At 51.2% G+C, this 57,671-nt stretch carries 40 protein-coding genes and 1 rRNA gene (1 of these 41 running past the window's edge); 29 read left to right on the top strand and 12 right to left on the bottom strand.

Annotated features, from left to right (window positions below):
* Positions 1 to 263, top strand: partial view of a phycocyanin subunit beta gene (locus NDI52_RS14850; RefSeq protein WP_190775470.1) — the 3' portion only. Its footprint begins 259 nt before the window's first position; 263 of the gene's 522 nt are visible here — the last part of the coding sequence; its start codon lies beyond the left edge, outside the window; the stop codon is at positions 261 to 263.
* Positions 264 to 319: 56 nt separating this feature from the next.
* Positions 320 to 811 (top strand): phycocyanin subunit alpha, encoded by a 492-nt coding sequence (cpcA, locus tag NDI52_RS14845; protein ID WP_190775469.1) that lies wholly within the window; start codon positions 320 to 322, stop codon positions 809 to 811.
* 244 nt (positions 812 to 1,055) lie between these two features.
* On the opposite strand, the gene NDI52_RS14840 is transcribed toward cpcA, so the two are convergent.
* Positions 1,056 to 1,826 carry a sulfite exporter TauE/SafE family protein gene (locus tag NDI52_RS14840; protein WP_190775468.1) on the bottom strand — a complete coding sequence of 257 codons (771 nt, stop codon included), beginning with the start codon at positions 1,824 to 1,826 and terminating at the stop codon, positions 1,056 to 1,058.
* A 319-nt stretch (positions 1,827 to 2,145) separates the two neighbouring features.
* Between NDI52_RS14840 and NDI52_RS14835 the strand changes: the two genes are divergently transcribed.
* On the top strand, positions 2,146 to 2,628 hold the full coding sequence (locus tag NDI52_RS14835) for a DUF6803 family protein (protein WP_190775467.1): 483 nt from the start codon (positions 2,146 to 2,148) through the stop codon (positions 2,626 to 2,628).
* A gap of 360 nt (positions 2,629 to 2,988) precedes the next feature.
* Here the strand turns inward: NDI52_RS14835 and NDI52_RS14830 are convergent, their stop codons facing one another.
* Positions 2,989 to 3,432 (bottom strand): DUF202 domain-containing protein, encoded by a 444-nt coding sequence (locus NDI52_RS14830; protein ID WP_190775466.1) that lies wholly within the window; start codon positions 3,430 to 3,432, stop codon positions 2,989 to 2,991.
* Between the two features lie 54 nt (positions 3,433 to 3,486).
* Positions 3,487 to 5,775: an FAD/NAD(P)-binding protein gene (locus NDI52_RS14825; RefSeq protein WP_190775465.1), complete on the bottom strand. Its 2,289-nt coding sequence runs from the start codon at positions 5,773 to 5,775 to the stop codon at positions 3,487 to 3,489.
* A 254-nt stretch (positions 5,776 to 6,029) separates the two neighbouring features.
* On the opposite strand from NDI52_RS14825, the gene NDI52_RS14820 reads away from it, so the two are divergent.
* From NDI52_RS14820 to NDI52_RS14750, 15 genes are all read left to right on the top strand, one after another.
* Complete coding sequence (locus NDI52_RS14820; RefSeq protein WP_190775464.1) at positions 6,030 to 6,194, top strand: hypothetical protein; 165 nt, start codon at positions 6,030 to 6,032, stop codon at positions 6,192 to 6,194.
* A gap of 479 nt (positions 6,195 to 6,673) precedes the next feature.
* Positions 6,674 to 7,735: an aliphatic sulfonate ABC transporter substrate-binding protein gene (locus tag NDI52_RS14815; protein ID WP_190775463.1), complete on the top strand. Its 1,062-nt coding sequence runs from the start codon at positions 6,674 to 6,676 to the stop codon at positions 7,733 to 7,735.
* A gap of 467 nt (positions 7,736 to 8,202) precedes the next feature.
* Complete coding sequence (locus tag NDI52_RS14810) at positions 8,203 to 9,207, top strand: sulfonate ABC transporter substrate-binding protein (protein WP_190775462.1); 1,005 nt, start codon at positions 8,203 to 8,205, stop codon at positions 9,205 to 9,207.
* A 148-nt stretch (positions 9,208 to 9,355) separates the two neighbouring features.
* The gene (gene ssuD, locus NDI52_RS14805; protein ID WP_190775461.1) at positions 9,356 to 10,492 is read left to right on the top strand and encodes an FMNH2-dependent alkanesulfonate monooxygenase; all 1,137 of its coding nucleotides are present in this window, start codon (positions 9,356 to 9,358) and stop codon (positions 10,490 to 10,492) included.
* Positions 10,493 to 10,514: 22 nt separating this feature from the next.
* Entirely contained in the window at positions 10,515 to 11,549 is a 1,035-nt protein-coding gene (locus tag NDI52_RS14800) for an aliphatic sulfonate ABC transporter substrate-binding protein (RefSeq protein WP_190775460.1), read from the top strand.
* 21 nt (positions 11,550 to 11,570) lie between these two features.
* Positions 11,571 to 12,431 carry an ABC transporter permease gene (locus tag NDI52_RS14795; RefSeq protein WP_190775459.1) on the top strand — a complete coding sequence of 287 codons (861 nt, stop codon included), beginning with the start codon at positions 11,571 to 11,573 and terminating at the stop codon, positions 12,429 to 12,431.
* Between the two features lie 45 nt (positions 12,432 to 12,476).
* Complete coding sequence (locus NDI52_RS14790) at positions 12,477 to 13,223, top strand: ABC transporter ATP-binding protein (protein ID WP_190775458.1); 747 nt, start codon at positions 12,477 to 12,479, stop codon at positions 13,221 to 13,223.
* A 320-nt stretch (positions 13,224 to 13,543) separates the two neighbouring features.
* On the top strand, positions 13,544 to 14,104 hold the full coding sequence (gene ssuE, locus NDI52_RS14785; RefSeq protein ID WP_190775457.1) for an NADPH-dependent FMN reductase: 561 nt from the start codon (positions 13,544 to 13,546) through the stop codon (positions 14,102 to 14,104).
* A 159-nt stretch (positions 14,105 to 14,263) separates the two neighbouring features.
* A complete protein-coding gene (locus NDI52_RS14780; RefSeq protein ID WP_190775456.1) occupies positions 14,264 to 15,457 on the top strand; it encodes an acyl-CoA dehydrogenase family protein in 1,194 nt (397 codons plus the stop codon).
* Positions 15,423 to 16,808 carry an LLM class flavin-dependent oxidoreductase gene (locus NDI52_RS14775; protein ID WP_199307640.1) on the top strand — a complete coding sequence of 462 codons (1,386 nt, stop codon included), beginning with the start codon at positions 15,423 to 15,425 and terminating at the stop codon, positions 16,806 to 16,808. Before NDI52_RS14780 ends, NDI52_RS14775 begins: the two co-directional genes overlap by 35 nt.
* Positions 16,805 to 17,866 carry an aliphatic sulfonate ABC transporter substrate-binding protein gene (locus tag NDI52_RS14770; RefSeq protein ID WP_190775455.1) on the top strand — a complete coding sequence of 354 codons (1,062 nt, stop codon included), beginning with the start codon at positions 16,805 to 16,807 and terminating at the stop codon, positions 17,864 to 17,866. The genes NDI52_RS14775 and NDI52_RS14770 overlap by 4 nt, the downstream gene beginning before the upstream one ends.
* Positions 17,867 to 17,895: 29 nt before the next feature.
* The gene (gene ssuC / locus NDI52_RS14765; protein WP_190775454.1) at positions 17,896 to 18,708 is read left to right on the top strand and encodes an aliphatic sulfonate ABC transporter permease SsuC; all 813 of its coding nucleotides are present in this window, start codon (positions 17,896 to 17,898) and stop codon (positions 18,706 to 18,708) included.
* A 38-nt stretch (positions 18,709 to 18,746) separates the two neighbouring features.
* Entirely contained in the window at positions 18,747 to 19,523 is a 777-nt protein-coding gene (locus NDI52_RS14760; protein ID WP_190775453.1) for an ATP-binding cassette domain-containing protein, read from the top strand.
* A gap of 22 nt (positions 19,524 to 19,545) precedes the next feature.
* Positions 19,546 to 19,761, top strand: coding sequence for a hypothetical protein (locus NDI52_RS14755; RefSeq protein WP_190775452.1), 216 nt, complete (start codon positions 19,546 to 19,548; stop codon positions 19,759 to 19,761).
* A 115-nt stretch (positions 19,762 to 19,876) separates the two neighbouring features.
* A complete protein-coding gene (locus tag NDI52_RS14750) occupies positions 19,877 to 21,073 on the top strand; it encodes a YeeE/YedE family protein (protein ID WP_190775451.1) in 1,197 nt (398 codons plus the stop codon).
* Between the two features lie 364 nt (positions 21,074 to 21,437).
* On the opposite strand, the gene NDI52_RS14745 is transcribed toward NDI52_RS14750, so the two are convergent.
* From NDI52_RS14745 to NDI52_RS14730, 4 genes are all read right to left on the bottom strand, one after another.
* Positions 21,438 to 22,346 carry a cation diffusion facilitator family transporter gene (locus NDI52_RS14745; RefSeq protein ID WP_190775450.1) on the bottom strand — a complete coding sequence of 303 codons (909 nt, stop codon included), beginning with the start codon at positions 22,344 to 22,346 and terminating at the stop codon, positions 21,438 to 21,440.
* 90 nt (positions 22,347 to 22,436) lie between these two features.
* Positions 22,437 to 23,054 carry a TMEM165/GDT1 family protein gene (locus NDI52_RS14740; protein ID WP_190775449.1) on the bottom strand — a complete coding sequence of 206 codons (618 nt, stop codon included), beginning with the start codon at positions 23,052 to 23,054 and terminating at the stop codon, positions 22,437 to 22,439.
* Between the two features lie 480 nt (positions 23,055 to 23,534).
* Positions 23,535 to 26,726 (bottom strand): UvrD-helicase domain-containing protein, encoded by a 3,192-nt coding sequence (locus tag NDI52_RS14735; protein WP_190775448.1) that lies wholly within the window; start codon positions 26,724 to 26,726, stop codon positions 23,535 to 23,537.
* Positions 26,723 to 29,329, bottom strand: a complete 2,607-nt coding sequence (locus NDI52_RS14730; RefSeq protein ID WP_206758211.1) for a PD-(D/E)XK nuclease family protein — start codon at positions 29,327 to 29,329, stop codon at positions 26,723 to 26,725. Before NDI52_RS14730 ends, NDI52_RS14735 begins: the two co-directional genes overlap by 4 nt.
* 17 nt (positions 29,330 to 29,346) lie before the next feature.
* On the opposite strand from NDI52_RS14730, the gene NDI52_RS14725 reads away from it, so the two are divergent.
* The 3 genes from NDI52_RS14725 to NDI52_RS14715 all read left to right on the top strand — a co-directional run bounded on the left by NDI52_RS14725 (position 29,347) and on the right by NDI52_RS14715 (position 35,995).
* Positions 29,347 to 29,613, top strand: a complete 267-nt coding sequence (locus NDI52_RS14725; protein ID WP_348256459.1) for a hypothetical protein — start codon at positions 29,347 to 29,349, stop codon at positions 29,611 to 29,613.
* 563 nt (positions 29,614 to 30,176) lie between these two features.
* Positions 30,177 to 31,409 carry a PQQ-dependent sugar dehydrogenase gene (locus tag NDI52_RS14720; RefSeq protein ID WP_190771802.1) on the top strand — a complete coding sequence of 411 codons (1,233 nt, stop codon included), beginning with the start codon at positions 30,177 to 30,179 and terminating at the stop codon, positions 31,407 to 31,409.
* A gap of 674 nt (positions 31,410 to 32,083) precedes the next feature.
* Positions 32,084 to 35,995 carry a PAS domain-containing protein gene (locus NDI52_RS14715; protein WP_190771803.1) on the top strand — a complete coding sequence of 1,304 codons (3,912 nt, stop codon included), beginning with the start codon at positions 32,084 to 32,086 and terminating at the stop codon, positions 35,993 to 35,995.
* Here the strand turns inward: NDI52_RS14715 and NDI52_RS14710 are convergent.
* Positions 35,981 to 37,447 (bottom strand): MFS transporter, encoded by a 1,467-nt coding sequence (locus NDI52_RS14710; protein ID WP_190771804.1) that lies wholly within the window; start codon positions 37,445 to 37,447, stop codon positions 35,981 to 35,983. The two genes, NDI52_RS14715 and NDI52_RS14710, sit on opposite strands and share 15 nt — an antisense overlap.
* Before the next feature lie 557 nt (positions 37,448 to 38,004).
* Here NDI52_RS14710 and NDI52_RS14705 point away from each other — a divergent pair.
* The 3 genes from NDI52_RS14705 (at position 38,005) to NDI52_RS14695 (ending at position 47,501) form a co-directional block, all read left to right on the top strand.
* The gene (locus tag NDI52_RS14705) at positions 38,005 to 41,340 is read left to right on the top strand and encodes a non-ribosomal peptide synthetase (RefSeq protein WP_190771805.1); all 3,336 of its coding nucleotides are present in this window, start codon (positions 38,005 to 38,007) and stop codon (positions 41,338 to 41,340) included.
* The gene (locus NDI52_RS14700; protein ID WP_348256458.1) at positions 41,337 to 46,991 is read left to right on the top strand and encodes an amino acid adenylation domain-containing protein; all 5,655 of its coding nucleotides are present in this window, start codon (positions 41,337 to 41,339) and stop codon (positions 46,989 to 46,991) included. Before NDI52_RS14705 ends, NDI52_RS14700 begins: the two co-directional genes overlap by 4 nt.
* A gap of 93 nt (positions 46,992 to 47,084) precedes the next feature.
* The gene (locus NDI52_RS14695) at positions 47,085 to 47,501 is read left to right on the top strand and encodes a response regulator (RefSeq protein ID WP_190771807.1); all 417 of its coding nucleotides are present in this window, start codon (positions 47,085 to 47,087) and stop codon (positions 47,499 to 47,501) included.
* A 216-nt stretch (positions 47,502 to 47,717) separates the two neighbouring features.
* Here the strand turns inward: NDI52_RS14695 and NDI52_RS14690 are convergent, their stop codons facing one another.
* From NDI52_RS14690 to NDI52_RS14680, 3 genes are all read right to left on the bottom strand, one after another.
* On the bottom strand, positions 47,718 to 48,377 hold the full coding sequence (locus tag NDI52_RS14690; protein ID WP_190771808.1) for a response regulator transcription factor: 660 nt from the start codon (positions 48,375 to 48,377) through the stop codon (positions 47,718 to 47,720).
* Between the two features lie 35 nt (positions 48,378 to 48,412).
* Positions 48,413 to 49,069: a hypothetical protein gene (locus tag NDI52_RS14685; RefSeq protein ID WP_190771809.1), complete on the bottom strand. Its 657-nt coding sequence runs from the start codon at positions 49,067 to 49,069 to the stop codon at positions 48,413 to 48,415.
* A gap of 457 nt (positions 49,070 to 49,526) precedes the next feature.
* On the bottom strand, positions 49,527 to 50,576 hold the full coding sequence (locus NDI52_RS14680) for an agmatinase family protein (protein ID WP_190771810.1): 1,050 nt from the start codon (positions 50,574 to 50,576) through the stop codon (positions 49,527 to 49,529).
* 247 nt (positions 50,577 to 50,823) lie between these two features.
* On the opposite strand from NDI52_RS14680, the gene NDI52_RS14675 reads away from it, so the two are divergent.
* The 4 genes from NDI52_RS14675 to NDI52_RS14660 all read left to right on the top strand — a co-directional run bounded on the left by NDI52_RS14675 (position 50,824) and on the right by NDI52_RS14660 (position 55,020).
* A complete protein-coding gene (locus NDI52_RS14675) occupies positions 50,824 to 52,020 on the top strand; it encodes a saccharopine dehydrogenase family protein (RefSeq protein ID WP_190771811.1) in 1,197 nt (398 codons plus the stop codon).
* A 122-nt stretch (positions 52,021 to 52,142) separates the two neighbouring features.
* Positions 52,143 to 53,282, top strand: a complete 1,140-nt coding sequence (gene nspC / locus NDI52_RS14670; protein WP_190771812.1) for a carboxynorspermidine decarboxylase — start codon at positions 52,143 to 52,145, stop codon at positions 53,280 to 53,282.
* A 351-nt stretch (positions 53,283 to 53,633) separates the two neighbouring features.
* Positions 53,634 to 54,371: a 2OG-Fe(II) oxygenase gene (locus NDI52_RS14665; protein WP_190771813.1), complete on the top strand. Its 738-nt coding sequence runs from the start codon at positions 53,634 to 53,636 to the stop codon at positions 54,369 to 54,371.
* Positions 54,358 to 55,020 (top strand): DNA-3-methyladenine glycosylase 2 family protein, encoded by a 663-nt coding sequence (locus NDI52_RS14660; protein WP_190771814.1) that lies wholly within the window; start codon positions 54,358 to 54,360, stop codon positions 55,018 to 55,020. The genes NDI52_RS14665 and NDI52_RS14660 overlap by 14 nt, the downstream gene beginning before the upstream one ends.
* A gap of 495 nt (positions 55,021 to 55,515) precedes the next feature.
* Here the strand turns inward: NDI52_RS14660 and NDI52_RS14655 are convergent, their stop codons facing one another.
* Positions 55,516 to 56,076: a hypothetical protein gene (locus NDI52_RS14655; RefSeq protein WP_190771815.1), complete on the bottom strand. Its 561-nt coding sequence runs from the start codon at positions 56,074 to 56,076 to the stop codon at positions 55,516 to 55,518.
* A gap of 686 nt (positions 56,077 to 56,762) precedes the next feature.
* On the opposite strand from NDI52_RS14655, the gene NDI52_RS14650 reads away from it, so the two are divergent.
* A 16S ribosomal RNA gene (locus NDI52_RS14650) occupies positions 56,763 to 57,671 on the top strand; the annotation flags it as partial.

The raw sequence follows: 57,671 nt of genomic DNA, 5'->3' as shown, positions 1-57,671 counted from the left end.
TGGAAATTATCCTGCGCTACGTTACGTATGCTCTGTTCACAGGTGATGCCAGCGTTCTGGACGATCGCGCCCTCAATGGCTTACGGGAAACCTACCTGGCCCTTGGTGTTCCGGGTGGTTCCGTTGCAGCGGGTATCCAAAAGCTGAAGGAAGCCTCCATTGCCATTGTGAATGATACCAATAACATCACGCGCGGCGATTGCAGCTCTATTGTTTCTGAGTTAGCAACCTATTTTGATCGCGCATCTTCATCCGTTGGCTAATTCCTTTTAATTCCTCATTTACACACCATTAACTCGTTTTAGGAGATCGTTGACCAATGGCTAAGACCCCTTTGACCGAAGCTGTAACCTCTGCAGATTCCCAGGGTCGCTTCCTGAGCAGCACGGAGTTTCAAGTTGCATTTGGTCGGTTTCGGCAGGCGGCCGTTTCGCTGGAAGCGGCAAAGGCGCTTTCCGGTAAGGCCCAAAGCCTAGCGGAGGCAGCTGCCAACGCGGTATACCAGAAGTTCCCTTACACCACCCAGTTGCAGGGACCAAACTACGCTTCGGATGAGCGGGGCCGCGCGAAGTGCGTGCGGGACATCGGTTACTACCTGCGGATCATCACCTACGCTCTGGTGGCAGGCGGTACCGGCCCCATCGATGATTACCTAGTAGCGGGTCTGTCAGAAATCAACAGCGCTTTTGAACTGTCTCCTAGCTGGTATGTCGAAGCGCTCAAGTACATCAAAGGCAATCACGGTTTGTCTGGAGATGCAGCGGTTGAGCTGAACTCTTACATTGATTATGTGATCAATGCATTGAGCTAATCGCATCTCGGATTTCAAGTGGCGAACGCGTCCAACTCTTTGCGTAGAATGTTGAGTTGTTAAAGTTTTAGGTTACTCGTGGGTGATCTAATTTAATAAATTAGCGGACTACGCAAGGGTTGTTTCTTCTTTCACTTAATTATTAGACACCCGGTGTTTCTAAAAATGCCGGGTGTCTTTGTCTTAGGAGATTTCCAGATAAGAACTTCCCCAATAATGGGGATATTGTTTCTCAGAAATCTCCTTAGCTTGCAGCTTGTCTCTGGTAATTGCGCAGAGTGACGCATATTAGGATGGCAATAACGGTTAGATAGATCCGTTGAATCCAGGCGTTACTCAGTTTGAGAGTGAGATTGGCTCCAATGAGGCCACCAACAAACATGGATGCTCCCAGAATAACGCCTAACGGGTAGTCAACCATGCCTTGATGCATGAAGATAAGGGTCGCGATCAGAGAGGAGAAAACGTTGATGAGTTTGGTGGTAGCGATCGCCTCTACAAATCTCATTCGAAATAACATGACGTAGGCGGCTGTCAATAACGTGACATAGCCTCCACTGAAGAAGCCGCCATAAATCCCCAGAAGAAATGTGACGACATAGCCCGCAATGGCGGCAATACAAGGTGTTTGCCCTTCAACGGTTACGAGTCCGGCTTTCTGATTGATGACCGATAAAATTGACACCGCAATCATCGATATCGATACAACGAGGGGAATCGATGTTGAAGGGATAATCAGTACCAATAATGCCCCCAGAATGGAACTGATGAGGGTTAAGCCGATTAATAAAGGAAGGCGTTTTGTATTGATGACTCCTTTGCCTATAAAGGGGAGTGTGCCGCCGATGCTCATGAAGGTGAGGGCGAACATATTGGTGGCGATCGCCGTCGAAGGCTCAACTCCAAAAACAAACATTATGGGAACGGTCACCAGAGATGTGCTTCCGGCAATGACACTGATGATGCTAGCGGCCAGAAAAATGGATGCGAGGAGAAGAATTTCTAGCGGAGTCATAAGGTAAGCAAGGGAATTTGAAGCACTCTGTGAGAACTACACTGAGATCCTGAGCTTACTCCGATTTGGTGACATTTATATCTTCTCCATCTGAAGCGGTGCCTAATGCTCTGTGCTATGCCTAAGCATGGTACAAAGCCTCAGGGGCACCGCTTCAGATGGAATTGGTATCAGAATAATCCTCACAAGTTCCTCAAGATCCTTGGTTAAGGTCAAGATAGCGCTGTTCAGAGGTAGAGCGGTTCCCCGAATCTATTACGAGAGGCTAGTAAACTGCGCTTCCCTCAACGGTGCCATTGTTGATGAAGGAACCAATCTCATGGATATGACCCATTACATGGAGCTGATCGCTTCTAATCAGCCCTGGAACCTCATTGTTTTCATGGCGATTCCCGTTATTCTGGCAGAGACAGTCGCTATCTCCGAACTCTACATTCTGTTTACGCGAAATTATAAAAGCCCTGTCCGCACTGTGAATAAACTGGCGGGAATCTTTGTTGGTTTCTACTTCCTGGTCATTTTCCTGCACCTGTTCTCCAAAGCGGTCATTCCTATTACGATGGCGGGTGAATGGCGAACTATTATTGATGTGATCGCAGTTAGCTTTTACTTGCTAGGGGTTGTTCCATTACTGGGAATCGCATTGTTAGAAATCGGGGCGATCTGGCGGAAGAAGAGCGAGGAATGGAAACTGGGAGCTCATGCAATATTTGTAGGGCTTTTCCTGCTGGTGGCTCACATCGCCATGATTTTTGGAATGTTAAATCCATCGTTGTTGATGGGTAATATGCCTGGGATGTAAATAACGTCAGTTCGGAATAAGCCGAACCGTCCATTATTGCGTGCGCGTCGCTCACGCAATAATGGGCTTTTTCGAGTGCCGCACGAAGCGCGGCACTCGAAAAAGCCCTTCACCCGAACTGAGGTTAAATAAATCCAGATCTTGCACAAAAAATAGAAACCTAATTTTTGCTAAGGGATTCACAAGGGAATAAAGGGGGTACATCCCACTTTTGCAGGTGAGGCGGCCATCGCCCACCTCACCTGCAAAAGTGGGATGTACCCAGAATAAAGTACCTGTTTTTGAAAGGGAAGGCGGACGAAGTCCGCCTTCCCTTTCAAAAACAGGTACTTTATTCTCAAGCAAAGCGATAAGTTGAGGTCAATCAATGAGGAGAGTTTCTAAAGAGGCGAGAGGAACGGTGAAGACGTAATAAATGACCCCAATGGCAAGCAGTAGAATGGCTAACCCAGATAAAATGACTTCTCGATCAGGTGGGGTGTAGGTATCGGATTCAATGCTGTTGCGTACGCTGAAGTAGTGCTGGATGGAGAATAGAATACCAAGCAGCCCAACGACGCTAAACGCGAGGCCCAGTTTCCAGCCAGTACCCGGAGGTTGGGGAGCTATCGGCGGACGTAGAATGCGGAGGCGTACAATGACGACGCCGAGGCCGGTGAGGGCGATCGCACTTCGCATCCAGGCTAAATAGGTGCGTTCATTGGCGAGGTGATCACGCGTTCGGTTTGGATTCACCGGCTGGGGGCGATCGGGCTGTTCCGGGGGTTTCTCAGGGTCGTTTTTCTCCCGTTTAATACTCTGCATAATGCGTTCTCAAGGATAAGTGCAGCGAATGGGATGAATCAATCGGAGAAGGCTCTAAATATACATAGCGAAATAACTATTGTAGATCTCTGCATTGGCTGAAAGCATCGATTCTGACTCTTGTTGCGTTTCATCTGGCGGCAGATTTGTGCCATTTTGCGGAATGTAGTCTCCGCAATACTCATTCGCTGGAACTGCTTCTTTCATCTTTTGAGGATAACTGAGGCCTAAGTGGGCCATGAGTATGATGAACTGGTTGCGGCTCCGATGGGCAAATCGGGGGTTCAGTTGTTTTTCTTCACCAATAGTTGAGACAGTATGGCCTTTGTAGTCATGGCCGGGATAAACCAATGTATCATCTGGCAGTGCAAACAACCGCTGAGTAACCATATCGTAGAGGGTGCCGGCGTCGCCTCCTTGAAAATCTGTTCGACCACAACCACGAATAAGCAGAGCATCTCCCGTAAGTAGATGCGTTCCATTGATGAGGTAGGCGAGGTGATGGGACGTGTGCCCTGGGGTAGCGATCGCCTCCACCAACACCGACCCTACGGCCAGAGTTTCTCCGTCCGCCAGGGAATGATCGGCGGCCTTTACCGTGGCATCCTTGGGCACCATGACCCGACAACCTGTTTGCTGCCTTAGCTTACCTGCCCCCGTGATGTGGTCGGCATGGAGATGGGTTTCCAGGCAGTATCGCAGCGTTAATCCCAAGTCTTCCAAAATGCTCAAATCTCGTTCTACCTGTTCTAATACCGGATCAACAAGAACGGCGTCACGGGTCAGTTTATCAGCAACCAAATAGGTGTAGCTGCTAGATTCTGGATCGAAGAGTTGGCGGAACAGTAGGGTGGGGTGCAAGACCTGGCGATCTATGGAGCGTTCCCCTAATTTCTTCGAGGCCAGAGGAATGGTAGGGACAGGCCGTACCCGTACGGGAAGCGATTGCAGCACCGTTTCGGCCAGGGATTGGGCTTGTCGGCGCAATTCGGGTACCGCTACAGTTTCCCACAGATCCCCTTTCCGTGGGGTCCCCAGGGTGTAGAGCAGTGATGACGCATGGCCCTGCGCATCCACAACGGCACCATTGGGGGCTGTATCCATGCCCAGGCCAATGCGGTTGGGGCGAATGAGACCCTGCGATCGCAAACTCACAATCAGAGGTTGGGGCGATCGCCCATAATCCGTCTCGATTCCGGTGCAATTAATGACACGGCTGACGTATAAAACTTTGTCGGCTTTGGACTTGCGTAGGCGCACCGTTACCGTTACGCCATCAGGGAGTACCTGATAATTCTGAATGCGCCCGGCGGCGATGATGAGTTGGTCGGAGGCCAGCATTTTGTCGATGCGATCGCCAATGCTGGGGGCGATGCGATGGCGATGCACTTCCCAATAGGGCCTAGCATGGCGTAGAAAACGCTGCTGCTCTGGAATCGGTAATCCCTGCCAGAGTTGTTGGGTGATCGGACGGAGGCTATCGGTTACGGCCCGCCAATCTAAATGTTGGGCACTGGCAGCCTGAATCTCGGCCCGAATGCAACGCAGAAGCCCCAACGCTGTTTTAGGGGCGGTGTCTGGAGTTAGAAATGCTGCATAAGGCTTCGTGGCTTGATGGGGCAGGGGAAATAACCCGCGACGCGAGATGGCATAAATTTGCCCCCGGTGATGACGTTCGTAGAGAGACACGACCATATCTACCATGGTCAATCCGGTGCCAATGAGAAGCACAGGAGCATCCGGATCTAAATCTGTAAGCGCATCAACAGACCAGGCATTACGAATGGGGCCGCTTGCTTCTGGCTGTTCAGAAAGGGGTGTTGTGGGGGCGTTACCCAGGGCCAACACCACCTTATCCACGGCAATTGAGGAGCTTCGTAGAGTTATGAGGGCACCTCGCTCTGTGGGCTCGATGGCGATCGCCTCATCGTGAACATAGTCCAACCGCACATTGCCCGGAGCGCTTGCCTCTGCTTCTTCCAAGATGGATTGGATGTACAACCCGTAAACTTTGCGGGGGATAAACGTGCTGGCGTTAATGTCATCGGGCAACAGGCTGGTTAGTTCACTGTGGTTGTAGCTGAGCCAGCGCAGTAGATGCCCCGGATCATCGGGAAAGGCACTCATGTTGCCAGCCGATACATTCAGCAAATGGCTGGGGGTGTTGGTGCTGTAAGCTACCCCTTTACCAAAGTCATGGCTACTCTCTATTAACTTGATTGTGAGTGACCGTGTGGCGGTTTTCAGTAAATGGGCCGCCACCAACGAACCACTGAAGCCGCTGCCAACAATGGCGATTGTCGTGGTGGTGGAAGTCGCAGAAGAGTCGGGTGCGATAACCATGGTCAGTAAGGTATAGAAGCAGTCACGGCGAAATTCGCTTCCGTTTGAGTATGGATGGTTGCGGCCGAGGCTCACATGCCTGGTTGGCAGCAATCCCGTGGGAAGAAATGGAGGAGTTGGTAGCGTTCAGGGTCTTTTAATCAAGGGTCTAACAGATGAAGTAGTTGTACTGTAACTCAAAGGAACTTTTTTTCAAATTCATTTCTAATTTTAAAGGGATTCAATTTTATTGATGTTAATGGTGAGCCAAACTTGTGAGTTTGTGGTATTTCTCCCGGCTCATTGATCTATGGGCTTCTAACATCCAAGCGCTGCCTTTGAACTGTGGCCCTATGAAGCTGGACGAATTACGCGATCGCATTCAAAACGGCAGCATCGAATTTATCCGCTTTGAACAGGCTGATACCTCCCTCGCTTAGAGCCGCTCTGGGCACCTTAGAGCAGAATACGGTGATGCAAACGAATGGGAGCACCACGAAGAGTTCCGCTTCCTCTAACCACTTAGGATCGTGTATTGAATATGAATAACCTGTAATTCTTTTTGTGAGAGGGGCGGCAAAGCCGCCCCTCTCACAAAAAGAATTACAGGTTGTTTTATCTGTGATCCTTAACCGGTGGCAAAGCTCGACATGGGCAAATAACGATTCGTTCTGTCGTCAGAAAGGCGTGACCCAGCATGGCTAGAAAGGCCCTGAACAGCAGAGCGAAGGCCTTTTTGATACCCCCAGAGGAGTGAATTCTACGTCTAAATGTTTTTGAAAGCACTTGAAATTCACATAAGCACGTGTCATACTGCCGCTACGAATACAATTGTAATCCGGTCGGGTTACCGTAGATTTTCCAGTTATCGATTCTTTTTCTCTAGAGTCGATGTTCGGGAGCTTTTGGGAGGTTCTCTGTGCAGCGCAAACATCATCATCTATCGACATTTTCAGTGCCTCGCCTGTCACGGCGGCGATCGCTTCAAACTTTTGCTTACCTGTTTGTAACGGGTTTAGGGCTCAGTACAGCCACCGCAGGCTGTAGCCCAACCTCAGAGTCTTCTGCGCCTACTGCCAGCCCAGCGGCAACCTCGTCTCAGGACTCCGCCGCATCGGCTAAGACTCTACGAATTGGTTATCAAAAGTCGTCAACAGCGTTGAATTTGCTTAAGACGAAGCAAAGTTTGGAGCCAAAGCTGGGTAAGGATGGCATTTCGGTCACGTGGAATGAATTCGCTGCTGGCCCACAAATGTTAGAGGCTCTGAACGTTGGCAGTATTGATTTTGCCTACACCGGGGAGACCCCTCCTGTATTTGCCCAGGCTGCCGGAGCCCCGTTAGTGTATGTAGCCTATGAGCCAGTAGGCCCAGCGGCTGAAGCGATTCTCGTTCAAAGTGACTCACCGATTCAGTCGGTTGCCGAGCTAAAAGGTAAGCGTGTCGCCCTGAACAAAGGGTCGAACGTGCACTACCTGCTGGTGCGTGCGCTGGAGGAAGCCGGATTGAAGTATACCGACATTGAAGTTGCCTATTTGCCACCAGGAGATGCCCGTCCTGCGTTTGAGCAAAAGTCGGTCGATGCCTGGGTCATTTGGGATCCCTTCCAGGCTGCTGCAGAGACTGCTGTGAATGCGCGCATTCTTCAAGATGGGCAAGGTTTGGTGGAAAACCGAGGGTTTTTCCTATCGACGAAGTCATTCACAGAAAATAATCCGGCGATTGTGCGATCGCTCCTTGATGAGCTCAATACCATCAGTGATTGGGCCAAGGCTAACCCCTCTGAAGTCAGTGCCTTCCTGAACAAAGAATTAGGGATTGATAAAGCCGCTCTTGATAAGGCCGAGAGTCGTCGCGGCTATGGCGTGAAACCCATGGATGCCACCGTTATTGAAGGCCAACAAAAAATCGCGGATACGTTTCTCGAGTTGAATCTGATTCCACAAAAAATTGATATAGCCAGTGTGATCTGGAATGGATAAGGGTTATGAGTTGGCGTATTCTCATCATTTTTCTGGTGAAAATACGCCATTTCTAACCTATTCCAATCATGGCTAAAGTGGTGCACGGCACAGGGGAAGAGGGTAGCTGATGGGATGGGATGTTTATCTCATGGGTTCTACGTTTCGGTCTCCTATCCTGTGCCTTTTCTAATGTTCCTGTGTGGTGTGGGGATGCTCTAATTCTCTGGCGGAATTGCTCTGGTGGGTTACGCCTGTAGGGCTGGATACTGCTCCCCATACCTTTCCTAATCATTGGGTATTCATCTCGAATTGCTGGTGAAATTGTTCAAAATCTGGCTTTGATATTCTTTGAAGGTTTACATGAAATGACGAGCCGAACTCTAGAGTCTGTTTTAAAGGGTGTTTTTTCGTCCATACGCACGAAAAAGCAACCCTTCCAGGCAGGCCTAAAACACGTCCTAGTTGATTGGCGCAAGCCAGGGATCATGCAGCGGTGGTTTCGCCCTCGATATGGGCGAGCGATCGCGCTATTTCTTGCTGGCCTTGCATTAAGTTTTGGGATGGCTGCCTGTGCGCCAACTCCTTCGACATCAACGGCTTCACCAGAGGCATCTGCACCGCCATCTGATCGGGTTGTGCGGATTGGTCATCAGAAGTTTGATCCCTTCACGCTGGTCAAAGCGCGGGGAGGTCTAGAGGAACGCCTCAAGCCATTAGGCGTAACTGTGGAGTGGACTGAGTTTCAATCGGGGCCGCCGATGATGGAGGCCTTGAATGTTGGCAGCATCGATATCGGCCGGACCGGGGATACTCCTCCGGTCTTTGCCCAGGCCGCTGATGCGCCTCTCGTTTATATTGGCAGCGGTTCCCCCAAAGCTTCCTCCTCTGCCATCGTGGTGCCCAAAGATTCACCCCTCAAAACAGTAGCCGACTTGAAAGGGAAGAAGGTGGGCTTCCAGAAGGGCTCTAGCGCCCACTATCTAACTGTGCAGGCTCTCAAGTCAGCCGGTCTGAAATGGGAAGACATTGAGCCCGTCAACCTGACGCCTGCGGATGCCCGCTCAGCATTTTCCCAGGGCGCAATTGATGCCTGGGGAATTTGGGACCCGTTCTATGCCGCGGCCGAAGCGCAACTGAATGCGAAAACCCTGATATTAAGCGAAGGATTGGCCGCCAATCGAGATTTTTATCTCGCGTCTAAAACCTTTGCTAACCAAAACGCTGATGTTATTGAGGCGATCGCTCAGGAAACCCGAGAAGTTTCTGAATGGGCCAGTGCGAATCCTGCTGAGGTGGTGAAGATTCTCTCGCCCATCTTGGGCATTGATCCGCCCATTCTGGATAAGGTGACTCGTCGGCGGGATTACACCTTTCAGGCCGTTAAGCCTGAGGTGATTGAAGAGCAGCAGGCGATCGCTGACACCTTCTTTGAACTGGGCTTGCTTCCTAAAGCATTGAAAGTGTCTGACATTGTTTGGCAGCCTTCTTAGCGATTCACAGTTTGTTCTGAATTCTGGCTGTTTATCCTTCTCTCCTGACTGCGAGTGTCTTGTTCAATTCATTCATGATTCTGTGTGAATCAGAATCCTCGAAGTTGCACCCTTCTGTTCTATTTTTGATTTCAAGGAGCGCACAAGCATGGATATCCTCTGGTTTATTCCAACCCATGGGGATGGTCGTTACCTGGGTACCGCGACGGGTGGTCGGGCCATCACTCCCGAATACCTGCGTCAGTTGGCGGGGGCTGTAGACTCCCTCGGTTACGCCGGGGCTCTGCTGCCCACGGGAAAATCCTGTGAGGATGCCTGGATCACGGCTGCATCGCTCATTCCCGTAACTCAGCGGATGAAGTTTTTGGTGGCGATTCGTCCCGGTATTTCCTCCCCGACCATGGCGGCTCGGATGGCCGCTACCTTCGATCGCATTTCCCAGGGGCGCTTGCTTGTGAACGTAGTGACTGGGGGTGACCCGACCGAGTTAGCGGGAGATGGCTTACATCTGGATAAAACGGGTCGCTATGAAATCACTGATGAATTTCTCGCGATCTGGCGTGAGGTGATGCAGGGAGAAAGCGTTGATTTTGAGGGTAAACACCTCAAGGTCAAGGGTGGAAAGTTGCTGTTTCCGCCTGTGCAAGATCCTTACCCGCCGTTGTATTTTGGTGGCTCATCGGCGATCGCTAAAGATGTCGCGGCTCGTCATGTAGACCTTTACCTCACGTGGGGTGAACCTCCCGCTCAGGTTGCAGAAAAAATTGCTGAAGTTCGTCAGCTTGCTGCTAAGTATGGTCGTACTTTGCGATTTGGGATTCGTCTTCATGTGATCGTGCGGGAAACCACAGCCAAAGCCTGGGATGCCGCCAACGACCTGATCCGTTATCTCGATGATGAAACCATTGCTGCGGCTCAGGCTGCCCTCTCCCGCGCGGATTCTGAAGGGCAACAGCGTATGGTGGCTCTGCATGGGGGTAGCCGCGACCAGCTAGAAATTAGCCCTAACCTCTGGGCGGGTGTGGGCTTGGTGCGTGGTGGCGCAGGTACAGCGCTCGTAGGCGACCCCGATACGGTTGCTGAACGCATTCGCGAATATGCCGATCTGGGCATCGACACCTTTATTTTCTCGGGCTACCCCCATTTGGAGGAAGCCTATCGCTTTGCTGAACTGGTGTTCCCCAAACTGCCACTGACGGGGCTTCCGAAGGCAGCTCCCAGCCGCTATGTCAGCCCGATTGGCGAAATTATGGCTAATGACCGAGTTCCAACCAGTGCCAGCTAAAACTCTCCCTTGTATAACTGCAATGCGACGTATCCCTTACCTGCGACGATTTAACCCCTTCCGTCTACCCAAGTGGCTCCTGGCCATCACAGCCGTCTTTCTGTTTTCCATTGTGGGCGGTTGCTCACAGGATGCTGGCAATAGTGCCAGCAATGCTGCGAATCATCCCGATACCATTCGCGTTGACTTTGCCTACTACAACCCCGTTAGTCTGCTTCTGAAAGATAAAGGCTGGTTAGAGGAAGAACTGGGCAAAGACAATATCAAAGTTGAATGGACGCAGAGCCTTGGCAGTAACAAAGCCTTGGAACTGCTGAACAGCCGTAGTATTGATTTTGGCTCTACCGCTGGTGCCGCAGCTCTACTCGGTAAAGCGAATGGCAACCCTATCCAATCGGTTTATGTCTACTCGAAGCCCGAGTGGACAGCTCTGGTGACACGTCCTGACACCGGTATCACCAAAATTGAGGATTTGAAAGGTAAGCGAGTTGCGGCGACGAAAGGAACCGATCCCTATATCTTTTTGTTGCGATCGCTCGATAGTGTAGGTCTTTCCGAAAAAGATATTGAACTGGTTCCCCTTCAGCATCCTGATGGTCGGGCAGCATTAGAACGGGGTGATGTGGATGCCTGGGCTGGCCTTGATCCCCACATGGCAAAAACCGAATTAGAAAACGGCTCCAAGCTGTTCTTCCGCAATGCGGATTGGAATACCTACGGCATCCTCAACGTCCGTGAGGAATTTGCTAAAGAGTATCCCGCTGATGTGGAAAAGGTATTAGCGACTTACGAGAGAGCCCGTCAGTTCGCTGTCGATAATCCCGACGAATTAAAGGCGATTTTAGTCCGAGAAGCAAAGCTGAGTGATACAGTGGCGGCTCGGCAGTTAGAACGGACTGACCTCTCTAATTCCGTCATTGGTGACACCCAAAAGCAAACCATTTTGGCTGCTGGCGATATTCTCAAACGAGGCGGTGTGATTCCCAGCAATATTGACGTACAGCAGACTGTAGATGCTCTGATTGCACCGCAATTTGCAGAAAAGGTCGCCAAGTAACATCTTCCAAACCCAGCCTCCATGTCTTCCCTGCCGACTCCAGATTTGGATACTCGCATCCCTCGTATTAAGGGAACACGGCGATCGCAATTGAAGGGCGATCGCCGCCCTTCCGCTCACCGCTGGCCCCTTGGCCTCGTGCTCCCGGTTGTTCTCACCCTCCTATGGGAACTGCTAGCTCGGGTCGGCATTCTCGCCCCCAACCTGATGCCTGCCCCAACCGTCGTTCTGGCCACCATCGTTGATCTCGCTGTTCGGGGTGAACTGTGGCAGCACATCGGCATTACGCTTTATCGGGTGTTGTTGGGCTTTCTAATCGGTGGTTCTGCTGCTACCGTTCTGGGTGCGCTCACGGGCTATTTCCCCAAGGTCCGTCGCATCCTCGACCCCACTCTCCAGGCTTTGCGGAATATCCCCTCGATCGCCTGGGTGCCTCTATTCATCCTCTGGCTCGGCATTTACGAACCCTCAAAGATTGCCCTCATTGCCGTTGGCGTCTTCTTTCCCATCTACCTCAACTTAATGACGGGCATCCAACAGGTAGACCGGAAATTGGTGGAGGTGGGGCGCGTCTATCGCCTTAGCCAATGGCAACTGATCTGGCGTGTCTTCCTGCCAGCCACCTTGCCCTCCTACCTGGTGGGCTTACGGGGTGGCCTTGGCCTGGGCTGGATGTTCGTGGTTGCTGCCGAACTTATGGGAGCCAGCCGTGGTCTTGGTTTTCTTCTCGTCGATGGTCAAACGACGGGACGCCCCGCCATCATTATTGCCAGCATCATTCTGTTCGCCATTCTCGGCAAACTCACTGACTCTGCCCTCGCTGTCCTGACCCATCACCTTCTGAGCTGGCAAGACACCCACGGTTCTGAAAAATCTTCCTAACTCCCCCGCGTTCTCCATTTTGCCTCCTTTGCACCTCTGTCACCCATGCTCCACATCCAAAACACCACGAAACAATTCCCTAACGGTTTCACCGCTCTAGAATCCGTTAATCTGACGGTTTACCCTGGCGAGATCGTGAGTCTGGTGGGTACCAGCGGATGTGGCAAAAGTACGTTGCTGCGGATTATTGCAGGGCTGGAGCAACCTACCCTAGGCCAGGTAATGTTGGATGGCGAAGCGATCAACGGTCCCCATCCAAAAGTGGGACTAATTTTTCAAGAACCCCGGCTAATGCCCTGGTTGACGGTGCGCGACAACATTCAGTTTGGCTTGGAGAAACGGAAACTACCTCTCTACAAGGAACGGGTAGAAGCGCTTCTGGAGCAAGTCGGATTAACCCGGTTTAGCGAAGCGTTACCCCGGCAACTTTCGGGAGGAATGGCTCAACGGGTGGCGATCGCCCGCGCCCTCGTCACCAACCCAGAAATCCTCCTACTCGACGAGCCTTTCAGTGCTCTGGATGCCTTTACGCGCACCCGCTTACAAGATCATGTGCTGGATATCTGGCATTACGATCGCCCCACTCTTATCCTCGTCACCCATGACATTGAGGAAGCGTTAGTAATGAGCGATCGCATTATCGTCATGCGATCCAATCCAGGTCACATTCACGACACGTTTGAGATTGACTTACCCCGTCCTCGCCGCCGTACCGACGCTGAGTTGCAGCGTTGGAAAGAGCGTTTGCTAGAAACCTTAGACCTGTCGCATTTGCAAACCCTGGCTGTTTAGGAGCTCCTCAAATGAGCAAAGGCAAACCCACACCCCCTAGCCCCCTCTCCCAAGAGAGGGGGAACCAGAGCAGAGGAGCTTATTGGTTGTTAAAAAAGGCTTTTATGCTCGATCTCCCCTCTCTTGGGAGAGGGGCCGGGGGTGTGGGTTCGAAGGCGATCGCTCGTATCAGTAACTTATGTATGCACGATCGCCCCTCCCAAACGTAGAGCAAGAGGACTTATGGAAATTAAACCCTTAATTCTATAAGTCTCTTTCAAAGCTTGTCTCAAAGACAAATTCACAAGTGCATTATTCGTTCATTTTGGAGATTCGTAGCCATGGCTAAAATCATCGCCATTTCAGGTAGCCCCTCTCATCCTTCCCGTTCCTATGCATTGATCGAGGAAGCTCAGAAATTGATCCAGGCATCTGATATCAGCTTAGAAATTCTATCCATTCGCGATCTACCTCCTGATGCTCTAATCTATGCAAAGTTCGATAATCCAGACATCGTCCAGGCAGCCGCAAAGGTTGAAGAAGCGGATGCTGTAATTATCTCCGCACCTGTTTACAAAGCAGCCTATCCTGGTATTCTCAAAACTTTCCTCGATTTGTTGCCCCAAAAAGGATTAGTTGGGAAGCCTGTTCTGCCTATTGTGACAGGCGGTACCCTGGCTCACCTGTTGGCGATCGACTACGCCTTTAAACCCCTGTTCTCCGCTCTAGGAGCTCGTTATATTCACACAGGTGTTTATCTTGTTGACTCTCAATACCAACGTCGTGACACCAATGGCGTTGAGTTTTTGGATAAAGAGTTAGAAACCCGCTTCCAAACGGCTCTCAACGAGTTTGTCCAACTTGTACAGGAAGAATCTAAACCCTCACTCACTGCTGTTTAAGAGGGATGGGGGCTTGGGGGACGATGTGCTCCCAAGCTAAACCTCCAACCATAACAACCCTGCCATCCCCAAAACAACCGTTCATAAGATTTATGTTTTGAGGGAGACAAAAGAGAGCTAGAGTGCTCTCCTATTTCTATCGTTTTTCAAATCCTCTCCATGCCTACCTTAACCACACCAGACCTTAACCAGACAACTCAAGACTACTATCGCGTAGCCGATGAGTTGATTCAGGAATTTGCTGCGACTGCGATAGAGCGCGATCGCCAGGGAGGCACGGCCCAACATGAGCGCGATCGCCTCCGCCAAAGCAAACTCCTGAATCTCGTCATCCCTCAAGAATATGGCGGATTGGGAGCCTCCTGGGAAACGGCCCTAAACATTACCCGGCGCTTTGCCCAGGTGGATAGTTCGATCGCCCATCTCTTCTCCTATCAACACCTGGGCGTTGTCGCACCCCACGTGTTCGGGAATGAAGAACAAGCGGTTCGCTATTACACTCAAAGTGCAAAAAATAACTGGTTCTGGTGCAACGGTTTCAATCCTTTAGATCGGCGCGTCATCCTGACCCCTGACGGTAATGGATATCGGATTAATGGCACTAAGAGTTTCTGCTCGGGCTCTGTAGACTCCGATATCATCCCCCTCAGCACGGTGCAGGAAGGTGTGGAAGGTTTCCGTATTGCGATCGTGCCGACAACGCGGGAAGGTGTGGAAGTTCTGGGTGACTGGAACAATATGGGGCAGCGACAGACGGATAGTGGCAGCATTCGCTTCACCAACGTTTGGGTTGATGCCGATGAAATCCTGTCGCCACCACCGGAGAGCACTGTATTTCGGACGTTCCGTTCTTGTCTGACGCAGATTACCTTTGCCAATATTTACCTGGGAATTGCTCAGGGCGCATTTCAGGCTGCAAAAGGATATACCAAAACCCAAACGCGGGCCTGGCCAGGATCTGAGGTGGAATCTGCGACAGAAGACCCCTACATCCTCCAGCATTATGGAGAGATGGCGATCGCCCTGGAAGCTGCTACTCTCCTCACCGATCGCGCTACCTCCCTGGTGCAAGCAGCCTGGGAAAAACAGTATGCGTTGACGGCCCAGGAACGGGGTGAATGTGCGGTGGCGATCGCCACTGCGAAAGCATTTGTGACAAAAATTGGGATTGATATAACCAGCAAAATCTTCGATGTCATGGGTACCCGGGCCACATCGTCGAACTATGGATTCGATCGCTATTGGCGAAACCTTCGCACATTTACCTTGCACGACCCAGTGGATTACAAGATCCGTGTGGTAGGAAACTGGGCGCTGAATGACGAACTTCCCACTCCCGACTTTTATACATGAGGTGTTGCATCCGATGCGTCAAATCCACCTCGCTGCATTTATGATTGCTGGGCCTGTGGCCCATAGTCATGCTCTTTGGCGGCATCCCGACACAGAGTTGGGATTTTTGCAGCCAGAGTACTACCATCAGATCGCGCAAATTCTGGAGCAGGGCAAATTTGACCTGTTGTTTTTTGCCGATCGCCTGGCCGTTTCAGAAAGCTATGGCCACAGTTTTGAGGTAGGCATTCGCTATGGTGATCAAGATGCAGTGCGGTTAGATCCGGTGCTGTTATTGGGGGCGATCGCCCCCGTAACCCGCCATCTAGGCCTGGGGGCAACCAGTTCGACCACCTACGCCCATCCCTATTCCACCGCGCGTTCCTTCGCCACCCTCGATCACCTCACCCACGGTCGCGTGGCCTGGAACGTGGTGACATCTGTAAACGATGGGGAGGCCAAAAACTTCGGTGTGGCCGATCACCTGGAGCACGACCAGCGCTATGACCGGGCTGATGAATTTTTAGATGTGGTCAGCCAGTTATGGGATAGCTGGCAATCAGATGCCCTGATTCTGGATCAGGAGCGGGGTATTCTGGCTGACCCCAGCAAAGTTCACTACATCAACCATAAGGGGGAATGGTTTCAGTCTCGGGGGCCGCTGAATGTTCCCAGTAGCCCCCAGGGCCGTCCTGTGATTATTCAGGCCGGAGCCTCGGGACGGGGGCGAGAGTTCGCCGCACGCTGGGCAGAGGTGGTGTTCGCGATTCAGCCCACCTTGGCTCTGGCCCAACAACATTATCGCGATTTAAAGTCGCGGGTAGCGGCTCAGGGGCGATCGCCCGACCGCTGCAAAATCCTCCTGGGTGTGATGCCCTTTGTGGGGGAGACGGAGGCGATCGCCCACGAAAAACAACAGCAGCATAATGAGCTGGTCAATCCTCTGGTGGGCCTTTCAACCCTCTCCAATCATTTGAATTATGACTTCTCCCAACATCCCTTGGATAAACCTCTGGAATCATTTGAGGTTCAGGGAATGCGCGGCATTTGGGAGCTGGTGCAAAAGCTTAGTGAAGATGGTGCAACGCTGGCGGAGATTGGTCAGCGATATGGTTCCAGCGTTCTGTTGCCACAACTGGTGGGGACTCCTAGCCAGATTGCGGATCAGCTTGAAGTGTTTTTCCAGAACGGAGCCTGTGATGGCTTCATGATTTCTCCCGCTTACCTGCCCGGAGCCTTTACAGACTTCGTGCAGGGAGTTGTGCCCGAACTTCAGCGTCGCGGCTTGTTTAGGCAGGACTATAACGGCACAACTCTGCGAGATCATCTACAACTCAATTTCTCACCTGTATTAGAAGAGGTTCAGGTATGACCCGGAACTTTAAGCTTTCTCGTTGTTCGTTTTTTGGAACCATCGTTGGATGTCTGATGGTAGGGTTGGCATTTACGGGATGCACTACGCCGACGACTGAAGCTTCTCAATCTCAAACATCTGCTGAGAACACTACTGCAAATGCTCCAGCGAATACTGAAGCACAAACCATTCGCATTGGTTATGTACGTTGGGGATTACTACCCATCATTCGTCAACGGGGTGTTTTAGAACAGGAACTTGCCAAACAAAATATCAAAGTAGAATGGGTTGGGCCATTTCCTGCCTTCGCTCCTGTTATCGAAGCGTTGAATGCAAACTCCGCCGATATCAGTGCAGGGGGTGACATTCCCGGCATTTCAGGATTGGTAGGTGGAGCACCGATTTGCATACTGGCCTACCAAGCGCCTCTGCCTGAGGCCGAGGCCATTCTAGTGACGGCAGATTCTCCAATTCAATCGCCGCAGGATCTCGTTGGTAAAAAAGTTGCCGTAAACCGGGGTGGATGGGGTGAGCATCTGTTGCTGCGATCGCTAGCGGAGGCCAATATTCCCAAAGAAAAAGTGGAGCGTGTCTATCTCAGCCCAACCGATGCATTACCTGCCGTAACTCAGGGCCATGTAGATGCCTGGTCTGTGTGGGAGCCGAATGTATCCATTGCCGAAGTTCAGCACCAGCTCCGCCCCATCGTATCCGGAGAAGCGGCCTCTCACTACGGGATTTACGTCGTTCATAAGGATGCTCTGGCACAAAAAACAGCGGCTGTTCAGGCTGTGCTGGATCAAATTGTGAAAGAAGCGGAATGGGCTTCCAGTCATCCTAAGGAAGCGGCAGAAGCCTTTGGTAAATCTGTGGAACTAGCGGAACCTGTTGTTGCCCAACTGGGTACCCGTAAACAGGTAGAAACTGTTCATGCCCTTAACCGCGATGTGTTGAAAGGTCTACAAGAACGTGCCGACTGGATGTATGCCCAACAAGCTATTCCCCGGCAACTCGATGTTAGCCAAACTGTCTGCCCTGAAACTCCCGGTCTAGAGTCCTATACCCGTCTCCAATAACGCGTTCTCAACGGAAAGGTGAACTGTTTATGCAAGCCGTAGCCTCGAAACGTCCTGCTTCAACCCCGAATTCATTCCTACCACTGATTTATCAGCTTCTACCCTGGTTAGTACCTGTGGGGCTGGTTGTACTTTGGCAACTGCTAGCCCAAATGGGAGTCATTGCCACACGCATTCTTCCGGCTCCTACAGATATTTTTCAGGCTGGGGTAAAACTTTTTCTCAGCGGTGAACTGCTCAAACACTTGGGTATTAGCCTCTGGCGAGCGAGTGTTGGATTCCTGATTGGAGGCAGTATTGGGCTATTTCTGGGCGTTCTCAATGGGGCATCTTCTCTGGCAGAACGGTTGCTAGACAGTTCTCTACAGATGATCCGCAATATTCCTCACCTTGCCCTGATCCCACTGGTTATTTTGTGGTTTGGCATTGGTGATCAAGCTCGGATATTTCTCGTTATTCTGGGTGTCTTTTTCCCGGTTTATATTAATACCTTTCATGGAATTCGTTCCGTTGATCCAAAATTGTTGGAAATGGGGAGAGTCTATGGGCTAAACCGTATCAAGTTGTTTTGGCAAATTATTCTTCCAGGTGCGCTTCCTAGTGTTTTAGTTGGTGTCCGTTACGCACTTGGTGTGATGTGGTTAACGTTGATTGTGGCGGAAACCATCGCTGCGAATTCTGGTATCGGTTACATGGCGATGAATGCTCGCGAGTTTATGCAAACCGATGTCGTCGTATTGAGTATTTTGCTGTATGCCCTGTTGGGCAAATTGGCCGATAGCATTGTGCGATCGCTCGAACATTGGTGGCTTCCCTGGCACCCCAGCCAACTCAAACGCTAGCCCTTCTATTTACCCGTTTACCTACCAGAGATATTCCTATGACACTGCTTCAGAAAACCCCCCCGCATCGCTTTGAAAATCCTGGCCAGAATGGTGCCCATATTCATATCTCAAACGTGAGTAAATCCTTTGGGCAAGTCTCGGTACTGAAGGATTTGAACCTGACAATCGCCCCCGGGGAATTTGTGGCAATCGTCGGTCGCAGTGGTTGCGGCAAAAGTACGCTGCTCCGTCTTTTAGCGGGACTGGAATCTCCTACTCAGGGCGAGATTCTGATTGAGAATACGCCCTTACAGGGGCTCAATCCTATTGCCCGTGTCATGTTCCAGGATGCCCGCCTCCTCCCCTGGCGCACGGTATACCAGAATGTATCTCTAGGGCTGGCTGAAAAGGTGCGTCCTCAAGCTCATTGGGCCTTACATCAAGTGGGGTTAGGAGCCCGAGCCCACGATTGGACGACAATTCTTTCCGGTGGTCAGCAACAACGGGTTGCCCTAGCTCGTGCCCTCGTCAGTCTGCCGCGCCTGCTGCTTCTAGATGAACCTTTGGGGGCTCTCGATGCCCTAACCCGTCTGGATATGCAACGACTGATTGAACAGATTTGGCAGGAACAGCAGTTTACGGCGTTACTGGTAACTCATGATGTGGAGGAGGCGATCGCCCTGGCCGATCGCGTCGTTGTCATTCACGAAGGTCGCGTCGATTTGGATGTTTCCGTTCAGTTGCCCCGTCCTCGTTCTATTGGTAATCCCGAGATGGCGAAGCTCAAGAGCTCCATTTTGGAGCGCATCTTAAGTCCTTATGGCAATAGATAGCTGGTAATTCTGTAGAACTATTATGCGATTTGTCCTTTTTTTACTCGGCGGAGCGATCGCTACAACCTCAGTTGGCGTCGCTGTATTCTCCTACATTGCCCAGAACACAGCGACGGGCTTGAATTTAATCATTGGCTGCACTCCCACTGAACCTGAGGAAGACCGTACACCAACGTCTGGTTCTTCCCCTGCGCCGTCACCCGTTCCTTCTCCTTCTCCTTCTCCCCGTCGCTCCTAAGGAACACAAATTAAACAACCTGTCATTCTTTTGTGAGAAAGGCCGCAAAGCCTCTCCCACAAAAAGAATGACAGGTTATTCAATACACGAATCCTAAGTTTTCTTGGTCGCAGTTATGAGCAACGCACCTGATCTCTCCCTGACCCACTATCCAAAAACCTCACCTCGTCCACAAACCCTGATTATTGCTGTATTGCTGGGGTTATTCGTGTTGGGAGCGATCGTTGTCAGCCCCTACGGTGGATGGAAGCAAAGCGTCTTATTCTTAATCGGTGGGCTTTTCGGCTTGAGCCTTTATCACGCCAGCTTCGGCTTTGCTTCCGCTTACCGAAAGTTGTTTGTTTACCGGGAAGTGAAGGGGGTTTTGGCGCAAATTCTGATGCTGGCGGTCGCCACCCTCATTTTTGCCCCGTTCCTGCTAACCGAAAGTGCATTTGGGCAGGATGTGCGAGGAGCGGTTGCACCTGTAGCGTTGCAGGGGGCGATAGGAGCATTTCTATTCGGTGTGGGAATGCAACTTGGCAGTGGTTGTGCCTGCGGGACGCTCTATACCATTGGCGGAGGCAGCAGCATGATGTTACTGACGCTGCTCACGTTTGGTGTTGGTTCTTTCTGGGCCAGTCTAACGGGTTCGCTCTGGGAAGGTTTGCCGAAGCTAGAGGCAATTTCCCTCGTGCAAACCTGGGGGTGGTTAGGAGTGGTCTTGCAACTCGCTGTGCTGGGGGCGATCGCCCTCCTGCTACAGCGATGGAATCAACCCTCTGCATCATCTCATTTTGTGTCTAACCTCTCCCTGTGGAAACGATTCCTGTATGGCCCTTGGTCACTTGTATTTGGGGCGATCGCCCTCGCGATTTTGAATGGCTTAACGTTGCTGCTGGCGGGCCGTCCCTGGGGTGTGACCTGGGGGTTTACCCTATGGGCCGCTAAAGTTGCCCAGAGATTGGGCTGGAATCCGGCAACCAGTGAGTTTTGGAACCAGGGAGTAGGCGCGAAGACTCTCAGCGAAAGTGTCTTTGCTGATATTACATCTGTGATGAACTTTGGCATTGTCTTGGGCGCAGCTCTTGCGGCTGCCCTTGCAGGTCAATTAGCCGTTAAACAGCCACCCACTAAAACTGCGATCGCGGCTGCTTTAGTGGGTGGTTTGATGATGGGCTACGGGGCAAGATTGGCGTTTGGCTGCAATGTCGGAGCTTACTTCAGTGGTATTGCCTCTACCAGTTTGCATGGTTGGTTATGGATTACCTTTGCGCTGTTGGGGACAGGCTTAGGGATTCGGTTGCGATCGCTTTTTCGACTGGCTCTATAAAACCTGAGTTCAGGCTAAGGGAACCTCAGTTTGGGTTAAGGGCTTTTTCAAGTGCCGCGCTTCGCGCGGCACTTGAAAAAGCCCATTATTGCGTGCGCAACGCGCACGCAATAATGGGCGGTTCGGCTTATCCCGAACTGACGTTAAGGGATTTTTGCGGGGCAGAGCGCACACCAGAATGGGCACTTGGTTATCCCGAGTTGAGTTTATACAGCGCTTTTCGCTTGGATCAGCCACAGTTGTTTTGGTGAGAGCCACGCGAAGCGTGGCTCTCACCAAAACAACTGGATTTTAAGCGTTTAAAGAGCGCTGTAACTTCCCCAAAAGCGAGATGGAAGCCTTGGTCCCATCTCGCTTTTGGGCTTTATGGGTATTCTCGCTCTAAGTGCTGATCCTGCCAGGAGAGCGGGTCTTCTAGAGGCTCAAGGTGAGTAAAAACATAGGTGCCGGGAAGCGCCTGCTCAATCGCCAGTTCAATCTCCTCACAGAGATCATGACCTTGTTTGACCGTCCAGGCTCCCGGTACTAAAACATGTAAGGAGACAAACCGCCGTGCCCCTGCAACCCGACTGCGGAGAGCATGGAACTGAATGATTTGAGAATCGTATGTGGCCAAAATATCGGTCACGATTCGCTTATCTGATTCAGGCATGGCTGTATCTAATAACCCTAACCCTGTTTCACGTAATAACTTGATACCTGTCCAGACAATATTGACCGCTACAATAAACGCGATAATTGGGTCAAGAATGAGCCAGTGGGTAATAGGCACCAAAATTAATCCCAGCACAACTCCTATTGATGTCCAGACATCAGTCATAAGATGATGCGCATCGGCCCGTAATGTAATGGAGCGCAGCCGTTTACTTGCACGCAACATGGCCAGGGCTAGTGCTCCATTAATAACAGTTGCAACCAGGGATAGCCCTAATCCAAGTCCCAATTGCTCGATTGGTTGAGGATGAAATAAACGTCCCCAAGCGGCGATCGCAATACTGACGGCAGCCACTAAAATCAAGGCTCCTTCCACTCCACTGGAAAAATATTCTGCTTTATAGTGGCCGAAGGCATGCTGCTCATCCGGTGGCTTTGCAGCATAGGTGACTGCCCAGGTTGCAATAATGGCCGCTACTAAATTGACAATCGATTCAGCGGCATCTGAAAGTAACCCGACTGAACCGGTGAGAAAATAGGATCCGGCTTTGAGGGCAATTGTTAGTAATGCCGCTCCAATGGAGAGAAAGGTGTAGAAGCGAGCAGATTTACGTTCCATGAAATAACTGATATTTCGTATGGGTGTAGTAGCGTAGAAAGGCTTAAGTTTTGATTGGTCTTATCTACAAAAAACTAACTTTAAAGCTATTTAAACCCCTTCCAACATTGCTACCATGGCAAATACCAAGAACAGGAAGCCACCGATTGAAGTAACGGCACGTTCTGAAATTCTTCCGGCGATTAAACTGCCACCTAATACGGCAATGACTGCACAAATAGCGTGCCCCAGGATAGCACCTAAGGTAATGCCTACTACGTTATTAGCAGCGGAGAGAGTCACCGTTGCAATTTGTGTGCGATCGCCCCATTCTGCTAAAAATGTCAGGATGAAGCTTTCAAATAAAACGGCCCAACTATTTCTGTGTCCTTTGAGGTTCTTCTCACTCACCTCAATTGCATCCTTGGCTTCTTCGACGACCTCATCAGTTGCAAAGGCACTCATGCGGCTGGCTTCATAGAGCAACTTGACACCAAAAAATAGAAATAATCCTACTGCCGCGTAGTGAGTGTAAATCTTGGGGAGAAATGCAATAACCTGCCCGATCGCTACAGATAGAAGTGTCATTGCAGCTAATGCTCCAATCACACCAGCCAACACTAAAGGGCGTGGATACCGCATGGACAAAATGACAGCGATAAAGAATGTTTTATCGCCCAGTTCTGAAATTGTAATCAGTAACAAACCTGCGGTAAAAGCGGTTAGCATGGTAGTGAACTCCTCAGAATCGACAGCAGAACATCTGAGTGAGCTGGGTCAGCGTACAAGCACTTCACCAAGCTCACATGCAGATGTGAACTCAGTGAAGGTCTCGCTTTCAAGCTTGGATGCTTAACTCAATCTACAGAGCTTAAGCAAAGAACAATCTTGCTACCCAAACCAGGCTATTGCCAGTATGTTGACTTGGGCGACTGGCTATTGAGCCAGCAGCTACTCCCCTTCAAGACATAGTCATCTTATAGCAAAGCCTATTAGTTAGCAAGCTTTAAACCTGTTGAAATATATGGGCTTTAATAAGCAGTTTTTCATTTTTAATTCACTTTTGATTCATTTTCTTTTCATATTTAAAGCTGTGGATTACTTCATTGTTATTTCGAAAGTTGCCTTATGCAAAATCTATTTTAGATAGTGCTTTTTGGAGTTAAGTACTGTTCGTTTCTGTGTGAGAGCTGCTTAAACGATCATGTTTCACTTCATATTTGTCGGTAAGATAGCATCTTCACAGATTTCTGAATAGGCACAGTATGCACAGGATTTCGGTGACGGGTTAGGACCGTAATGGCCTTGAGCGATCGCCCCCATCAACTCCTCCGCCTCTTGATCAATACTCTGCAAATCGGATGCATTGAAAGTGTGCAGGGTATCGTGACGCAGATAGGCAATATGGGCCGTTGTTTTTTGAGTTGCAGCCGCGTAAGCCCAGAGTTGAAAGCGGTGTTCCTGTGGATGCATCTCCTGGTCGGTTTTGATGTCGAGGACAAAGGTGTCTCCGAGCAGATCCGCTGAGCCGTTAAGGATCAAAGAATCTTGTTTTAATTGCAGAGTGCATTCCCAGGTGCCCTGGCGAACTGATGCGAATGTGGGCGATCGCCAAAACTGCTCAGCTAGCTTCAGCGCATCCTGTACGCATTCTGACGGCAATGTGGGATTGAAAGGTTTCAGCTCCTCCAGAGCCGTAATTTTGCGTTCCAGGGCGATGTGAGTCAGGAGACCAATTTCTGCACCATGGTTTGACGTGCCTGTTTGAAAACCGGGATGACCATCGATGAATTTTAAGCGGAATTGTTTAGGGCAACGGGCGTAGATGGTGAGTGCTGTCACCGGAAGTTCCATGCCGTTGGAACGAATGGGGCTTAGCAGTGAGCGGGTAGGACGTGTAGGAAGCTGCGGGAGGATGGGCGGAAGAGGAGCTACGCGCGTGGGGTCGAAGGGGATAGGTTGGATGGGATAATGTCCTTCTAAACCCGGCCGTAATAGGCTTAAGCCATTGCCACTCGGTTCTGCGGCGGTGAGAATAAGGCGATCGCGCGCACGGGTGAGGGCCACATAGAGCAGCCGTTTGGCCTCGGCCTGTTCGCGTTGTTTTTGCTGCTGCTCTAACAGGATGTAGAGGGCTGATTTGTGTTTGTCGCCTGCCTCATCCTCTAATTTTAGAGACACCCCCAAATCTGGATCGAAGCGAACTTTGGGTGAATCGATCGCCCGCTGGCGTGTCAGATCTGGCACGATGACTACTGACCATTCCAGCCCTTTGGCAGCATGAATGGTCATCAAGGAAACGGCATTCCCTGCGGCCAGCGCTGGGCGAGGAACGGAAACCTCGTGGCGTACCAGGCGCTTGAGGCGACGTACGACAACGAGTACATCGGCCATACCCTGTTCGAGCTGTCGAACGACCTCCAGGAAACCGCGCCAGTCGGCCATCCGGCGATCGCCCCCCGACAAGTTGGCAATCACAGCGGTATAGCCCGTCAGGCGATCGGCCAATTGCAACAACCGGGTTGGTGGTTCTGCGTCTCGTTCGCGCAAGATTTGGGTGAGAACCTCAAAAATTTGAACGATGGCCGGTTCATCACTTTGCTTCAGTCGTTGCCACCAGGACTTGGCATCCGGTAACTGGCTGAGGGTACCGAGGGTGCGATCGCTCACGGCGAAGAAGGGACTGCGCAGCACCGCTACCAGGGATAAATCGTCTCTGGGGTCAGCGAGAAATTGCAGTAGAGCAAAGGCATCTTTTGCCTCGCGGGTCTCCAGTAAGTTCCCACCTCCGGCCTGCACAATGGGAATACCTCGATGTTCGATGGTTTGCCCATACAGCCCTAAAGGTTCCCAGGTGCGCGCCAAGACAGCAATATCTCCTGGTTGGATGGGGCGGTGCGATCGCGTCGGCTTGTCCCAAATCTCGACCTTGTCATTGAGCAATTTCTCAATCACATCTGCAATGTGCTGAGCTTCTATCACACGAGTCTGATCAATAGCGGGTTTGGGATCACCGTCAGGGGTGACCGCGTACACTTGCAGGTGAGGCGCGGAGTGGGGAGGAATGCGTTCGGAATGCAGGTCTTGATGTAATGCACCGAGTACAGGTGAGAAGACGGTATTAATATTTTGAATTAACTGGGTATGGGTACGAAAACTCTGGGTCAACGCAACAATCTGGCCGCCGGAACGGTGAAGGCGATCGCGCCAATCTTGAAACACCTGTACATCAGCACGGCGGAACCCATAGATGGATTGCTTCTCATCGCCTACCAGCGTGAGAACAGCATCTTGAGTTAGCAATTCCAGAAATTTACCCTGAATCGGATTGGTGTCCTGAAATTCATCAATTAGGAATGCACGCCAACGCTTAGCGTAATAGTTGCGTACGCTTTTATGGCTAAGTGCTTCCAACGCATGCACTTCCAAATCATTAAAGTCGAGGATGCGCCGTTGCCGTTTGGCTTCACGAAGATGCGATCGCACTTGTTCAAAAGCTGATCGCAGGGTAGGCAGCATTGCCTCAACCTGCGTGTCTAGCTCTGTAACCTGAAGTGTAATCAGTCCTGCTTTAAGAACCTCCCTAACGAGATCTCGTAAAGCTTTCGCAGAGGCTTTTACCTCTTCCCAAAGCTCTCTACTACTCCAATTTCTTGCGCTACCTCCTACAAAATTGAGTCCTGCGATCGATAACAGTGCAGCCTGTAAATCGTCACCTTGTTCAGCTTGGGCGATCGCCTCAACAGCGGTCTGCCGCATGTTTTCCGTTCTATCTCCAGGTTGGCCTGCACAAGAGCCAAGCAGATACCGGGCTTCTTGCCACACCGGGTGGTTCAGCAGATCATGAGCGGCTTTCTGTCGCAGTTGTTCTAAAACGGGTAACCAATCTTTTTGCTCGCGCTGCAATGCCGCTTCGGCATTGAGGGGATCATTGAGAAAAGTGCCCATTACTGCTTGCATCAGCGAGTAGGGAACCTGCTCATAAAACTCAGTGGGAAGTTGGTCAATGGCGATCGCCAACTGTTCTGCTTGCCAAAGAGTGCCTTCCAGGGTGTCGAGGAGCCCAAAGTCAGAGGGAACGTTGGCGGCTTCGGGATGCTCGCGGCAGATGCGGGCTGCCAGAGAATGGAAGGTGCTGATTTGAGCGGCTTCCAGCTCGGCCAACCAGTCAAATTGGTCTGGAACCTGAGTGGCGACGGTTTGACGGATGCGCGATCGCAACTCAGCCGCTGCTTTCTCCGTAAAGGTGACGGCCACAATTTCCAGGGGAGAGAAGCCGGATTTCAGATGGTGCAGATACCGCTCTGCCAGCATATGGGTTTTTCCGGTTCCGGCTCCGGCAGTGACACTGACGCTACTGGGAGCATAGGCGGCTTGTTGCTGTTCGGTTGTGAGGCTCATTGATCTTCTCCCTTGCGATTGAGGCGTTCTCCCTGGCGGCACACACTGTCATAGGCGCAGTAGGCACAGGCTTTGCGATCGACATCGGGTTCAACTGGATAGTGACCTGTAGTCAGATGGGTTTTGAGGCGATCGGCAACCTCTTGCAACTGGTCATTTGTCGATGTTTTCGGTGAAATATCTTTCCCAGCGGTTAAGGAATAGTAGGACGTCCGATGTACCGCTGTATCCGGGTAGAAGAACGGAGCTGCAACAGCCTCATAAAGTGGAAGTTGCAAATCAATTTTGGCTTTTCCGGTTGCATCTTTCACCCCTGCTGGAGGGCTGGAACGGGTTTTGTAATCCATCAAGACCAGCCCTTGGTCGGTGCGATCGATGCGATCAACATAGCCGCGAATTTTGAAACCGTGCCATTCACCCTCAAAGCGGTCTTCCAGTTGGAGCACTTCTGCTTCGGGCAGCCGAAAATCAGGCTGTTGCATGGCTCGACGCAGCACACGAATGTGCTCTTTGCGGCGGCTTTCCCAGGCGGGTAGCACTGGGAAGTTGAGTTGGCTTTCTGCGTCTACAAACCAATCGTGTAACCGTTGTTCATCAGTAATATCCAGAGTTGAATCGGCCTGGTACGCCTTTAGCGCTAATTCAAGAACTTTATGGTACAAATTTCCCCGAGAAACAGGGGTAACGTCTTCATCAACTTCCTCTAGTTCTGCCAGTTTCAGCACACGGCTGAGAAACCACTTGAAGGGACATTGGCCTAACTGGGTTAATTGAGATGCACTAAACCAATACTCGCTATAGTCAAAAGGTATTCCCACAATGCCATCGTACTCATTCTGAGGGGCTGCACTTTCCCGATGTTGTTCGATCTGGAAAGAGGCGATCGCCCCTTCCAACACAGCATCTTTTTCGCATAACTCTGATTGACGTAAATAGATTCGACGGGCTTCTTCAGGGCTGGCGATCGCCTGTTCTTCAACAGGTTTAGCTTTCAATCCTAACTGCTTGAGATAGGCTGAAGGTTCTCCATTCAAGACGGAGTACGATAGTGTGAACTGCTCTGTGACTGTATGCAGTAGTGCATAAAATTCAAACGCCTCACGCCGAGCGGTTTCAGCCGCACTTGGAAGTTTGATGCCTTGCATCTGTAATTGCTTGCGTTCGTAAAAATCCAGTACGCGATCGTCCTGAACGAGCGCGGGAAGTCTACCTTCTACGGCATCAATGACAAACAGGTAGCGATACTGTGTACCGATGATGGAAACTGGAGTGTGCAGCTCGACACCGCCCCGCCCCGGTTGAGCTGGCGTGCCCAGGATGGCAAGGCTGGCCCGTAGTTCATTTGCAAAGTCCTGCCAGCTTAAAATCTCTTGCTCAGGTTGAGAAAGTTCTACTAATCCCGTCTCCAGGCTGCTAAAAGCCAGGCTTTCCCGTGCCCATCGAGCAGCCCGACGCCGAAGCTTGAAGGTTTTGAAGATAGTTGTCAGCTTATCAACCCAGGTATCTCGCCGAGCACTGGTGGGCATTTTCAGGGGAGACAAATCCAGACCGATGAGCTCTTGCACCGCTGCTTGCCATCCCTCAAATCGAGTGGGACGCTGCTGTCGCACGGTTGCCCAAAAATCGGCTCCTGCGCTGATGCTGAGGGGATGGCTCAGGAGTCGAGCTGTTAATTCGAAGGGAAATTTTTGTTCAATAACGTCCAACAGCAGGGTTAACCAGGCTCCGACACGGCTGGCGGAGAGGGGGATAGAGTACAGGGCTCGGAGGGGAATGCCATATTCCCAGGCAATATCCAGAAGTAGAGGGCCATAGGCAGCTTCGTCACGGGCAATGACTGCAATTTCGCGGGCTGGCACTCCGGTGTTGAGCAAATGTTTGACTTGGGCAAGAACTCCTCGGGCTTCAGCGTCCTGGTTGGGGTAAGCGTGGGCTGTAATCGAGAGATGCTCAGGGGGAGGTTCTGATGTAGGGCTTAAAAACTGCTGGGCTAACCAGGACCCAGGGGTGGCGATCGCCCTTGCCGGTTCTCCATCCATTTGCCACCCCCAGCCCTGCAACTGGGTGAGAGTGGCTTGCTGAGCACTGAACAGATTATGGTCAGTAACGGGTAGGCAGAAAATGCTATTTTCCCCTGCGATCGCCTCAATCAACGCCAGTTCATCAGCACGGGGTTGGAAGTAGCCGTAGATGAGGAACGATCGCCGCTCAGGTTGTTGCTCGATAGCTCGCCACAATACTTCACAGGCATCAACGAGCTGCTCTTGGTGCAGAATAGCCTGATAGGCTTGCGTTACCTGAAGTAATTGTGTAGCGCGCTCTGAAAATCCGGCTAACCCTGTGGGTAATGAGGATGATGCGCGCAACAGAGCTTGAACCGCCGACATCCATGTGCGTACAGTTCCATCCAGATCGCGAACTGGAACGACCTGACGAATGGCCTCTCGCAGTGCTTTTTGAGCTTTTAGCGGAGATACAATCTGTATCCTTTTTTCTTTAAGAAGTTCTCTGGCCAGCTCCTGTAGTGATTTTGGGCTGACTTCTAACGCCCGTGCTGTAGCTCTCGTGGGAGTAATCACGTCAAGCTGCCGCTGACCAGCCAAGGATTTCGTGAAGAAATATGGCTGAGTATCTAAATGAAGGAGACGTCTCATTAGTTACTCAAGGTGATGTGCTTTCTCCTCAAGCATTCCCATTATTCTCCAGTTCTAACTTTCATTATCAAATCAGAGCCTGCAAAGGTAATGTTCTGATACTTCGTGCACAGAAAATTACCTTTTTAGGAGATTTCTGGGAAACAATATCCCCATTATTTGGAAAAAAGGCGCGGCGAAGCCGCGCCTTTTTTCCAAATAATGGGGAAGTTCTTATCTGGAAATCTCCTTAGCTGGATTCAGAACTTTACATTAGACCTCCTGCATGAATTGGTTTTTGAGGGCGTGAATTGTTGTGGGAATTTGCCGCGCAAAAATTCACGTAGGAGGTTTATTCAATATCTCCTCAAATTGAAAGAAGCGGAGGAGTTACAGTGATAAGCGATCGCAAAAATTTAAAACCTAATATTGGATATATCTTTGTTATGCGCACTGTGCTTTGCAGACTGCACAAGAATTTGTAAGTTCTGGTATTAATAAACGACTTGATTTTCGTATTGAACTACCAAATAACAATACTCTGGACAGTTTTTCTGAAACCCTTGATTTTGCGTGCGCTTCGCGCACGCAAAATCAAGGGTTTCAGAAAAACTGTCCGAACTAATGAAATAAGTGAAAAAGTATCTGTTACTGGTTTTCTTTTTGCGAAATGCCCGCTTAGCGGGTATCCCAGTAAAGAACATGGAGTTCGTATGATTCTCATTTCAGAGCGAACCCGGCGTGATGGATATAGCGATAGAATAGGGCGTAGTGGCTACGAGTTCGTTTAGCGATCGCACCCCTATTTAGAACCGATATGATTCGACTTTCTGCCATAGCTTCTACAGGGCGATTTCTTGCGCTGCTGCTCCTTGCTGGTTGCGCAACATCGACTTCGCTACCGCTCGATACGGCATCCCCTGAGAAAGCTTCTCCGGCGGCAGTGCCCAGTGCTTCGGTTGCTCCTGAAGCAGCGGTTGCCCAGGCTCCTGCGCGCGCTCGTCAAGTCACTCTGTTTGAGAATTTGGAGCATCCCTGGGGCATTGATTGGCTTCCCGATGGCACGATGTTGGTGACAGAGCGACCTGGCCGATTGCGAGTGATTCGCAATGGAGTTTTAGAGCCGACGCCTGTTCCAGGGGTTCCTGAGGTGTTGGCCGTAAAACAGGGGGGGCTGCTCGATGTGGCCGTTCATCCCCAGTTTGCGGAGAATCAGTGGGTTTATTTTACCTACGCCCATGGGAGCCGCAATGCGAACCATACCCGGGTTGCCCGTGCGCGGTTCGATGGTCAAGCCTTAAGCGACTGGACGGTTATTTTTGAGGTCGATCGCGCCAAAGAGGATGGTCAGCATTTTGGGTCGCGCATGGCCTGGTTGCCGGATGGAACGCTGTTGGTATCCATTGGGGATGGTGGTAACCCTCCCGTCAGTTTGGACGGGGAATTGATTCGCCATCAAGCTCAGAATTTAGACGTGCGTTTGGGAAAAATTGTGCGGCTCAACGATGACGGTTCGGCACCGGCCGATAATCCCTTTGTCAATACAGCCAATGCAGACCTGGTGGTGTGGAGTTATGGGCATCGTAATATTCAAGGACTGGCTTTAGATCCAGAAACCAACCAGGTTTGGGCCACAGAGCATGGTGCCCGAGGTGGAGATGAGCTGAATCTGATTGAGGGTGGCAAGAACTATGGTTGGCCCGTGGTAACCTTTAGTCGAGAATATTCGGGTGGGACGATTTCGTCAGAACAGTCTCGTCCAGGAATGGTAGACCCCAAATTGGTATGGACGCCATCGAAAGCGCCATCGGGGTTGATGGTATATCGGGGCGATCGCTTTCCTCAATGGCGTGGCCACCTGTTCTCAGGGGGCCTGGTAACACAGGATATTCGTCGCATTGAGGTGGATGATACAGGAACTGTCATTAACCAGGAATCCATTTCCATTGGGCAACGGGTGCGCGAGATACAACAAGGGCCGGATGGGTTGATCTATGTCCTCACGGATGCGCCTAATGGGCGAATTATTCGTTTAGAACCAGAGGCATAAATTGAGGGCTGATACATGTCCTTGAAGGTGGGAAGTGCAAAGCACCTGCCACCTTTAAACATAAGTTCCTTTTGCCGTTTGAGTTTTGGTTTTAGAAAAGTCAGGCCTTACGATTGATGTTGTGTAGGGTACGGAGCATATCACACACGACATCAATGCTCTAAATATGGCGAGCTTGCGTTAGCCTTGATGCAAGATATGCGTATACAAATGCCATTAAGTGTTGCGAGTTTTGTTTAAATCGGTATAAATTTGACGACTCTTCTAATATCTATCTAAAGATAGAGCGGGCCCTTTCCCAACCAACCGACAATAATTATTGATGAACTCAGTTTCATTTTAGAACTGTTCAACGTCTATGTATTCAAGCACGGGTCTTTATAGGGTTTTGCAATGCGATCGCACTACCCCAATTGATCCAAACGTAAGATGCTCTTAGCCCATCAACTTCACCCATTTTTGCAAGTCTGTTGTGTTGGCCTAAAAGTGACATTGGACAACACAACAGGTTCGTGAAACCACTTTGCATTTGAGTCGTGGTGAGTGCTAGGTAATAGAAAGGGGATTCGAGCATGGGCATGGCTCCGAAGTGGATGAATGGGAGTGCTATGGGCGTGTGGTTATGCTCGCATCCCTGGTCACGCACTTCTTTGGGGCCGCTGGAGACCTGGCCCATGAGTCTCACAACAGCACTGACCATCGTGCTGAATACTTGTAATCCCGCCGTACTGATATGGGGATGCGATCGCATCCTGTTCTACAACGACGCTTACAAGGCTCTCTGGGGTGATGAGGCCTTGCCACTCGGTCAGCCTTTTCAAGGGGGCGGGATCTGGGGTAATCTGTCTCTAAATCTTGAGTCAGTGTTTAAATCAGGGCAACCTCTAACATGGAACCTTGAGCAGGTTGCCCACGATCCTGAGGTGCCAAAGGCAGACTGGCAATGCTATAGCGGGTCATGTAGTGCTATTTGGGATGAGTATGGTCAGGTGGGTGGGGTAGTGGTGATGACCTGTTATCAACCCATTCAACAGACGTCCACTGCAATTTCAATAGATGCACCTCTTCAGCGTCATGAGGAGCAGCTACAACTCATCACCGACGCGATTCCGGCTCTTGTTGCCTACGTTGATACAGAGCATTACTACCGTTTTAGCAATCAAACCTATGAAGCCTGGTTTGGGCAACCTACCCGCCACATTGTGGGGAAACATGTTCGCGAGGTGTTGGGAGAAGCCGCCTACCAGGCCGTTTTGCCCTATATGAAGCGGGCACTTTCAGGAGAACGCGTGCGCTATGAGGGGCAGGTTCCCTATCAGGACGGTGGCACGCGTTATATCTTTGCGGATTATGTTCCTCACATCAATCGTCAGGGGGTTGTGGAGGGATACTTTGCCCTGGTGAGCGATATTAGCGATCGCAAACACATAGAAGAAACCTTACGACATAGCGAAGAGCAGGCTCAACTTGCCCTTAAAGTTGGGCGCTTGGGCACCTGGCACTATGACCCTGTTACTCAACAGGTGAACCTGGATACTCGGATGTGTGAAATCTGGGGGGAAGCCAGTGAAACGGCAATTCTGCCACTTGAGGCTGTACTCGAACGAATTCATCCCGATGACCGGGAGCCTGTGGTTATGGCTCTTGGTAATGCCCTCGACCCTCAATCGACGGGCACCTACGACATTAACTATCGCATCATCTGGCCAGATGGTACGGTACACTGGCTCTCTACGAAAGGGCAGGCCTTGTTTGCTGGAGAGGGTGCTGAACGGCATGCTGTCAGCTTTTCTGGGGCCGCGTTCGACATTACCCAGCGCAAACAGGCTGAAGCCTCCCTGCGTGAGAGTGAGGAACGCCTCAGACTGGCTATGCAGGGGGCCCAAATGGGTACCTGGGATGTTGATTTACTCACCGGTCGAGCCATTTGGTCTGAGCAGTATTTCGCCATGTTGGGTTACGAACCTCATCCCTGTGGGGAAGCTTCGGAGGAGCTATGGTACAACCGCATTCACCCCGATGATCGGGCCTGGGTAATGGAGGAGTGGCATCGATCGCGCCAGGAACATCGGTTCTATTGCGCCGAATATCGCGCCATGCACCCGGATGGCCAGGTCTTCTGGCTGTCAGCGCTGGGTAGCTTCACTTATAACGCGCAGGATGAGGCTATCCGTTCCATTGGCGTTGTCTTCGATATGACCGATCGCAAACGGGCTGAGGAAGATTTGCGCCTTAGTGAGGAGCGACTACGCCTGGCTGTATCGGCTGCTCGAATGGCGGCCTGGACCTGGAATGCTACTACAGATCAGATGGTTCGTTCAGAAACGGCCTGTGAAATTTTAGGATTATCGCCAGAGCAACTGTGCTGCAGGGGCCAGGATGGCTGGGCTTTGGTCCATCCAGATGATCGGTCGGTGCATCAGGCCAGAGTGGAGGCAGCGATCGCCCGGCGCGGTAGCTATGTGTCAGAATTTCGGATGATTCGGCCTGATAACGGACGAGTGATTTGGGTAGAAGATCGGGGCAAAGTGAGCTGTGATCCGCAGGGCAAACTGCTCAGTATTGAAGGAGCATTGTTTGACATCACCGCTCGCAAGCGTACGGAAGAGGCGTTGCGGGAAAGCGAACAGTGGCTGCAATTGGCTCAACAGTCTGCCAAGGTAGGCACTTGGGAATGGAACCTGTTAAACGATGAGTGTACCTGGTCGGAGGGCGTCTGGAATCTACTGGGGTTGGAGCCGGAAAGCATTACCCCCACACGAGACACCTTCATCAAATTTATCTACCCCGAAGATCTAGAACCCACGTTGCAGAAGGTCAGCGCTGTGCTGGTGCAGGGGGAGGATTACTATGACGAGTTTCGAGTTTTTCATCGAGATGGTACCCTGCGTTGGTTGGCTTCGCAGGGGCGAGTTCTGCGGAATGCCGAAGGCCGTGCTGAACGGTTGATTGGGGTCAACATTGATATTACCAATCGCAAGCAGGTGGAAGAGGCCCTACGGAATAGCGCCGAACAACTGAGCCTGGCCCTGGCCGCCGCGAAACTGGGAGATTGGAGCTGGGACGCAGCAACGGACATGGTTACTTTCTCAGAACGAGCTGCCGGGATCTTTGGCATTCCCCCTGGCCCCCACATGACCTGGGCGCAAATCCTCCAACTTCTGCATGAAGACGATCGCGAACGGGCTGCTCAGCAGGTGGCGCAAGCGGTCACCGACCACAGCGACTATGACATTGAATATCAGGTTATCCGCCCAGATGGAGTGACCTGTTGGGTTGCAGCGAAGGGCCGAGCCACGTATGACAATACCGGACAGGTACTGGGGATGTTTGGGGTTGTGCAAGACATCACCCATCGTCGCCAAGCAGAAACTGAACGGGAGCAACTGTTGCAACGGGAAAAAACTGCCCGAGAACAGGCCGAAACTGCAAATCGTATCAAGGATGAGTTTTTAGCGGTGCTTTCCCATGAGCTGCGATCGCCTCTCAACCCCATCCTGGGTTGGGCCAGGTTGCTGCAATCTGGCAGCCTGAGCGCTCAGAAAACGCAGCACGCGCTGGAAACCATTGAACGCAATGCCAAACTGCAAACGCAACTGATTGAAGATCTGCTGGATGTCTCACGCATCTTGCGGGGCAAGTTAGTGCTGAGCCAGGCTCCTGTTAACCTGGGGATGGCCGTTGATTCTGCCCTTGAAACGGTGCGCCTCGCCGCGGAAGCCAAAAACATTCAGGTGCAGTGGACGGTGCTGGAGCACCATGGGCCAGAACAGGACCTCTCTTCAGTTGTTCAACTCCCAAAATTTCAAGTGTTGGGAGATGCGGCACGGCTTCAACAGATTATATGGAACTTGCTCTCCAACGCGGTTAAGTTTACATCTCCGGGGGGCCATGTCCATATTCAACTGGAGCAGCGAGATGGCTACGCGTACATCCAGGTCAGCGATACGGGAAAAGGAATTCGTCCCGAGTTTTTGCCCTATGTGTTTGAATATTTCCGTCAGGAGGATGGCACTACGACCCGTAAGTTTGGTGGCCTAGGACTGGGATTGGCTATTGTTCGCCATTTAACCGAGCTACACGGCGGCCGTGTTTGGGCAGAAAGCCTCGGGGAGGGGAAAGGGGCTACCTTCACTGTGCGTCTGCCCCTCATTTCTCACACGGTTTTAGGCCGAGAGAACCGTACAACGGGTGGTAGCCCTGTAAATCTGAGCCCCTTGAGCATTCTCGTGGTGGATGATGAGGCGGATATTCGCGATATTGTCGCCTTTATTTTGGAGCAAGCTGGAGCGGATGTCACTGTTGCCACCTCCGCGCTGGAGGCGATTAAACAGCTCCAGGTCAGGCTTCCCGATGTGCTGGTGTGTGATATCGGGATGCCCGATATTGATGGCTATATGTTGATGCGTCAAATTCGCTCTCTGAAAGCCGAGCAAGGGGGCAAAGTTGTGGCGATCGCCCTCACCGCTTACGCCAGCGAACATGACCATAAGCAAGCTCTAGAGGCCGGTTTTCAGATGCACATTGCCAAGCCCGTTGAACCTGAAGTGCTGGTACAGGCGATCGCCAACCTAATGCGCCTCTGAGGTTGCCCCGGCAACAATGCCCTGTAGGGTTTTGCGGAGCGATCGGCTCTGTGGTTCTTGAACCCAGAGGAGCGGCAGCAGGGCAATTAGCCGTAACCCGCTCGACAAGGCAAACAGCGCAGGAATGCTGCCGATGCTGGTAAATTCAGCGAACCAGCCGCCAACCGTGACCCCAGCAGCACCACTGACGCCACCGAGGGCGGCAGTAATCGCGAAATATTTGGTGTGGTGATGAACGGGAGCGATCGCCAACTGCAAATTGTTCATACAAAGGTCGAGTGCGGCTCCGGCCCCACCACCTAGCATGTGCAACAGGGGAAACCAGAGCCAGAGGGTGAGCGATCGTGTATCGGTGCCCAGCCAAAGCAGCGGAATAATCGCCACCAAAATCCCATCCAAAATCAGGATGGGTCGGTTGCCGATCCGATCCGCTAACTTGCCCCAGAGAATGAACATCAGCAGGTTAGCCCCAGCGGACAGGCCGTTGTAAACGGTGACCCAATTCAAGTTCAGCGCCAGGTTGTCCAACAGATAAACATTAAAGAAGGGATTACACAGGTTAATACTGAAGGCCCAGGCACAGAAATAGAGCAGAAAGACGAGAAAGCGTGAATCTTTCAACAGGCTTTGATGGGCCGATTCTGGTTCGTCCTCATCATCGTCTTCTAAGACAGAGATGGGATGACCAGGCCCTTCGGGGATAGGCGGTGATGTGGCATGAAAGGGAGCCTGGGGGTTTACATCCGCCATTTGGTGTTGGTAAGCCAGGCTGATCATCCCAGCGATCACCCCTACTACAACCAGTACCCCAAATCCCTGAAGACTTCCCCCAAACCATCCAGAAATGATCGCCCCCAGAATTGGCGTGGCAATCAAGTTGGTCAGGCTGAAGGTGCTATTGCGAAAGCCGAAGTACCGCCCCCGCAACTGCCGGGGCACTAACGCAGCCAGCCACGACAGCCAGGAGGCACTGCCCATCGCTCCCATCACATGGGTTATGAGCAACACGGCCAGGGTTAACCAAATCATCCGTTGGGGATGGGTCGGGTGATAGCTGAAGAGGATGATAGCAACGGCCAGCGGCAACCACAGGATACGGGAAACGCCGTATACCCAGGTTCCATAATTGCGTCGGCTGGTGGTGCGATCGGCCCAGTGAGCCCCTAGCGGTTGCAACAGATTCGCCACCATTGGGATAGAAGCCAGCATCCCAATCTCCGTTGGAGTAGCATTCAGCTCCACCAGAAAGTTACTGAGTAGCACGCCACCCGTAATGTTTGAAAAGATGGTGGCATAAACACCATCCAGAGTTGAGGCGTGGAGACTGGCACGAATCTCTTCTTTTGATGGCTTTGCCACCCGTTTAGAAGTATCTTGAGCCAGCGTCAGAGGTTCCGCTGAAGCGATCTGATCGGAAGAACTGATTGCCTCTTCAGATAAATAGTGGGTCACCCGAGCCAATCCTTAAAAAGCAATAATGTATCTGTCTTGAAGGCATCCAGAATCCTTACAGCCGTCGGTTCAGGGCAACCTGTGCCAAATATTCTGCGGGAAACCGGGGCATTTAGATATCTGCTTCCAGAACGATATGCTTCTTAGCATTCCCTCAGCCCAGGATGGATCATCCAGGCTTATTACATAGGTTTATCCAATGATTGTTCTGGCTTTTCTGTCTTTTATAGAGGGTTAATGGATTTATAGAATCTCAGGAAAGAGATGGATGAATATGGGCACATTTCCTCCCTAAGGCTCTATAAATCCGTCAGCGCTTAAGGGTGTGGGTATGGATGGTTTTCTCACTGACCCGCAAATTTGCTAATTTACTGTGGTTTATGAGAGACATCGTATACATCTTTAAAGTCTGATTGCAGAAGCTTTCGTATTCCAAAAGTGGATGTTGCTGCAGTCACAAAAAATTATACAAAAGTACGTGCAAATCTATCTGAAAGTATAATATTTAGTTTTTGTTTTGCCTTACAACAGAGTGAGTTAGCTGAGTAGCTCTCCCCATGACGCCTGGTGCATCCCATCATGCCCTTACTGAAGACGTTTTTGTATTTCCGGCTTCCTTTGCCCAGCAACGCTTGTGGTTCGTTGAGCAATTAATTCCCAACCGCTCGCTCTACACCATCCCCCTGGTGTTCTGGCTCACGGGCTCGCTGCACCGGGCCGCGCTGGAGAGGAGTATTGCGGCGATCGCCCAACGTCATGAAACCCTACGCACGACCTTTCGTATGGTGGATGGGCAATTGGCCCAAATCATTGCCCCTCATGCCGATTTATCCCTGGGCTGGACTGACTTACAAACGCTAGCGGAGAATACCCGCAAAGACGCGGCTCTGGAGCAAATTCGCCAGGTGGCCGAGCAACCCTTTGACCTCACTACCGGGCCCCTTTGCCGGGCTCAGGCTTGGCAGTTGGGTGACACAGAGCATGTGCTGTTAATTGCCTTTCACCACATCATTTTTGATGAATGGTCGGGAGGGGTTCTGATTCGAGAATTGGCGGCCCTCTACACCGCATTTCTGCACGACCAGCCCCATCCTTTACCTGAGTTGCCCATTCAATATGCTGACTTTGCCCATTGGCAACGGCAATGGTTGCAGGGAGACGCTTTAAACGCTCAGCTCAACTACTGGCGGCAGCAGTTACACGACCTGCCCACATTAGAGCTACCAACCGCTGCGCCACGCCCAGAGGTGCCTCAGCATCGGGGAGCCAGTCAGTTACTAGAGGTGCCACAAACCTTACTGGAGCCGTTAGAAGCCCTGAGCCAGAATGTTGGGGCGACGTTATTTATGACGTTGTTGGCGGCGTTTCAAACCCTGCTGCATCGGTACACAGGGCAGACGGATATGGCGATCGGCTCCCCCATTGCCAATCGTCACCGTAGCGAATTAGAAGGGCTTATTGGCTTCCTGGTCAACAGTCTGGTACTGCGGACAAATTTGGCAGGAGACCCTTCCTTTCGCGAGTTGCTGGAACGGGTACGAGAAGTAACCCTGGCTGCTTATGCCCATCAAGATTTGCCGTTTGACAAACTTGTAGAGGAATTGCAACCCGTTCGTAGCCTTAGCCAAAATCCACTGTTTCAAGTGGTGTTTGCCCTGCAAAATGCACCGATGGCGCAACTGGAGCTACCTGGGCTCACGCTTAACCCTCTGGAGTTTGCCGCCCAAACCACCCGCTTTGACCTGGAGGTGTACCTGTGGAAAGCGGGCGATGATTTTCGTAACTCGTGGGGGAAGGGATGGCAACAGGCGAATGGCCTGCGGGGGATTGTGGTTTACAACACTGACCTGTTTGATGGAGATGCGATCGCCCGTCTGCGCCACCACTTCCACACCCTCCTTACAGGCATTGTTGCTAACCCCGATGCCCCCATCTCGACCCTCCCCCTCCTCACGCCTGCTGAACAGCAGCAGCAATTGATGACCTGGACCAAAACGCGTACTCAGTACCCGAGCCATGACTGCATCCATCACCTGTTTGAACAACAGGTACGGCAGCGGCCCGTGGCAATCGCTGTACGCTATGGCGATCGCCACTTCACCTATGAGGAACTGAACCAGGGCAGTAATCAGCTGGGCCGTTACTTGCAGAAGTTGGGTGTCCGTCCTGAACAGCCTGTAGGCATTTGCCTGGAGCGATCATCGGAGGCGATCGCGGCCATGCTGGCTGTTCTCAAAGCGGGTGGAGCCTATGTACCTCTCGACCCGAGTCATCCGTCTGAGCGGCTAAATTTCATTGTGAAGGATGCCAATATTTCAGTCGTCTTGACCCAACGACCCTGGGCGGAAGCGTTTGCTGAAGCCGATGTGCAGGTGGTGTGTTTGGACGAGAGTTGGGGGGCGATCGTGGAGCAACCTGACCATAACCTCAGCACGCCTGGCAAGGCTGATCAGTTGGCCTACCTCATGTATACATCAGGCTCTACCGGCGCACCTAAGGGCGTAATGGTGCCCCATCGGGCGATCGCACGGCTCGTCTGCCAGACCAACTATGTCCACTTGGGGAAAAGCGATCGCATTGCTCAGGTCGCCAATTTAGCCTTTGATGCGGCCACCTTTGAAATCTGGGGTGCCCTGCTGAATGGTGCTCAACTGGTCGGCATTGAGCGCGAAATCACCCTATCCCCAATGGAGTTTGCGGCCACTCTGCAACAGCTACGCATCAGCGTATTGTTCTTGACGACGGCTCTGTTTAATCAAACGGTGAGCCAGGTACCCCGCGCCTTCCAAACCTTGAAGTACCTGCTATTTGGTGGCGAGCTTGCCAACCTCGATCGAGTGCGAACCGTAGTGCAGCAGGGTAAACCACAGCATCTTCTGCATGTCTACGGCCCCACGGAAAACACAACTTTCTCAACCTGGTATGAGGTTAAACAGGTGCCCGAGAAGGCGACGACGATTCCCATTGGGCGGGCGATCGCCAATACCCAGGTCTATGTCGTGGATAGCCACCTCAAACCGGTTCCCCCCGGTGCCTGTGGGGAAATTTATCTGGGCGGAGATGGCCTGGCGCGGGGGTATCTCAATCAGCCAGAACTGACCGCTGAACGTTTTATTCAGGCTGAGGAGTTAGGGCTGGATGCCGAGGAGCCAGGAATCAGCTTTCAGCTCAAGCCCTCCATTCCCAGCCCTCCATCCTCCATTCTTTACAAGACGGGCGATCGCGCCTTCTACCGTCCCGATGGCAACCTGGAATTTTTAGGCCGCACAGATCATCAAGTCAAGATTCGTGGATTTCGGGTGGAATTGGGGGAAATTGAGCGGGTTTTGGCTCAGCATCCTGGTGTGCAGGATGTTGCGGTGATAGTGCGAGATGTTGAGGGCGATCGCCAACTCATTGCTTATATCGTGTCTAAATCCGAGATAGATACCGAGCGCGAATTGCGTCGCTATCTAAAAACGAAGCTACCAATTTACATGGTGCCTGCGGCCTTTGTCGCGTTAACGGCGTTACCTCTCACCCCCAACGGCAAAGTGGATAGCCGGGCACTTCCGCTTCCGATGATGACGGCCAAACCTGTGCTATCTCAGGCTCCCACTAGCTCCATCGAGCAAGATTTGGAGGAGATCTGGAGCCAATTATTGGGTCGTGGTGCCATCAGTACAGACGACAATTTTTTTGAACTGGGTGGGCACTCCCTACTGGCAACCCAGCTTGTGTCCCGAATTCGCGATCGCTTTCAGGTTGAACTCTCGCTGCGTAGCCTCTTTGAAACCCCCACGATTGCTGCCTTAGCTCAAAAAATTGAAGCGCTGAAGTGGGCCCAGGCAACCTCTATGTCTTCTCAACGCACCACTCCTACCGCCCATCGACGCGAGGAAATTGAGCTATGACGAACACCATTACAGCGTTTCTCGCACATCTAAAAAGCCTGGATGTGCAACTCTCTGTGGAGGGCGATCGCTCAGATTCTCCCGATACGCTGCGTCTGCGCTGTACGGCTCCTGAAGGCATTCTGACTGAAGAATTACGGCAGCAACTGAGCGATCGCAAAGCAGAGCTATTAACCTTCTTTCAGGATGGGCAATCACTCTCTCCATTTTCGACAGCGCCCATTCAACCCACCGTTCACAAAAGTATCTTTCCACTATCATTTGCTCAGCAACGCCTGTGGTTTCTATCCCAACTGGAGCCCGACAATCCTTTTTACAATATCCCGGCGGCTATTCGGTTAAATGGGCGCATTGATCGAGATGCTTTAGAGCAAGCATTTAATATCATCGTGAGCCGTCATGATGCGCTGCGCACAACCTTTAGCCGGGTAGATGGGCAGCCTGTGCAGGCGATCGCCCCGGAGGTGAAAATTCCTTTAGCGACCGTCGATCTGCAATCAATTCCTGAGGCAGAATGCGATCGCGTCATTCAACAGCTGACCACTGCCGAGGCGCAACGTCCCTTTAATTTGCAGACCGATCCGTTACTGCGGGTGACGCTGTTACAAGTTCGTCCGACAGAGTCCATTCTGTTGCTAACGCTGCATCACATTGTGGCAGACGGCTGGTCATTGGGGGTTTTGAATCGAGAATTGGCGGCTATCTACACGGCTCTCGTGCAGGGCCGAGCCCCGGCGTTGCCTGCGTTACCCATCCAATACCCTGACTTTGCTTGCTGGCAGCGCGATACGTTGCAGGGGGATGTGTTAGAGGCGCAACTCAGCTACTGGCGATCGCAATTGCAGGGATTATCCCCTTTAGAGTTGATGGGCGATCGCCCTCGTCCTGCGGCTCAGACTTACCGAGGAGCCACCTACCCAATCTCCTATTCCCCAGTCCTGACAGGGGCTTTGGAGGCTCTCAGCCAACGGGAAGGAACTTCGCTATTTATGACCCTGCTAGCGGCCTTTCAAACCCTACTTTATCGCTACACCGGGGAGGATGATATTGCTATTGGCTCACCCATCGCAAATCGTCACCGTAGCGAGCTGGAGGGATTAATTGGCTTTTTTGTAAATAGTCTGGTGTTGCGAACAGACCTCTCAGGCAATCCAACATTTCGAGAGTTGTTGGGCCGCGTTCGTAGTGTGGCTCTAGAAGCCTATGCCCATCAGGACTTACCCTTTGAAAAATTAGTGGAGGAACTGGAGCCTGAGCGCGATCTGAGCCGCAATCCCCTCTTTCAAATTGGGTTTGCCCTGCAAAACGCCCCGATGCAACCCCTGGAGCTGCCGGGAGCGACTCTGGAACCTGTCCATCTGGAGCCCGGCACCACTCGCTTTGACCTGGAAGTTCATCTCTGGGAACCCTCCCACGGGTTACGCAGCCTCTGGCAATCTCAAGATGGTTTGAGCGGATTTGTCTCCTACAGTGAGGATTTGTTCGATCGCTCTACCATCGGTCGCCTGGTCGGGCACCTCCAGACTTTGCTGGAGGGCATCGTCGCAGATCCTGATGCACATCTCTCCGAGCTGCCCCTGCTAACTGCCACTGAGCGGCAGCAACTTCTTCTGGATTGGAATCCATCTCCACTTGCACCCGCGCCCCTTGGCTTCCATCAAATCTTTGAAGCCCAGGCCCATCAACGGCCGGATGCGATCGCCCTGATTTTCAATCACGAAGCCCTCACCTACGCTGACCTCAATCAACGAGCCGATCGCCTGGCGCAAACCCTACGGCAGCGAGGTGTGCAGCAGAATACCCTGGTGGGATTGTGTGTGGAGCGATCGCCTGACCTGCTGATTGGCATTCTCGGCATCCTGAAAGCGGGAGGAGCCTATGTGCCACTCGATCCGAAGTATCCGAGCGATCGCCTCCAGTTCATGCTGACGGATACTCGGCTCTGGCTGTTGCTGACCCAATCCTGGTTGGTTGATGCTTTGCCAAAATCTCAGGCCCAAATCCTGTGCCTCGATCAACCGTTACCGGAAAGTCTACAGTCTGCACCACTTCCCAGCACAGTTACCACCGATCAACTTGCCTACGTCATTTATACGTCCGGTTCTACAGGCACCCCCAAAGGAGTTTTGCTGACGCATCAAGGGCTGTGCAATGTAGTAGCCGCACAACGGCAGACGTTCCAACTTTCACCGGACAGCCGGGTGCTCCAGTTTAGCTCCCTCAGTTTTGATGCCTCGATTTTTGAAATTGCTTTGGCCTTTGGCTCGGGCAGCACGCTCTACATTCCACCCCCTGCGGCTCAATTGCCGGGTGTAGCTCTGATTCAATTTTTGCAGGAGCAGGCTATTACCCATGCGCTCATCACGCCAGCAGTATTGTCGGTATTGCCCTCGGCAGAACTACCCGCCCTGCAAATGCTCATCACAGGCGGCGAAGCTTGCCCAGCCAATGTCGTGGATCGCTGGGCTGCCAACCACCGTTTCTTTAATGCCTATGGTCCAACGGAAACGACTATCTGGGCCACCATTGCTGAACTTCGCCCCGGAGATAATCCCCTGAATCTGGGCCGTCCTATTCTCAATACCCAACTCTATCTTCTAGATGCAGCTTTCAATCCCGTTCCTATCGGTGTTGCAGGGGAGTTGTACATCGGAGGCGCGGGGCTGGCGCAGGGGTATTTACATCGTCCAGAACTAACTGCTGAGCGGTTTGTTCGAGCGCAGGATTTGAAGCTGGTGGAGGGTAAAGTTTATAGGACAGGCGATCGCGCCCGCTACCGCTCCGATGGCACCCTTGAATTTCTCGGCCGAATTGACCATCAGATTAAAATTCGAGGGTTTCGCGTGGAACTGGGGGAAATTGAGGCAACCCTCCACAAACACCCGGCCTTGCAAGATGCAGCGGTCGTTACGGCTCATCCTGCTCCCCAAGAAACGCGGTTAATTGCTTATTTCAGCCTGGATCAGGACTGGTTAGAGCAAAATCAGAATACGCTTCAAACTCAACACATTAACCATTGGCAAACTCTTTATAACCAAACGTACCAACCTGATGCCGTAGAGCAGAATGATTTTAATATCATTGGTTGGAATAGTAGTTATACGGGAGAACCTATTCCTCTGGAACAGATGCAGGAATGGGTTGATGATCGGGTTCACCAAGTTCTCAATCTCAGGCCAGAACGTGTTTTAGAAATTGGCTGTGGAACGGGCTTGCTACTGTTTCAAATTGCACCTCATTGTCATGAGTACTGGGGAACTGACTTTTCAGCCGTTTCGTTAGATTTTATTCGCCGCCAATGGGGCGATCGCACCCCATCTATCAAACTGCTCCAGCGAACAGCTACCGATTTTCACGGCATTCCGGCTGCAACTTTTGATGTCGTCATTTTGAATTCTGTGGTTCAGTATTTCCCTAGCACTGACTATCTGTTGCAGGTGTTAGAAGGAGCGGTGAAGGCGATCGCTCCTGGAGGTGTGTTATTTCTGGGGGATGTGCGTAGCTTGCCGTTGTTGACGGCGTTTCATGCCGCTGTACAGTTCTCCCAGGCTGAGACCGGAATAGATCGCGTACAATTGCGGCATCGAGTTGAACGCGCTTGTTTTGAAGATCCGGAGTTGGTTATTGACCCGGTTTTCTTTACAGCCTTAAGCGATCGCATTCCCCAAATTCGACAGGTTCAAATTCGTCTGGCTCGCGGGCATTCTGTTAATGAGATGACACAGTTTCGCTATAACGTGTTACTCCATGTTGGAGAAGAGGAAGGAGCGAGACAATCTCCAAAATGCCAAACGCAACCTGCGCTCCAATGGTTGAACTGGCAACAACATCCTGCTACGGTTGCAGAAATTGTCGAGCACTTGCAAAAAGTAGAACCTGAAGTTTTTGGCATCACTGGTATTACCAATAGCCGCATTAGTACAGCAGTTAAAATTACCAAGTGGCTCCTGAAAGACGAATCGCCTAAAACGGTTGGACGGATGCAGGAACTTTTGCAGAACTCGGTGGAGAGGGCGATCGCACCCCAATGTTGGTGGGATTTAGAATCCGCCTTGCCCTATCGGGTCGAGATCTGTTGGTCTGTGATACCTCAACTCGGTTATTATGATGTGCTTTTTTTTCGTCATGATGTTGATTTTGAAGTAGATTTTCCATTAACTCAAAAGCAACATTACTTGTCTTTGTACCGTCTCGCTAATTATCCGCTTCAATCATCACTCACGCGTCAGCTCATTCCTGAATTGCGTCATTTTTTAGCTCAGACTCTTCCTGATTACATGGTGCCTGGTGCCTTTGTGCCGTTGAAGAGTTTGCCGCTGACGCCCAACGGCAAAGTTGATCGCAATCATATTACAGAGCACTACTGCACCATGCAGTCCTTACTCAGTACGTCAGGCACAGACGTAAGGGAGGGGGTTCCGCGATCGTCCACCGAATCAACTCTAGCCAATATCTGGCAAGACCTGTTGCGGCTCAAACAAGTCAGCATTTATGACAACTTCTTTGAACTCGGCGGGCACTCCTTATTAGCGACCCAGATGGCTTCTCGCATCCGCGACGCCTTTAGCGTTGACATTCCCCTGCGTCGTATTTTCGAAGCCCCCACCATCGCCCAATTAGCCCACATTTTAGAAACATTACAAACAACCACTTCTCTATCTCAAACTCCACCCCTCATCCGCCTCGATCGCACGGCCCATCGTCGCTCCCTTGCCTCACTCACTCCTCCCCCCCCCCCTACCCCTTCACCTCCCCCCCCTACTCCCCTGCCCCTTGCCCCTACTGCTTCCCACTCCTGGACACCCCTCGTCCCCCTCGCTCTTGGCGGCACGCAACCTCCCCTCTTCTGCATTCATCCCATCTTCGGTATGGTGCTGCCCTATATGGAGTTGGCTCATCATCTGGGCGGCGATCGCAACCTCTACGGTCTGCAACCTTTAGGGCTGGACGGTAAGCATCCCCCTATCAATCAAATCGAAGCCATGGCTCGCTATTACATCCAGGCAATTCAAACGATTCAACCCCATGGCCCCTACTATTTAGGAGGATGGTCATTTGGCGGACTGGTAGCCTTCGAGATGGCACAGCAACTGACTCAGGCGGGGGAATCCGTTGCTCTGCTAGCCATCTTTGATACTGCTGCGCCTATTGCTGCCAACCGCCCCACCCCTAGAGAGAGTCTTACCTTTCTACTCAAAACAGCCCTCTGGTCTACCCTGCCATTTCTGCTGGATTATGGGGCGATCGCCATTTCCCGCCTATCCCAAGTACTACAACGTTCTCGTGCCATATCTACCCAGACCACCTCACAGAGTGATTGGTTATCGCGCTGGCAGTGGTGGGCGATCGCCCGTTTGATGCCTGAAGAGTCTCGTTTGCGATTACTGGATGAGTCAGCGATCGGCCCCATGCTGCGCATCTTTGCAGCCAACAGCCAGGCTGCATACCACTATGCACCACAGCCTTATCCACAACCGATTACGCTCTTTCAAGCTATGGGAGCATCCCAACATTCACAATCTGACACGACGTTAGGATGGAATCAACTGACACCCTATGTACAAGTTCATACGGTTCCAGGAAATCATTTATCCATGCTAAAACCACCCCATGTGCAAACCCTGGCACAGATACTGAAGTCTTATCTATAAAAGTGTTTATTGAGCCCTCTTGCCGAGTAACAACAGTAATGAGGAAACTTGAAAACCTTAGGGGTTACAATTAATGTTTCAGTTTTCTCCCCTATGACTTATTTACATCAAACTACCAATATTCCTAACTTGAAGGGCTCAAGAATTTTAGTTGTAGAGGATGATCCAGCTACGGCTGAGTTATTTCTTCTCGTATTGCATGAAACAGAGGCAGAGATAATGATGACACCCTCGGCAGGAGAAGCGTGGGAGTGTTTTACTTCAAAGACGCCTAATCTCCTGCTCTGTGATATTCAGCTACCAGGCAGGAATGGATGCGACTTTATCAAATCAATACGCGCTTTGCAGGATGAACGAAATCAAATTCCAGCCATTGGAATTACGGGCTTTCCCTGGGAGTGTGATGAAAAACAAGCCATTGATGCTGGGTTCAATCGCTATTTATTAAAACCCTGTGACCTGAGTAGTCTGATTGACTCGATTCTCGAATTAACCGAGGATGCAGAATAAACAAAAGGAGTGGGGCAGTGCACCGCCCCACTCCTTTTGTCCTGATGAAAATGGACATCAGGAGTGAGTGGAACCACTGCTCCCACTCACTCCTGATGTTCTAACTAACACACACTCGCAATAATAGACCTCCTGCATGAATCTTTGTGCGGCGGAGCCGCACAAAGATTCACGCCCCCAAAAAACGGATTCATGCAGGAGTTCTACTGATTACTCTCATTCAATTAAGCCTTCCTGACGGGCACGAATCTCTGTCTGGATACGAATATTCTTGCCTTCGTCAGGGTAAACATCTAGTACGTCTTGAATCTTTGTCCAGTAGTGGCGCACACTGCGTTCTGATACATTCATGCGTTCGGCGATCGCCTTATCCTGCAATCCCTCCTCAAAGGCCAACCGCAGCACCTCCAACCATTCCGGCTTCACCTCCAGACCATTTCGCATATCCTTTGGCGTAAAGATCAACCCCTGCATGGCCCAATCCACTTTGACTAGCATTTCCCTCATGGAAAGCCCTTTATCCGCAATGGTGAAGCCGCCTTCGTGGGCATTGATAGCGGGTTTGAGGCGAACCAGCGATCGTACATGGGCACTCTGCACAACAATATTCAGGTCAGGATAACGCTCCATCAGAGTTTTGAGCAACTGAATTCCGGTGTCCAATCGGGCTGGATCTCCTGCTTTTTCGGGCATGGAAAGATCAACTACTGCCAGGCTGGGTTGGTAGGCTTCAACTTGATCGATTGCCTCCTGCGCTGTTTGGGCTGTAACAATCGTGGCCTCGGGCAGGTGCTGTTGTAGGGCGGCACGGGTGCCTCCCAGCACCAGCTCGTGGTCATCAATGACAAGTAGAGTTTGCTTTGTATTACTCGACATGGTGTACCTTGGGGGCTATGGGCGGGGCTAGTGGATCACAGTAATAGCTCGGTGGGCCAAATCCCCCGCCATCGATACAGAGGATCATCCCACTCTAAATCGTATTTGCCCGACATTAAAAACTGAAAGACGCAACCTAAATCTTGTAGGGCAGATTCCTTCTCCTCAAGCCATCGTTCCGTCACGTGCACATCAATCTCTAATCCCTGCGTAGAAGTATGGTCGGTTAGCTTGATGGCGATCGCCGTAACAGACTCCGTAAGCACCAGGCTCAGCAAATCATCCAGGGTAGTCAGCAAAAAATAGCTGCGCTCATAGGGCCCCGGCACCCATTCTGCGGGCAATGTACTGTGAATGGTAATGCTGGGGTGAAGCTGTTGCCAGGCTTCTAATCGGGTGGCGATCGCTAAAGGCAGGTTATCTTGCAAGAATGAGGGGGAGAGGCGATCGCTTAACGTCTTAAGCTGCTCGTAAAGCTGGTTTGCCACGTGGGGAGAAACCGGCATTTCTCCGGAAGCGCCCAGCTCCATCAACTCCAGCTGCCGCCGCAAGGCAAACACTTCCTGTAGCGCCCCCTCGCGGATAGCTTCTGCTTCCCCATGCAATCGCTGTGCCTGACGACCATACCAATCCTGTAAAGCTCTCTGCATTCGCCGATGGGAATCCCAATCCCAATCCATGACTGAACCCATTTCAGTACAGGTAACCAGAGCAGTCTCCTAATGACTCTCAGGAGCCTGACCGGAAACCTTTTCACTATAAGCGATCACAAAAAAATGACAGGCGTATTTTTGACCATCTGCTTTGCCGGAAAGTGCAAAGTTACAGCTGTTCTCATTTAACAAATCAACTGAGGAGATTTCTGCATAAGAATTTACCCGTGATGTGGGTGTTTTGACCACGAAGCGGTCAAAACACCCACATCACGGAGGTAATTTTATTACTGGAAATCTCTTTACAGCGCTTTTCAAGCCCTCAAAATCTGGTTGTTTTTGTGAGGGCTGCGTAGAGCACGGCCCTCACAAAAACAACCGTGGCTGATTCAAGCGCAAAGCGCTGTAGGTTTGGAGGTAGGAGATGAGTCGCACCTCCTACCTCCAAACACGTCAGAGCGCACGAAAGTTTTGAGTGAAGGGAGAAATGCTTTGTTTAATGAGCGTGGGACAATGCCATCAAATTACACAATTTATAAACCGTTCGTGCCCCAACATTGCCATCCCACTCTGCATCACCTACCTCTACTACATCAAACCCAATAATCTCTCGTCCGCTATTCACGACCTCGCGAAACAGGCAGAATACCTGCTCTAACTCCAATCCTCCCGGCACTGGCGTTCCTGTATTCGGGCACAGCTTCGGATCGAGCCCATCCACATCAAAACTGATATAAACTTGCTGCGGCAACTCTGCCACAATCTGTTTGCACAACTCGATCCAGGTTACGCCTGCATATTGTTTCTGCTTCAGGATCGAGTCGTAATGGGTCATAACACGTCCCTGTGATCCCTCAATCAAATCCACCTCGTCCTGGCATAGGTCCCGAATCCCTACCTGCGCCAGTTTCGAGATCTGCGGAATCTTCAACGCATTAAACATGATTGATGCATGGGAAAACTCAAACCCTTCATAGGCCTCCCGCAAATCCGCATGGGCATCAATATGGAGAATCCCAAACTCTGAATAATGCTGAGCCAGTGCTTGAAGGTACCCTAAAGGCGTACTGTGATCACCCCCAATCACCGCAACTCGCTTCCCCTGCTGCATAGCGACCTGGGCTTGCTCAAATAGCCAACGATTAACAGCTGCGCCCTCTTGATTGATGCGATCGCGCACCTCTACTAACCCTGGCACATCCTCTACAAGCCCGCCCTGCTCCAGATGCTCAATCAACTGCGTCGCCTCCGCCCGCAACGCGTCGCTCTTCTCTCGCAGATCTGTCGGGATTTCCATCATGAAAATGCCCTGTTTCCACCCGTCAGGGTAATCCAGATCAAAGATGTCAAGCTGCCGAGATGCATCCAAAATTCGCTGCGGTCCTGCTGCGGTCCCCGCTCCATAGGAAACAGTTACCTCCCAAGGCACACCCAGCAAAATCAAATTAGCCGTATCGTAATCAAAGGGGAAGCCCAGCAAATTTCCGTTATCCAAGCTGACACCGCTGGGATCAAAAGTTTCTAGAATTTCTTCGCGAGTACGCATGGGGCAGTGTAGAGAGGGAATAATAGTTAGGGGTGACATCGAGTTACCCCTCTCTCATTCTGTCATTTTGAACTCTGCTTACCCAAAATCCTGAGCAGTTTTTGCCCAGGGGGTACGTGCCGGGGTCTGGTTAGTGTAGGATGAATGATTCGGGGTTCGGTCTTAAGCCTTGTGTTTGATGAAACAAACACAGGGCTGAAGCGTGTGTTAATCCTCTGTGGGCTTATCTTCTGGGGGTACAGAGCATATGGCTAAGGTTCTCATCATCGGCGCAGGCGGAGTTGGTAACGTTGTAACTCACAAATGCGCTCAGATTCAGTCTGTCTTCTCGGAAATTCTGCTGGCGAGTAGGACCAAAGAGAAATGTGATGCGATCGCCGCTTCGGTGGATCATCCCAATCTGTCAACGGCTCAGGTCAATGCTGATCAGTCCAGCGAAGTCTCCGCGCTGATCAAAGACTTTCAGCCCGATATTGTCATAAACGTTGCCCTTCCCTATCAAGATCTGCCCATTATGGATGCGTGTCTTGAAATGGGAGTCAACTATCTCGATACGGCCAACTATGAGCCACCGGACGAAGCCAAGTTTGAATACAAGTGGCAGTGGGCCTACCACGAGCGCTACAAACAGGCCGGTCTAACTGCCATTCTCGGTTGTGGCTTTGATCCCGGCGTAACGGGTGTTTTCACTGCCTACGCCCTCAAACACTACTTCGACGAAATCCATTATTTGGATATTGTTGACTGCAATGCGGGCAACCATGGTCAGGCATTTGCCACAAACTTCAACCCCGAAATTAATATTCGAGAAATTACTCAGAATGGTCGCTACTACAAGCATGGCGACTGGGTTGAAGTGGAACCCTTTGCCATCCACCGCCCCATCCATTACCCCGAAATTGGCCCTCGGGAATCCTATCTGCTTTACCACGAAGAGCTAGAATCCCTCGTCAAAAACGTCCCCACTATCAAGCGCGCCCGCTTTTGGATGACGTTTTCGGAGAGCTACATCAACCATTTGAAAGTGCTTGAGAACGTTGGCCTTACCCGTATCGAGCCCATCGAATACGAAGGCCAACAAATTGTGCCTCTCCAATTCCTCAAAGCCGTCCTGCCTCAACCCTCATCCCTGGGCCAAACCTATGAGGGCCAAACCTCCATTGGCTGCCACATTCGCGGCATCAAAGATGGTCAAGAACGTTCCTACTACGTCTACAACAACTGCGATCACGCAGAGGCGTTTAAGGAAGTGGGGGCACAGGCGATCGCTTACACCACAGGTGTCCCCGCCATGATCGGCGCACTTCTGGTGGCTACTGGCGAATGGCAAGGAGCAGGGGTATTTAACGTCGAACAGATGAACCCCGATCCTTTCATGGAAAAACTGGGTACCTACGGCCTCCCCTGGCACGAGGTCTTTGACGCATCTGAGTTCACAGATTAAGTCTCTTCAGAGGTTGCTTTTTCGCGTGCCTAGCACGCGAAAAAGCAACCTCTTCTTGTCGAAACCCCCCTTGAAGAAGGGGGGCTTTTGCTGACCATCCCATCTAATCGAATACGCCATCCATGATTGACTACTCCAAAATCCCCTCTCCCTGCTACGTCCTCGAAGAAGCAAAGCTAATTCGTAACCTTGAACTCATCGATTCTGTCCAACAGCGGGCCGGTATCACCATTCTCTTGGCTCTGAAAGGCTTTGCTATGTTCAGTGCCTTTCCTATCGTCAAAAAATACCTCCACGGTGCCACCGCCAGTTCCCTCTATGAAGCCAATCTGATCCGTGAAGAACTCGGCACTAGTCTCCATCTGTACCTTCCTGTTTACCAGGATGCAGAATTTGACGACCTCATGGTTGGCGCATCTCATATCACCTTCAACTCCCTTAGCCAGTGGGAGCGGTATAAGGATCGTGCGATCGCTCACCGCCTCTCCCCCGGTCTTCGCATCAACCCAGAATACTCCCCCGTCGCCCACGATATTTACAACCCCGCTTCCCCCTACTCCCGCCTTGGCATCCGTACCGAAGTGCTAGGGGATAAACTTCCTGAAGGTATTGAAGGCCTACATTGCCACAACCTCTGTGAAAGCGACTCCTACGCCCTCGAAAATACCCTCGAACAAATCGAAAAACTTTTCGGTCACCACCTCCCCTGGATTAAATGGCTCAATCTCGGGGGGGGCCATCTCATGACCCGCCAGGGCTACGATACTGAACACCTGATCCAAGTCCTCACTCAATTTAAAGCCCGCCACCCTCACCTCCAAATTTATTTGGAGCCGAGTTCAGCGATCGCCTGGGAAACTGGCTTCCTCCGCTCCACTGTCCTGGATATGATTGAAACACCGGGGCCAGCGATCGCCATGCTCGATGTCTCCTTCACCGCCCACATGCCCGACTGCCTCGAAATGCCCTACAAGCCCCGCATTCAGGGAGCCCGTGATCCCCAAGACGGAGAACCCGCCTACCGCATGGGCGGTATGACTTGTTTGGCGGGCGATGTTATGGGCATGGGTGACTACCACTTTAACCAGCCATTACAAGTGGGTGACTCCATCATCTTTGAGGATATGATCCACTACACCATGGTCAAAACCACCATGTTCAACGGCATTCCGCACCCCTCCATCGGTATCCTCCACCCTGATGGAACGTTCACCCTCGTCAAGAAATTCACCTACCAGGACTACAAAAACCGTATGTCCTAAAATCTCCTATTGACAGGAAGACAAGAAACCCGGTGTTATCAAAAACACCGGGTTTTTGCCTTTTGGTAACACGCCGCGATACACCAATGCCACAATACAAACCTGATCCAAACCCCACAGATGCGAAGTGGCCTAACAATACTCATGCAAAACATCCTTGTCGAAGGGGCCTGGGGTTTGGAGGACGGCGTACCCCCAAGCTAGGTCTTCGCGATCTATCAAGAATCTCCACAACACAAGCAAAAATTACACCGCAAGAAACCCATAGCCATCCAAAAAACTTCTTAGCAGAATAGATAATATCCAAACAGCTCAAGATGGTCATTTAATCGATTCACCACACCTAAAAATATGCTTCAACTCGCTAAAAGTAAAAATTACCCATCTTTAGAAGAACGAATTGAAACATCTGAATGGGAAGATATTTATCACACTTTAGACAATCAAGGATTCGCGATTCTTAATTCTCTCTTAACTCCAGACGAATGTTATCAGCTTACTCAAACATACAATTCCGAAGATAGCTTCCGTAGCCAAATTATTATGGAACGCTATCGCTTTGGAAAAGGTGAATACAAATACTTCGCCTATCCCTTACCGCCACTCGTGCAAACCCTACGCGATCGCCTCTACCCCCACTTATCTCCCCTTGCAAACCGCTGGAACGAAGCTCTTAACACCTCCTTCCGTTTTCCCAACACCCTCCCAGAATTCCTCGAACTCTGCCATCAAAGCGGGCAACAACGTCCTACCCCATTGCTTTTAAAGTACAAAGCAGAAGATTACAACTGTCTACACCAAGATCTCTATGGAGAAATGGCATTTCCACTGCAAGTGGCGATCGCCCTCTCCCAACCTAACCAGGACTACACTGGTGGTGAATTTATCCTCATCGAACAGAAACCGCGCGCTCAGTCTCGCGCCCATGCCATTACCCTCAATCAGGGCGACGCCATTATCTTTGCTGTCCATCATCGCCCTGTGCAAGGTAGCCGAGGTTTCTATCGTGTAAATTTGAAGCATGGAGTCAGCACCATTAAATCAGGTCAGCGCTACTGCTTAGGAATCATTTTCCATGACGCCAAGTAACCCCAGTGTCACCGATGTATTGAACTCAGAACTCCAACCACCCAGCCCTGCCTTGAGGAAGGCGATCGCCCATATCTGCACCCAAGACTCTGACTTCCTCAAAATCGAAGCCGAGGCTGGCCCTCTCCACATCCGCCGCTGGCCCCCCACCTTTGCTTCCCTTGTCCGCATCATCCTCGGACAACAACTGTCATCCAAAGCTGCAATGGCAATCTTTCTGCGCACCAATCAATTGATTGAACTAACCCCTGCCAACTTCGCCACTTGCTCAGACACCACCCTTAAACAAGCAGGCTTCAGCCAAGCTAAAATCGCCACATGCAAACGGCTCGCGGAAGCTATTTTAGAAAACCGCCTACATCTAGATTCCTTTTCAGCCCTACCCGATTCAGCCGTTGCCACCCAACTTACCCAAATCAAAGGTATCGGCTCCTGGACCGCTGAAATTTACCTCCTTTTCTGCCTGGAACGCCTCAACAGTTTCCCATCCCTAGACTTAGCAGTTCAAATTGCCTACCAACGTCTAAAGCATCTCGATCAAAAACCAACCAGCAAAGAACTCATCGTACACTGTAAACCACTAGAACCCTTCCGCGGAGCAGCAGCTCATCTCCTTTGGCATTACTACAGAAACACCCCCAAAACCTAAAACACTACAGCGCTTTGCGCTTGAATCAGCCACAGTTGTTCAAGAGCCGTGCGGAACATAGCTCTCGAACAACAATTAGATATTAAGTCCTTGAAAAGCGGTGTAAGGCAATTTCCTTGAAGCGAATGAGTGAGTGGAGGGCGATCGCCCTCCACTCACTCATTCGCAAAAAAACTCGCAGTTTCTTGAGAGTGTAAAACTTAACTGCAGATGATAGGTATGGTGAATTCTATGTTTGCTTGCTCAGTACGGAACAAGAAATAAAACTACCTTTAAAGCTTAGAAGTTTTGCATTGTGGGAACTTCACCCCTAAAACGGGAAAATTTGGGCTTTAAAGTTTTGTCCTGTTCTAAGATTTAATCGAATTTTGAGCTACTGATCAAATTCTATTGAATAACCGAATTTGATCAGTAGCTCAAGCTGTTTGAAATATCTCTGAGCAGGTTGACGGTTCTTAGCGGTAGCTCAAAACCATCAACCTGATTAAACAGCTTTTAACCCGCAGCCGTCGGGTAAACACCCCAGTTTTGAATTCCTTGCTGCTGAAACAGGTTCTCCGCCTGCTCCACATCCTGTTCGCTTCCTTCAATGGAAACCAAATAGTCCCCTTGCTGAAGGCGATCGCCATATACTGATGCCTCTTCCGCAGGTATCCCATACTGCTTCAATGCCTGCACCAAATTATGGGATGACAACGCTGCTACCCCACTACTGCTCACTGTTGCAATCAGTGCTGCTCCAAGGCTCCCCGCTGCCAGCAACACCCCAACTCCAGGAATTGCAAGGCTGGTTAAACCTAACAAAAAGAACCCAGTAGCTCCTGTCACAAACGTATCCTTCACCATTTCGCCTGTGTCAGAGATTTTGTGTTCACCGAGGCGATCGCTCACCTCAATACCACCAGTTCCCTCCTCCTCCTCCTGAACCTCCTGAGCAATCAGGGAAACACGCTCCATGTTAACCCCTGACTGGTTCAGCTCATTAAGAAATTGCTCTGCATCCTGTCGCTTTGAAAAAAGCCCAATTGCGTGTCTGGACTGCTGCTCGGTGACCATAACATCTCTCCAATGGGAACACTCAATTGCCTCAAATCACAACTCGAGGCCACATGCACATTATGTATATGGAAAAAAGCAGCCTTCATCGCACTATGGGCAGACCATCTAAGGGATAGGCAGCCATCCCCTCGACTAGGGGCTTAGAGCATACGTCCCTGATCAAAGCGTTTGGTACCAACTCAGTATCTTGAAATACTGCTACTGCAGGGCTCTTGTCCTAAGCGCCTAATCCCAGACCTACTATTCTTTTTGGATCTCCAACATCTCTCAAATCTGAAGCTTTTGATACAGAAGGGTTTCAAGGAAATTCAAGAAAAGCTGCATTTTTGGGAGGGGAGGGGGTTTACAGAATGCTATGAGAGTTGCTATGTTAGTAAAGCGCTGGAAGAGGTGACCCACACATCAAGCGTCCTGAACAATAGCCAAGCGCTATGGGTAGTGAAAACATCCTTTAGTAAGTTCGGTTAAACTCACCACAAATGAGGAAGTTCAAGTTAAAGTGGGAAATGTGCCAAAGCGACGACTGCGGTACAGAGAGAACCTGGAAAAAGCAATAGTTTGAAAGCCAAGCGAAAACCAATCCTCGTTAAGAAACTACGAGATTGATTTATCAATCTCAAAACAGAAACAGGATTCCGAAGCTTGAAAAGTTTCGGAGCCAAGAGAGCCCAAATTCTCTAACTAATATGGAGAGTTTGATCCTGGCTCAGGATGAACGCTGGCGGTCTGCTTAACACATGCAAGTCGAACGGATGTCTTCGGACATTAGTGGCGGACGGGTGAGTAACGCGTGAGAATCTGCCTTCAGGAGGGGGATAACGACTAGAAATGGTCGCTAATACCCCATATGCCTATGGGTGAAATGAGTTTTGCCTGAAGATGAGCTCGCGTCAGATTAGCTAGTTGGTGAGGTAACGGCTCACCAAGGCGACGATCTGTAGCTGGTCTGAGAGGATGATCAGCCACACTGGGACTGAGACACGGCCCAGACTCCTACGGGAGGCAGCAGTGGGGAATTTTCCGCAATGGGCGAAAGCCTGACGGAGCAAGACCGCGTGAGGGATGACGGCCTAATGGTTGTAAACCTCTTTTATTCGGGAAGATAATGACGGTACCGAATGAATCAGCCTCGGCTAACTCCGTGCCAGCAGCCGCGGTAATACGGAGGAGGCAAGCGTTATCCGGAATTATTGGGCGTAAAGCGTCCGTAGGTGGTTATACAAGTCAGCTGTTAAAGAGTGGTGCTTAACACCATAAAGGCGGTTGAAACTGTAGGACTAGAGTTTGGTAGGGGTTGCGGGAATTCCCAGTGTAGCGGTGAAATGCGTAGATATTGGGAAGAACACCGGTGGCGAAAGCGCGCGACTGGACCTGAACTGACACTGAGGGACGAAAGCTAGGGGAGCGAAAGGGATTAGATACCCCTGTAGTCCTAGCTGTAAACGATGGATACTAGGTGTTGCCCGTATATCGACCCGGGCAGTGCCGTAGCTAACGCGTTAAGTATCCCGCCTGGGGAGTACGCTCGCAAGAGTGAAACTCAAAGGAATTGACGGGGGCCCGCACAAGCGGTGGAGTATGTGGTTTAATTC

It is taken from the genome of Leptolyngbya sp. PL-A3 (assembly GCF_039962325.1).
GTDB lineage: Bacteria > Cyanobacteriota > Cyanobacteriia > Elainellales > Elainellaceae > Vacuolonema.
The sequence above is the reverse complement of the archived record's forward strand: the minus strand, read 5'-3'. Positions and strand labels throughout refer to the sequence as shown.

Excerpts from the sequence above, each read along its gene's own strand:
- cpcA (WP_190775469.1), top strand. The coding sequence starts at position 320 with ATGGCTAAGACCCCTTTGACCGAAGCTGTAACCTCTGCAGATTCCCAG.
- NDI52_RS14655 (WP_190771815.1), bottom strand. The coding sequence starts at position 56,076 with ATGGTCACCGAGCAGCAGTCCAGACACGCAATTGGGCTTTTTTCAAAG.
- NDI52_RS14700 (WP_348256458.1), top strand. The coding sequence starts at position 41,337 with ATGACGAACACCATTACAGCGTTTCTCGCACATCTAAAAAGCCTGGAT.
- ssuD (WP_190775461.1), top strand. The coding sequence starts at position 9,356 with ATGGATATCCTCTGGTTTATTCCAACCCATGGGGATGGTCGTTACCTG.
- NDI52_RS14735 (WP_190775448.1), bottom strand. The coding sequence starts at position 26,726 with ATGAGCCTCACAACCGAACAGCAACAAGCCGCCTATGCTCCCAGTAGC.
- NDI52_RS14695 (WP_190771807.1), top strand. The coding sequence starts at position 47,085 with ATGACTTATTTACATCAAACTACCAATATTCCTAACTTGAAGGGCTCA.
- NDI52_RS14780 (WP_190775456.1), top strand. The coding sequence starts at position 14,264 with ATGCCTACCTTAACCACACCAGACCTTAACCAGACAACTCAAGACTAC.
- NDI52_RS14800 (WP_190775460.1), top strand. The coding sequence starts at position 10,515 with ATGCGACGTATCCCTTACCTGCGACGATTTAACCCCTTCCGTCTACCC.
- NDI52_RS14675 (WP_190771811.1), top strand. The coding sequence starts at position 50,824 with ATGGCTAAGGTTCTCATCATCGGCGCAGGCGGAGTTGGTAACGTTGTA.
- NDI52_RS14745 (WP_190775450.1), bottom strand. The coding sequence starts at position 22,346 with ATGGAACGTAAATCTGCTCGCTTCTACACCTTTCTCTCCATTGGAGCG.
- NDI52_RS14720 (WP_190771802.1), top strand. The coding sequence starts at position 30,177 with ATGATTCGACTTTCTGCCATAGCTTCTACAGGGCGATTTCTTGCGCTG.
- NDI52_RS14740 (WP_190775449.1), bottom strand. The coding sequence starts at position 23,054 with ATGCTAACCGCTTTTACCGCAGGTTTGTTACTGATTACAATTTCAGAA.
- NDI52_RS14770 (WP_190775455.1), top strand. The coding sequence starts at position 16,805 with ATGACCCGGAACTTTAAGCTTTCTCGTTGTTCGTTTTTTGGAACCATC.
- NDI52_RS14725 (WP_348256459.1), top strand. The coding sequence starts at position 29,347 with ATGGCTGAGTATCTAAATGAAGGAGACGTCTCATTAGTTACTCAAGGT.
- NDI52_RS14835 (WP_190775467.1), top strand. The coding sequence starts at position 2,146 with ATGGATATGACCCATTACATGGAGCTGATCGCTTCTAATCAGCCCTGG.
- NDI52_RS14810 (WP_190775462.1), top strand. The coding sequence starts at position 8,203 with ATGCAGCGGTGGTTTCGCCCTCGATATGGGCGAGCGATCGCGCTATTT.
- ssuE (WP_190775457.1), top strand. The coding sequence starts at position 13,544 with ATGGCTAAAATCATCGCCATTTCAGGTAGCCCCTCTCATCCTTCCCGT.
- NDI52_RS14660 (WP_190771814.1), top strand. The coding sequence starts at position 54,358 with ATGACGCCAAGTAACCCCAGTGTCACCGATGTATTGAACTCAGAACTC.
- NDI52_RS14665 (WP_190771813.1), top strand. The coding sequence starts at position 53,634 with ATGCTTCAACTCGCTAAAAGTAAAAATTACCCATCTTTAGAAGAACGA.
- NDI52_RS14705 (WP_190771805.1), top strand. The coding sequence starts at position 38,005 with ATGACGCCTGGTGCATCCCATCATGCCCTTACTGAAGACGTTTTTGTA.
- NDI52_RS14760 (WP_190775453.1), top strand. The coding sequence starts at position 18,747 with ATGACACTGCTTCAGAAAACCCCCCCGCATCGCTTTGAAAATCCTGGC.
- NDI52_RS14825 (WP_190775465.1), bottom strand. The coding sequence starts at position 5,775 with ATGGTTATCGCACCCGACTCTTCTGCGACTTCCACCACCACGACAATC.
- ssuC (WP_190775454.1), top strand. The coding sequence starts at position 17,896 with ATGCAAGCCGTAGCCTCGAAACGTCCTGCTTCAACCCCGAATTCATTC.
- NDI52_RS14830 (WP_190775466.1), bottom strand. The coding sequence starts at position 3,432 with ATGCAGAGTATTAAACGGGAGAAAAACGACCCTGAGAAACCCCCGGAA.
- NDI52_RS14750 (WP_190775451.1), top strand. The coding sequence starts at position 19,877 with ATGAGCAACGCACCTGATCTCTCCCTGACCCACTATCCAAAAACCTCA.
- NDI52_RS14795 (WP_190775459.1), top strand. The coding sequence starts at position 11,571 with ATGTCTTCCCTGCCGACTCCAGATTTGGATACTCGCATCCCTCGTATT.
- nspC (WP_190771812.1), top strand. The coding sequence starts at position 52,143 with ATGATTGACTACTCCAAAATCCCCTCTCCCTGCTACGTCCTCGAAGAA.
- NDI52_RS14680 (WP_190771810.1), bottom strand. The coding sequence starts at position 50,576 with ATGCGTACTCGCGAAGAAATTCTAGAAACTTTTGATCCCAGCGGTGTC.
- NDI52_RS14840 (WP_190775468.1), bottom strand. The coding sequence starts at position 1,826 with ATGACTCCGCTAGAAATTCTTCTCCTCGCATCCATTTTTCTGGCCGCT.
- NDI52_RS14790 (WP_190775458.1), top strand. The coding sequence starts at position 12,477 with ATGCTCCACATCCAAAACACCACGAAACAATTCCCTAACGGTTTCACC.
- NDI52_RS14755 (WP_190775452.1), top strand. The coding sequence starts at position 19,546 with ATGCGATTTGTCCTTTTTTTACTCGGCGGAGCGATCGCTACAACCTCA.
- NDI52_RS14715 (WP_190771803.1), top strand. The coding sequence starts at position 32,084 with ATGAGTCTCACAACAGCACTGACCATCGTGCTGAATACTTGTAATCCC.
- NDI52_RS14775 (WP_199307640.1), top strand. The coding sequence starts at position 15,423 with ATGACGAACTTCCCACTCCCGACTTTTATACATGAGGTGTTGCATCCG.
- NDI52_RS14685 (WP_190771809.1), bottom strand. The coding sequence starts at position 49,069 with ATGGGTTCAGTCATGGATTGGGATTGGGATTCCCATCGGCGAATGCAG.
- NDI52_RS14690 (WP_190771808.1), bottom strand. The coding sequence starts at position 48,377 with ATGTCGAGTAATACAAAGCAAACTCTACTTGTCATTGATGACCACGAG.